The organism is Pseudomonas sp. FSL R10-2189 (assembly GCF_009600325.1).
Classification (GTDB): domain Bacteria; phylum Pseudomonadota; class Gammaproteobacteria; order Pseudomonadales; family Pseudomonadaceae; genus Aquipseudomonas; species Aquipseudomonas helleri.
On record NZ_WIVZ01000002.1, the window covers coordinates 1 to 55825 of the forward strand.

At 59.3% G+C, this 55825-nt stretch carries 54 protein-coding genes, 1 other RNA gene and 1 pseudogene; 26 read left to right on the forward strand and 30 right to left on the reverse strand.

Translation table 11 applies throughout. From position 1 onward, the window contains the following. Positions 1 to 84: 84 nt before the first annotated feature. The gene (locus GHO32_RS01990; protein WP_372239780.1) at positions 85 to 1047 is read left to right on the forward strand and encodes a hypothetical protein; all 963 of its coding nucleotides are present in this window, start codon (positions 85 to 87) and stop codon (positions 1045 to 1047) included. A 71-nt stretch (positions 1048 to 1118) separates the two neighbouring features. Then, entirely contained in the window at positions 1119 to 1571 is a 453-nt protein-coding gene (locus GHO32_RS01995) for a YaiI/YqxD family protein (protein WP_048366900.1), read from the forward strand. Here the strand turns inward: GHO32_RS01995 and elbB are convergent, their stop codons facing one another. Next, entirely contained in the window at positions 1572 to 2237 is a 666-nt protein-coding gene (gene elbB, locus GHO32_RS02000; protein WP_153335230.1) for an isoprenoid biosynthesis glyoxalase ElbB, read from the reverse strand. A 130-nt stretch (positions 2238 to 2367) separates the two neighbouring features. Continuing rightward, the gene (locus GHO32_RS02005; RefSeq protein ID WP_048366898.1) at positions 2368 to 2985 is read right to left on the reverse strand and encodes a DedA family protein; all 618 of its coding nucleotides are present in this window, start codon (positions 2983 to 2985) and stop codon (positions 2368 to 2370) included. Between the two features lie 447 nt (positions 2986 to 3432). Here GHO32_RS02005 and ppk1 point away from each other — a divergent pair, with 447 nt between their 5' ends. Further along, positions 3433 to 5670 carry a polyphosphate kinase 1 gene (gene ppk1 / locus GHO32_RS02010; RefSeq protein ID WP_153335229.1) on the forward strand — a complete coding sequence of 746 codons (2238 nt, stop codon included), beginning with the start codon at positions 3433 to 3435 and terminating at the stop codon, positions 5668 to 5670. 122 nt (positions 5671 to 5792) lie between these two features. Here the strand turns inward: ppk1 and ppx are convergent, their stop codons facing one another. From ppx to GHO32_RS02035, 5 genes are all read right to left on the reverse strand, one after another. Continuing rightward, positions 5793 to 7295 (reverse strand): exopolyphosphatase, encoded by a 1503-nt coding sequence (ppx, locus tag GHO32_RS02015; protein WP_153335228.1) that lies wholly within the window; start codon positions 7293 to 7295, stop codon positions 5793 to 5795. A gap of 190 nt (positions 7296 to 7485) precedes the next feature. Next, positions 7486 to 8217: an amino acid ABC transporter ATP-binding protein gene (locus GHO32_RS02020; protein ID WP_048390478.1), complete on the reverse strand. Its 732-nt coding sequence runs from the start codon at positions 8215 to 8217 to the stop codon at positions 7486 to 7488. Beyond that, positions 8204 to 8854, reverse strand: a complete 651-nt coding sequence (locus GHO32_RS02025) for an amino acid ABC transporter permease (protein WP_173430624.1) — start codon at positions 8852 to 8854, stop codon at positions 8204 to 8206. Before GHO32_RS02025 ends, GHO32_RS02020 begins: the two co-directional genes overlap by 14 nt. Beyond that, positions 8851 to 9516, reverse strand: coding sequence for an amino acid ABC transporter permease (locus GHO32_RS02030; RefSeq protein WP_153335227.1), 666 nt, complete (start codon positions 9514 to 9516; stop codon positions 8851 to 8853). Before GHO32_RS02030 ends, GHO32_RS02025 begins: the two co-directional genes overlap by 4 nt. 20 nt (positions 9517 to 9536) lie before the next feature. Continuing rightward, a complete protein-coding gene (locus tag GHO32_RS02035; protein WP_153335226.1) occupies positions 9537 to 10322 on the reverse strand; it encodes a transporter substrate-binding domain-containing protein in 786 nt (261 codons plus the stop codon). Between the two features lie 256 nt (positions 10323 to 10578). On the opposite strand from GHO32_RS02035, the gene GHO32_RS02040 reads away from it, so the two are divergent. From GHO32_RS02040 to GHO32_RS02075, 8 genes are all read left to right on the forward strand, one after another. Continuing rightward, positions 10579 to 11286: a FadR/GntR family transcriptional regulator gene (locus GHO32_RS02040; protein ID WP_153335225.1), complete on the forward strand. Its 708-nt coding sequence runs from the start codon at positions 10579 to 10581 to the stop codon at positions 11284 to 11286. 120 nt (positions 11287 to 11406) lie between these two features. Beyond that, positions 11407 to 11736, forward strand: a complete 330-nt coding sequence (gene trxA, locus GHO32_RS02045) for a thioredoxin TrxA (RefSeq protein WP_003206727.1) — start codon at positions 11407 to 11409, stop codon at positions 11734 to 11736. Positions 11737 to 11969: 233 nt separating this feature from the next. Next, positions 11970 to 13229 carry a transcription termination factor Rho gene (gene rho, locus GHO32_RS02050; protein WP_048366890.1) on the forward strand — a complete coding sequence of 420 codons (1260 nt, stop codon included), beginning with the start codon at positions 11970 to 11972 and terminating at the stop codon, positions 13227 to 13229. A 144-nt stretch (positions 13230 to 13373) separates the two neighbouring features. Further along, complete coding sequence (ubiD, locus tag GHO32_RS02055) at positions 13374 to 14840, forward strand: 4-hydroxy-3-polyprenylbenzoate decarboxylase (protein ID WP_048390472.1); 1467 nt, start codon at positions 13374 to 13376, stop codon at positions 14838 to 14840. Continuing rightward, positions 14840 to 15808 carry a CDP-6-deoxy-delta-3,4-glucoseen reductase gene (locus GHO32_RS02060; protein ID WP_153335224.1) on the forward strand — a complete coding sequence of 323 codons (969 nt, stop codon included), beginning with the start codon at positions 14840 to 14842 and terminating at the stop codon, positions 15806 to 15808. The genes ubiD and GHO32_RS02060 overlap by 1 nt, the downstream gene beginning before the upstream one ends. Before the next feature lie 238 nt (positions 15809 to 16046). Next, positions 16047 to 16706, forward strand: a complete 660-nt coding sequence (locus GHO32_RS02065; RefSeq protein ID WP_153331449.1) for a gamma-glutamylcyclotransferase — start codon at positions 16047 to 16049, stop codon at positions 16704 to 16706. Positions 16707 to 16848: 142 nt separating this feature from the next. Further along, positions 16849 to 17514 carry an energy transducer TonB gene (locus GHO32_RS02070; protein WP_153335223.1) on the forward strand — a complete coding sequence of 222 codons (666 nt, stop codon included), beginning with the start codon at positions 16849 to 16851 and terminating at the stop codon, positions 17512 to 17514. 93 nt (positions 17515 to 17607) lie between these two features. Then, positions 17608 to 18012, forward strand: coding sequence for a flagellar basal body-associated protein FliL (locus tag GHO32_RS02075; protein WP_123750973.1), 405 nt, complete (start codon positions 17608 to 17610; stop codon positions 18010 to 18012). A 104-nt stretch (positions 18013 to 18116) separates the two neighbouring features. Here the strand turns inward: GHO32_RS02075 and GHO32_RS02080 are convergent, their stop codons facing one another. The 4 genes from GHO32_RS02080 to GHO32_RS02095 form a co-directional block, all read right to left on the reverse strand. Further along, on the reverse strand, positions 18117 to 19235 hold the full coding sequence (locus GHO32_RS02080) for an ABC transporter permease (protein ID WP_153335222.1): 1119 nt from the start codon (positions 19233 to 19235) through the stop codon (positions 18117 to 18119). Then, positions 19235 to 21970, reverse strand: a complete 2736-nt coding sequence (gene rbbA, locus GHO32_RS02085) for a ribosome-associated ATPase/putative transporter RbbA (protein WP_153338225.1) — start codon at positions 21968 to 21970, stop codon at positions 19235 to 19237. The genes GHO32_RS02080 and rbbA overlap by 1 nt, the downstream gene beginning before the upstream one ends. Further along, positions 21967 to 22932, reverse strand: coding sequence for an HlyD family secretion protein (locus tag GHO32_RS02090; protein WP_048366884.1), 966 nt, complete (start codon positions 22930 to 22932; stop codon positions 21967 to 21969). Before GHO32_RS02090 ends, rbbA begins: the two co-directional genes overlap by 4 nt. A 230-nt stretch (positions 22933 to 23162) precedes the next feature. Then, positions 23163 to 23612: an EVE domain-containing protein gene (locus GHO32_RS02095; RefSeq protein ID WP_153338224.1), complete on the reverse strand. Its 450-nt coding sequence runs from the start codon at positions 23610 to 23612 to the stop codon at positions 23163 to 23165. A gap of 196 nt (positions 23613 to 23808) precedes the next feature. Here GHO32_RS02095 and GHO32_RS02100 point away from each other — a divergent pair, with 196 nt between their 5' ends. Further along, on the forward strand, positions 23809 to 23958 hold the full coding sequence (locus GHO32_RS02100; RefSeq protein ID WP_088500273.1) for a hypothetical protein: 150 nt from the start codon (positions 23809 to 23811) through the stop codon (positions 23956 to 23958). Positions 23959 to 24002: 44 nt separating this feature from the next. Here GHO32_RS02100 and GHO32_RS02105 read toward each other — a convergent pair whose 3' ends face one another. The 4 genes from GHO32_RS02105 to GHO32_RS02120 all read right to left on the reverse strand — a co-directional run bounded on the left by GHO32_RS02105 (position 24003) and on the right by GHO32_RS02120 (position 25430). Next, the gene (locus GHO32_RS02105) at positions 24003 to 24608 is read right to left on the reverse strand and encodes a 5-formyltetrahydrofolate cyclo-ligase (protein WP_153336498.1); all 606 of its coding nucleotides are present in this window, start codon (positions 24606 to 24608) and stop codon (positions 24003 to 24005) included. A gap of 89 nt (positions 24609 to 24697) precedes the next feature. Next, positions 24698 to 24875: non-coding RNA, 6S RNA (ssrS, locus tag GHO32_RS02110), on the reverse strand. A gap of 31 nt (positions 24876 to 24906) precedes the next feature. Beyond that, entirely contained in the window at positions 24907 to 25224 is a 318-nt protein-coding gene (locus GHO32_RS02115; RefSeq protein WP_048366882.1) for a cell division protein ZapA, read from the reverse strand. Next, positions 25221 to 25430: a TIGR02449 family protein gene (locus GHO32_RS02120; protein ID WP_048366881.1), complete on the reverse strand. Its 210-nt coding sequence runs from the start codon at positions 25428 to 25430 to the stop codon at positions 25221 to 25223. The genes GHO32_RS02115 and GHO32_RS02120 overlap by 4 nt, the downstream gene beginning before the upstream one ends. 134 nt (positions 25431 to 25564) lie before the next feature. Between GHO32_RS02120 and GHO32_RS02125 the strand changes: the two genes are divergently transcribed. From GHO32_RS02125 to gcvH, 8 genes are all read left to right on the forward strand, one after another. Beyond that, entirely contained in the window at positions 25565 to 26128 is a 564-nt protein-coding gene (locus GHO32_RS02125; RefSeq protein WP_153326037.1) for a YecA family protein, read from the forward strand. Between the two features lie 29 nt (positions 26129 to 26157). Then, on the forward strand, positions 26158 to 27492 hold the full coding sequence (pepP, locus tag GHO32_RS02130; protein ID WP_153336497.1) for a Xaa-Pro aminopeptidase: 1335 nt from the start codon (positions 26158 to 26160) through the stop codon (positions 27490 to 27492). Continuing rightward, the gene (gene ubiH, locus GHO32_RS02135; RefSeq protein WP_153336496.1) at positions 27489 to 28676 is read left to right on the forward strand and encodes a 2-octaprenyl-6-methoxyphenyl hydroxylase; all 1188 of its coding nucleotides are present in this window, start codon (positions 27489 to 27491) and stop codon (positions 28674 to 28676) included. The genes pepP and ubiH overlap by 4 nt, the downstream gene beginning before the upstream one ends. A gap of 86 nt (positions 28677 to 28762) precedes the next feature. Further along, positions 28763 to 29983, forward strand: a complete 1221-nt coding sequence (locus GHO32_RS02140) for a 2-octaprenyl-3-methyl-6-methoxy-1,4-benzoquinol hydroxylase (protein WP_164488134.1) — start codon at positions 28763 to 28765, stop codon at positions 29981 to 29983. 206 nt (positions 29984 to 30189) lie between these two features. Further along, entirely contained in the window at positions 30190 to 31191 is a 1002-nt protein-coding gene (locus GHO32_RS02145; RefSeq protein WP_153336495.1) for an extracellular solute-binding protein, read from the forward strand. A 175-nt stretch (positions 31192 to 31366) separates the two neighbouring features. Beyond that, on the forward strand, positions 31367 to 32983 hold the full coding sequence (locus tag GHO32_RS02150) for an ABC transporter permease (RefSeq protein WP_368668459.1): 1617 nt from the start codon (positions 31367 to 31369) through the stop codon (positions 32981 to 32983). Between the two features lie 156 nt (positions 32984 to 33139). Next, positions 33140 to 34222, forward strand: a complete 1083-nt coding sequence (gene gcvT, locus GHO32_RS02155; protein ID WP_048366874.1) for a glycine cleavage system aminomethyltransferase GcvT — start codon at positions 33140 to 33142, stop codon at positions 34220 to 34222. Positions 34223 to 34284: 62 nt separating this feature from the next. Further along, on the forward strand, positions 34285 to 34668 hold the full coding sequence (gcvH, locus tag GHO32_RS02160) for a glycine cleavage system protein GcvH (RefSeq protein WP_123750981.1): 384 nt from the start codon (positions 34285 to 34287) through the stop codon (positions 34666 to 34668). 88 nt (positions 34669 to 34756) lie between these two features. Here the strand turns inward: gcvH and GHO32_RS02165 are convergent, their stop codons facing one another. The 6 genes and pseudogenes from GHO32_RS02165 to GHO32_RS02190 form a co-directional block, all read right to left on the reverse strand. Further along, complete coding sequence (locus tag GHO32_RS02165) at positions 34757 to 35899, reverse strand: DegT/DnrJ/EryC1/StrS aminotransferase family protein (RefSeq protein WP_048366872.1); 1143 nt, start codon at positions 35897 to 35899, stop codon at positions 34757 to 34759. Positions 35900 to 36117: 218 nt separating this feature from the next. Next, positions 36118 to 36429, reverse strand: coding sequence for a DUF2388 domain-containing protein (locus GHO32_RS02170; protein WP_048366871.1), 312 nt, complete (start codon positions 36427 to 36429; stop codon positions 36118 to 36120). A 65-nt stretch (positions 36430 to 36494) separates the two neighbouring features. Beyond that, the gene (locus GHO32_RS02175) at positions 36495 to 36944 is read right to left on the reverse strand and encodes an NfeD family protein (RefSeq protein WP_153336494.1); all 450 of its coding nucleotides are present in this window, start codon (positions 36942 to 36944) and stop codon (positions 36495 to 36497) included. Positions 36945 to 36947: 3 nt separating this feature from the next. Beyond that, positions 36948 to 37868 carry an SPFH domain-containing protein gene (locus GHO32_RS02180; RefSeq protein WP_123750984.1) on the reverse strand — a complete coding sequence of 307 codons (921 nt, stop codon included), beginning with the start codon at positions 37866 to 37868 and terminating at the stop codon, positions 36948 to 36950. 107 nt (positions 37869 to 37975) lie between these two features. Further along, a pseudogene (locus GHO32_RS02185) lies at positions 37976 to 39742 on the reverse strand (GspE/PulE family protein). Between the two features lie 108 nt (positions 39743 to 39850). After that, a complete protein-coding gene (locus GHO32_RS02190; RefSeq protein ID WP_153336493.1) occupies positions 39851 to 40177 on the reverse strand; it encodes a hypothetical protein in 327 nt (108 codons plus the stop codon). 127 nt (positions 40178 to 40304) lie between these two features. On the opposite strand from GHO32_RS02190, the gene GHO32_RS02195 reads away from it, so the two are divergent. Continuing rightward, positions 40305 to 40769, forward strand: a complete 465-nt coding sequence (locus GHO32_RS02195) for an Lrp/AsnC family transcriptional regulator (RefSeq protein ID WP_048366866.1) — start codon at positions 40305 to 40307, stop codon at positions 40767 to 40769. Positions 40770 to 40907: 138 nt separating this feature from the next. Here the strand turns inward: GHO32_RS02195 and GHO32_RS02200 are convergent, their stop codons facing one another. The 5 genes from GHO32_RS02200 to GHO32_RS02220 all read right to left on the reverse strand — a co-directional run bounded on the left by GHO32_RS02200 (position 40908) and on the right by GHO32_RS02220 (position 46933). Further along, positions 40908 to 41819, reverse strand: coding sequence for a hypothetical protein (locus GHO32_RS02200; RefSeq protein WP_153336492.1), 912 nt, complete (start codon positions 41817 to 41819; stop codon positions 40908 to 40910). 246 nt (positions 41820 to 42065) lie between these two features. Continuing rightward, positions 42066 to 42542: a glycine zipper domain-containing protein gene (locus tag GHO32_RS02205; RefSeq protein ID WP_123750987.1), complete on the reverse strand. Its 477-nt coding sequence runs from the start codon at positions 42540 to 42542 to the stop codon at positions 42066 to 42068. 224 nt (positions 42543 to 42766) lie between these two features. Beyond that, positions 42767 to 45115 carry an FdhF/YdeP family oxidoreductase gene (locus GHO32_RS02210; protein ID WP_372239781.1) on the reverse strand — a complete coding sequence of 783 codons (2349 nt, stop codon included), beginning with the start codon at positions 45113 to 45115 and terminating at the stop codon, positions 42767 to 42769. Continuing rightward, positions 45112 to 45951 carry a formate dehydrogenase accessory sulfurtransferase FdhD gene (gene fdhD, locus GHO32_RS02215; protein WP_123750988.1) on the reverse strand — a complete coding sequence of 280 codons (840 nt, stop codon included), beginning with the start codon at positions 45949 to 45951 and terminating at the stop codon, positions 45112 to 45114. The genes GHO32_RS02210 and fdhD overlap by 4 nt, the downstream gene beginning before the upstream one ends. Before the next feature lie 94 nt (positions 45952 to 46045). Then, positions 46046 to 46933, reverse strand: coding sequence for a LysR family transcriptional regulator (locus tag GHO32_RS02220; protein WP_048388859.1), 888 nt, complete (start codon positions 46931 to 46933; stop codon positions 46046 to 46048). Between the two features lie 66 nt (positions 46934 to 46999). Here GHO32_RS02220 and lysM point away from each other — a divergent pair, with 66 nt between their 5' ends. After that, complete coding sequence (gene lysM / locus GHO32_RS02225) at positions 47000 to 47440, forward strand: peptidoglycan-binding protein LysM (RefSeq protein WP_048366859.1); 441 nt, start codon at positions 47000 to 47002, stop codon at positions 47438 to 47440. A gap of 119 nt (positions 47441 to 47559) precedes the next feature. Here lysM and yrfG read toward each other — a convergent pair whose 3' ends face one another. Then, positions 47560 to 48222 carry a GMP/IMP nucleotidase gene (yrfG, locus tag GHO32_RS02230; RefSeq protein WP_153335846.1) on the reverse strand — a complete coding sequence of 221 codons (663 nt, stop codon included), beginning with the start codon at positions 48220 to 48222 and terminating at the stop codon, positions 47560 to 47562. Positions 48223 to 48310: 88 nt separating this feature from the next. Between yrfG and nudE the strand changes: the two genes are divergently transcribed. Both nudE and cysQ read left to right on the forward strand, forming a co-directional pair. Continuing rightward, positions 48311 to 48877, forward strand: a complete 567-nt coding sequence (nudE, locus tag GHO32_RS02235) for an ADP compounds hydrolase NudE (protein WP_048388865.1) — start codon at positions 48311 to 48313, stop codon at positions 48875 to 48877. After that, complete coding sequence (gene cysQ / locus GHO32_RS02240; protein ID WP_368668458.1) at positions 48874 to 49698, forward strand: 3'(2'),5'-bisphosphate nucleotidase CysQ; 825 nt, start codon at positions 48874 to 48876, stop codon at positions 49696 to 49698. The genes nudE and cysQ overlap by 4 nt, the downstream gene beginning before the upstream one ends. A gap of 99 nt (positions 49699 to 49797) precedes the next feature. Here the strand turns inward: cysQ and GHO32_RS02245 are convergent, their stop codons facing one another. The 3 genes from GHO32_RS02245 to GHO32_RS02255 are packed head-to-tail and all read right to left on the reverse strand — an operon-like array spanning position 49798 to position 53477. Next, on the reverse strand, positions 49798 to 50253 hold the full coding sequence (locus GHO32_RS02245; protein WP_153335847.1) for a thioesterase domain-containing protein: 456 nt from the start codon (positions 50251 to 50253) through the stop codon (positions 49798 to 49800). Positions 50254 to 50271: 18 nt separating this feature from the next. After that, a complete protein-coding gene (locus GHO32_RS02250) occupies positions 50272 to 51666 on the reverse strand; it encodes a sigma-54 dependent transcriptional regulator (RefSeq protein ID WP_153335848.1) in 1395 nt (464 codons plus the stop codon). Next, the gene (locus GHO32_RS02255; protein WP_153442730.1) at positions 51663 to 53477 is read right to left on the reverse strand and encodes a sensor histidine kinase; all 1815 of its coding nucleotides are present in this window, start codon (positions 53475 to 53477) and stop codon (positions 51663 to 51665) included. The genes GHO32_RS02250 and GHO32_RS02255 overlap by 4 nt, the downstream gene beginning before the upstream one ends. A 249-nt stretch (positions 53478 to 53726) precedes the next feature. Between GHO32_RS02255 and aguA the strand changes: the two genes are divergently transcribed. Together aguA and GHO32_RS02265 are read left to right on the forward strand one after the other, a co-directional pair. Further along, positions 53727 to 54833: an agmatine deiminase gene (gene aguA, locus GHO32_RS02260; RefSeq protein WP_048366852.1), complete on the forward strand. Its 1107-nt coding sequence runs from the start codon at positions 53727 to 53729 to the stop codon at positions 54831 to 54833. 194 nt (positions 54834 to 55027) lie between these two features. After that, positions 55028 to 55711, forward strand: coding sequence for a DsbA family protein (locus GHO32_RS02265; RefSeq protein ID WP_153335850.1), 684 nt, complete (start codon positions 55028 to 55030; stop codon positions 55709 to 55711). The last annotated feature ends 114 nt before the right edge of the window (positions 55712 to 55825 follow it).

A 55825-nucleotide genomic window follows, 5' to 3' on the forward strand; every position in this document is an offset into this window, starting at 1 on the left:
TAACCAATTACATAGCCAGGTGCTTGCTGAAGTCAGGAGGGTTTAGAAATCAGCTACACCCTTAAATGCGAAGAGCCCCGAATAGTGTCTGCGCAAGAAAACTATGGATTGCTTGGCTACGACCCTGCCGAAGTTACCTTGGGCAGTGAACACACGCGTTGGGTGGATGAGCATTCGCTCCTGCGCACTCAAACCACCAGTCAGATTCCAAAGGCATTGCAGCAGGCGGCGCAGAATCGTAAAGCCGGGGAGCTTATTTTATTGGCGGCGCCCGGGATCACCTTCAGACGTGACAGCCGCGACAGGTGGCATTGCGCAGAACCTCATCAGATGGATATTTGGGTCTTGGGCGATCCGCAACTTTCAACGCGTGAGCATTTGCTCAGGCTGGTCGCAGATATCCTTGAATGTTCAGTGCCCGGCATGTCGTGGATTTATCAGAGCAGCCCGCATCACTACACAGAGGGTGGCATTGAAGTAAACCTGCTCCTGGATAAGCAGCCCATTGAAGTGCTTGAGTGTGGCTGTATTGCCCGCTCACTGTTGCAAAGACTGGGTGTGGACCCTGCCAAGCATGGTGGACTGGCGTTGGGCATGGGGCTGGATCGCCTGACCATGCTGCGCAAAGGTATCCCGGATATTCGTCTGCTGCGTGACCCCAACGAGCGCGTTCAGGCGCAACTGCATGATCTGCTCCCCTGGAAGGCGGTTTCGCGTTTGCCCTCCATTTCACGGGATATTTCGCTGGCCGTGACACCGGGCTTGAGTGAAGAGGTGCTGACCGAAAAGATGTTGCTGGCAGCCGGGGATAACGCGGCCTGGATTGAAGAAATGCACATTAAAGGCCGATGGGCCATGGCGGATCTGCCCGTGCAGGCGATTGAGCGGCTGGGCCTTTTGCCGGGTCAGGAAAACGTTTTGCTGAGGGTGGTGCTTCGCGATTGTTCGCGTTCCATCACCACGTCAGAAGCCAATGCGCTGTATGAGCGTATTCAGTCGGCGTTGCATGAAGGTGCAGAAGGGGGCGGATACAAAATCAATGGCTAAGCCTGTGGGCTGCTAGGGGGTGGTCGGAAAATGCTAGCCTTCACCTTATTACTTAATGTGGAGCTACCCCCATGCGTGTCTGGATCGACGCAGACGCTTGCCCCAAGGCTGCGAAGGATCAGGTCATCAAGTTTGCGCTCAAGCGTCAGTTTGAGGTGGTGTTGGTGGCCGGGCAGAGTCAGGTCAAGCCGACGTATACATTGGTCAAGCTGATTGTGGTGCCCAGTGGCCCGGATGCGGCGGATGACTATTTGGTCGAGCATGCCGTGCCCGGCGAGTTGGTGATTTGCAGCGATGTGCCGCTGGCCGACCGGCTGGTGAAGAAGGGCGTGGCAGCGCTGGACCCGCGCGGTAAAGAGTTTGACGCGCAGAACATGGGTGAGCGGCTGGCGGTGCGCAATCTGTTTACCGATTTGCGTGAGCAAGGCCAGGTCGGCGGCGGGCAGGGTGCTTATGGCGAACGCGACAAGCAGGCGTTCGCCAATGCACTGGACCGGATTCTGACCCGGCTCGCGCGGGGCTGATTACGCGTGCTGGGTCAGTTCCAGGACGCGGTCGACCATTTTGTTGATGCCAGAAGCCGCTTCGCTGATGGACTGGGCCAGCATGTACGCCGGGGTGCTGACCAGCTTGCGGGCTTTGTCTTCGACGATGTCAGAGACTTCACATTCTTGGTGGGTAGCGCCCATTTTTTCTACCGCAGCGGCGGTGTCTGCGTCTTTGCCGATGGTGCAGGTCACGCCAGGGCCGTAGATTTTGGCGGCAATGGCCGGTGAGATGCACATCAAACCGATCGGCTTGCCCGCCTCGGCAAAGGCTTCAGCCAGGGCCAGAACATCGGGTTGAACGCTGCAGGCAGCGCCTTCAGTGGCGAAGCTAGAAAGGTTTTTGGCGGCGCCAAACCCGCCGGGTACGATCAGTGCGTCAAAGTCGTCCACCTTGGCTTCACGTATGTCCTTGATCTCGCCACGGGCGATACGCGCCGACTCGACCAGCACATTGCGCGACTCGGGCATTTCTTCGCCGGTCAGGTGGTTGATGACGTGCAGTTGCGCAATGTTCGGCGCGAAGCATTGCGCGTGGGCGCCACGCTGACTGAGGCGCAGCAGGGTGATCACGCTTTCGTGGATTTCGGTGCCGTCATAGACGCCACAGCCGGAAAGAACAACGGCAATATTTTTGGTGGTCATGGTGGGTCTCCTTGTTCGTGGCGTTACTGTCTCTTTATTTGGCAACTGATGCCAGTGGGAGGTTCCGCGATCACGCAGGCGCTACGGTGCAGCGCCCAGGGAGAGGGTGTGTGCGAGCGCACACACCGGCTTATTCCGCTGGTGGGGTGTTGACTTCAGCGGCTTTGTTTTTTTCTTCCAGCGCGGTCTGTTTGGCCAGGCGCGCGTTTTTGAAGCGCCGGCGCAGCCACAGGCAGCCGCCCAGCACCAGCAAGGCGCCCAGTACCCACAGCTCGTACTTTTTAACGCTGCCCAACAGGCCTTCGAGTACGGCGCCAAAGTGGTAGGCAGCGGTGGCCAGGGCAACGGCCCAAATGGCGGCACCAATCCCGTTGAGCAGCAGGTAGCGGCCCGGCGGGTAGCCTGAAAGGCCAATGGCCACGGGCATGACGGTACGCAGACCGTACACAAAGCGGAAGCTCAAGACCCAGATGTCCGGGTGCTTGCGGATATGCTCCAGCGCCTTGTCGCCCATGAGTTGCCAGCGCGGTTTGCGCGCCAACAATTTGCGGCCGTGTTTGCGCCCCAGGAAGTACCACAGCTGGTCGCCGGCATAACTGCCGAGGAACGCCACGATCATGACCAGTTTAAGGTCCATGTATCCGCGGAACGCCAAGAAGCCTGCGAGAACCAGGATGGTCTCACCTTCAAAGAACGTCCCTAGAAACAGGGCGAAGTAACCGAATTCTTGAAGAAATTGTTGGAGCATTGTCTGGATGCTGGAGAAATGAACGCGCAGCCTACGCCTTAAGGGACGTTCAGGAAAGTATCGAACTGTGTCTTCTCATGAACAATTCCTACAAATCGTAAGTATTTGACCTACATCATAAGGGTTGTCATCTAGGATTCATGACACATTGCTATAACGGTCGCGCGTAGATGGACAGTGGTCAACATCTGTGGGAGCGGGCTTGCTCGCGATTCAGGCGCTGCGGTTCTTCAGGATCGTCGCAGCGATGCCATCGCGAGCAAGCCCGCTCCCACAATAAGCATCGTTGTAGAACAAAATTGACAAAAAGCCCTCTAATCGGCTCCAGCCCGCATAAAGCGCCTATGAGCGGTTTAAACCCATTGGCGTTGGTGGCATTCTGGCAGCTTGATTGCACGCGCCGCTAAACGGTCACGAGAGTCAAACCCGCTCTTACAGGAACATTCAATGAATACCGAAGGACAGACAGAACTCGTTGCTACTGAGGCTGAGCCCATTGTGGAGCAGGCCACTGAGACACCGCCCGTGCCGGAAGCTCACGCACCTGCTGCGCCTGAAGCGCCAGCGGCGGCGCAACCAGCCATTGCCATTCCGGGTCTGGATGACAGCAGCCTGTATATCCACCGTGAACTCTCGCAGCTGCAATTCAACATCCGGGTGCTTGAGCAGGCGCTGGATGAGTCCTACCCGCTGCTTGAGCGGTTGAAGTTCCTGTTGATTTTCTCCAGCAACCTGGACGAATTCTTCGAAATTCGTGTGGCCGGCCTGAAGAAACAAATTACCTTCGCCCGCGAACAAGCGGGCGCCGATGGCTTGCAGCCGCACCAGGCGCTGGCCCGGATCAGCGAGCTGGTACACGGCCACGTTGATCGCCAATACGCGATCCTCAACGACATTCTGCTGCCTGAGCTTGAAAAGCATCAGGTGCGCTTTATCCGTCGCCGTTACTGGAACACCAAGATCAAGGTCTGGGTGCGCAAGTTCTTCCGCGACGAAATCGCGCCGATCATTACCCCGATCGGTCTCGACCCGACGCACCCGTTCCCGCTGCTGGTGAACAAGAGCCTCAACTTTATCGTTGAGCTTGAAGGCATCGACGCCTTTGGCCGCGATTCCGGCCTGGCGATCATCCCGGCGCCGCGCTTGTTGCCACGTGTGATCAAAGTGCCTGAAGAGGTCGGTGGCCCTGGCGACAACTACGTGTTCCTGTCGTCGATGATTCACGCCCACGCCGATGACCTGTTCCAGGGCATGAAGGTGAAGGGGTGCTACCAGTTCCGTCTGACCCGTAACGCCGACCTGGCCGTGGACACCGAAGATGTAGAAGACTTGGCCCGTGCCTTGCGCGGCGAGCTGTTCTCGCGTCGCTACGGTGATGCGGTGCGTCTGGAAGTGGCCGACACCTGCCCGAAACACCTGTCGGACTACCTGCTCAAGCAGTTCAACCTGCAAGAGACCGAGCTGTACCAGGTCAACGGCCCGGTGAACCTCACGCGTCTGTTCAGCATCACCGGCCTGGACAGCCACCCGGAGCTGCAATACACGCCGTTCACCCCGGCGATTCCGAAGCTGTTGCAGAACAGCGAGAACATTTTCAGCGTGGTCAGCAAGCAAGACATCTTGCTGCTGCACCCATTTGAGTCCTTCACCCCAGTAGTCGATTTGCTGCGTCAGGCGGCCAAAGACCCGCATGTACTGGCTGTACGCCAGACCCTGTACCGCAGCGGCGCCAACTCTGAAATCGTCGATGCGCTGGTGGATGCCGCGCGTAACGGTAAAGAAGTGACCGCGGTGATCGAATTGCGGGCGCGGTTTGACGAAGAGTCCAACCTGCAACTGGCCAGCCGTCTGCAAGCCGCCGGTGCGGTGGTTATTTACGGGGTGGTGGGCTTCAAGACCCACGCCAAGATGATGCTGATTCTGCGCCGTGAAGCGGGCGAGATTGTGCGTTACGCGCACTTGGGTACGGGTAACTACCACGCCGGCAACGCGCGCCTGTACACCGACTACAGCTTGCTGACGTCGGATGATGCACTGTGCGAAGACGTCGGCAAGTTGTTCAGCCAACTGATTGGCATGGGTAAGACCCTGCGCATGAAAAAGCTCCTGCATGCGCCGTTTACCCTGAAAAAAGGCATGCTCGACATGATCCTGCGCGAAACGCAGTTCGCGTTAGAAGGCAAGCCTGCGCACATCATCGCCAAGTTCAACTCGCTGACCGACCCAAAAATCATCCGCGCGCTGTATAAGGCCAGCCAGTCCGGCGTGCGCATTGATCTGGTGGTGCGTGGCATGTGCTGCTTGCGTCCGGGCATTCCGGGTGTCTCGCACAACATCCACGTGCGCTCGATCATTGGCCGCTTCCTGGAACACACACGGGTGTTCTACTTCCTCAATGGCGGCGAAGAGCAGATGTTCCTGTCGAGTGCTGACTGGATGGAGCGCAACCTCGATAAGCGTGTCGAGACGTGCTTCCCGGTAGAGGGTAAAAAGCTGATTCTGCGGGTCAAGAAAGAACTGGAATGCTACCTGACGGACAACACCCACAGCTGGAGCCTGCAGTCTGACGGCCGTTACGTGCGCAACACGCCGACCGGCAACCAGAACCCGCGCAGCGCCCAAGCGACCCTGCTGGAGCGCCTGAGCCTGCCGGTACTGACCGTCAGCACCGGCCCGTCGGTGTAAACCCTACATAACCCTGTGGGAGCGGGCTTGCTCGCGATTCAGGCGGCGCGGTGTTTCAAACAAACCGCGTCGATCCCATCGCGAGCAAGCCCGCTCCCACATGTGTTTGAAAGCAGGGCGACTTACGAAATAGTCAGCACTATCCCGACGCGCGTCAGCCATTGGGCTTCTTGTTCGAAGTCGGCCTGGGTCAGCGGGTTTTGTTCTAGCCAGCCTTCAGCGAAGATCACTTCAAGGTGATCGCCATCGGCGCGCAGCTTCACCTGCGACGCTTCCTGGTTGCCACGGATGTGGTAGAACAAAATCGCAAAACGCAGCAGCACGCACAGGCGAATCAGCTTGATGCCTTCGGCGCCAAACTCGGCGAACTTGTCTTTTGGAATGTTACGGCGATGACCGCGCACCAGCAGCGCGAGCATTTGCTGGTCTTCGCGTGAGAAACCGGCAAGGTCGGAGTGCTCAATCAGGTAAGCACCGTGCTTGTGGTAGTGGTAGTGGGCAATGTCCAGGCCGACTTCATGCACCTTGGCCGCCCAGCTCAGCAGCTCACGCCAGACCCCGTCTTCAAGCTCCCACGACTTGGCCACCTGGTCAAACGCGCGCAGAGCTTTGCGTTCAACCCGTGCGGCTTGTTCAAGATCAACGTGGTAACGCTCCATCAGCGAACTCAGGGTGCGCTCGCGTACGTCTTCGTGGTGATGGCGACCCAACAGGTCGTACAGCACGCCTTCACGCAGGGCGCCGTCGCAGTGGTCCATGCGTTGCAATTCAAGGGCGTCAAAAATCGCCTCAAGAATCGCCAGCCCGGCCGGGAAAATCGCCCGACGGTCAGGTTTGATGCCTTCGAAGTCGATTTTGTCCACTTCACCCAGCTTGAACAGCTTGCGCTTGAGCCAGGCCAAACCCTCGGCATTCACTTCGCCTGCACCGTGGCCGCCGGCTTTGAGTGCAAGGCCAATGGCGCGGATGGTGCCGGAGGAGCCGATGGCTTCATCCCACGTCAGGCGGTGCAGCGCGTGCTCAATGCTCATGAGCTCAAGGCGCGCCGCGGTGTATGCCTGGGCATAGCGTGCCGGGGTGATCTTGCCGTCGCGGAAATAACGCTGGGTAAAGCTCACGCAGCCCATCTGCAAGCTTTCGCGCAGCAGGGGCTCAAAACGTTGGCCGATGATGAATTCGGTACTGCCACCGCCGATGTCGGCCACCAGGCGCTTGCCCGGTGTGTCAGCGAGGGTGTGAGAGACGCCCAGATAAATCAGGCGCGCTTCTTCACGGCCAGAAATGACTTCTACGGTGTGGCCCAGGATTTGTTCTGCGCGCACGATAAATTCATTGCGGTTGCGGGCTTCACGCAAGGCGTTGGTGCCCACGATGCGCACGGCGCCCAAGGGCATGCCATTGATCAGTTGCGCAAAACGCTTCAAGCAATCGAGGCCACGCTGCATGGACTCTTCGTTGAGGTGGCGTTCTTCGTCGATACCGGCAGCCAGCTGCACCTTATCGCCAAGACGTTCAAGAATGCGGATTTCGCCGTTCTGAGCCTTGGCCACCACCATGTGAAAGCTGTTAGAACCCAAGTCTATAGCGGCGATCAGGGACGGATTCTTGCTTTTGGATTGGGGCATGTTTGAGGAGTCTCGGTCGATAACTTCGCCATCGTGCCACGATCAAACGCTCGCGCCAACGCGTGATGTGCGATGCATTGATATGGAGCACGTAAGAGATGACGTTAGCTTGTTCCTGACAACTCGTATTTTTTAAACGATCTAATTTTTGTCACACATCCCCTGTAAAAGCCCCCCGCTCCTACAGGATTTAAACCTCAACCGAACCGATAAAATTCGCCAGCTCAGGAGTTTTCGGGTTGGCAAACAGCACTTTGGGGTCGCCCACCTCATGCACCTTGCCCTGGTGCATAAACACCAGTTTGTCGCCGACTTCGCGAGCGAAGCGCATTTCGTGGGTCACCATGATCAGCGTCATGCCCTCGCGGGCCAATTGGCGCACCACGTTGAGCACCTCGTTGACCAGTTCGGGGTCGAGCGCCGAGGTGATTTCGTCACACAGCAGCACTTTGGGCGACATGGCCAGCGCCCGGGCAATGGCCACGCGTTGTTGCTGCCCGCCCGACAGGCGTTCGGGGAAGGCATCGAACTTGTCGCCCAGGCCCACACGTTCCAGCATCTCGCGGGCCAGTTGTGCGGCTTTGGCCTTGGGCACTTTTTGCACCACTTGCGGGGCCAGCATGACGTTTTCGCCAACGCTCAAGTGCGGGAACAAATTGAACTGCTGAAACACCATGCCGACTTTCTGACGCAGGCTGCGCAAGTCGGCGCGGGCGGCGTCCATGTATTCGTCATCGACTTCAATCACCCCGTCGTTGATCGACTCCAGGCCGTTCAAGGTTCTCAGCAGCGTACTTTTGCCCGAGCCGCTGCGGCCAATGATCGCGACCACCTGGCCTTGTTCAACGCTCAGGTCGATGCCTTTGAGCACATGATGGTCGCCGTAGTATTTATGCAGGGCGGTAACTCTAAGCAGAGGCATGCAGTCTCCTTTCCAGATAGCGCGCACTGAGCGACAAGGGGTAGCACAAGAGGAAGTAACCGAGCGCCACCAAGCCGTAGACCATAAAAGGCTCAAAGGTGGCGTTGGCCAGCATGCTGCCGGTCTTGGTCAGCTCGGTGAAACCAATGATCGAGGTGACGGCGGTGCCTTTAATCACCTGCACCGAAAACCCTACAGTGGGCGCGATGGCCACCCGTAAGGCTTGCGGCAAAATCACGTAACGCAATTGCTCCAGCGGGCTTAGCGCCAGGCTGGCCGACGCTTCCCACTGGCCATTGGCAATGGATTCGACGCTGCCGCGCCAGATCTCTGCCAGGTAAGCGCTGGTAAACAGCGTCAGCGCCAGGGCGGCGGCCATCCACGGCGAAATGTCGATGCCGAGCAAGGCGATGCCAAAAAAGATCAAAAACAGTTGCATCAGCAAGGGCGTGCCCTGAAACAGCTCTATATAGCCGCGTGCCAGTGTGCGGGCGAAGCGGCTCCTGGAGATGCGCATCAGCAGCACCAGCAGGCCGATCAGGCCGCCACCGATAAAGGCCACGACGGACAGCGCGACGGTCCATTGCAGGCCCGCCAGCAAATTGCGCACGATGTCCCAAAAGGTAAAGTCCATCAGCGACTCCTGCTCAGGTAGCGGCGGCCGAAGGCGTTCAGTAACTGGCGAATCAACAGCGCCATGCACAGGTAGATCAGGGTGGTCAGGGCGTAGGTTTCAAAAGCCCGGAAGTTGCGCGACTGAATGAAGTTGGCGAAAAAGCTCAGCTCTTCGGTGGCAATTTGCGAACACACCGCCGAGCCGAGCATCACGATGATGATTTGGCTGCTCAGTGCCGGCCACACTTTGGCCAGCGCGGGCTGCAAGACCACATAGCGAAACGCCTCAAAACGCGACATGGCCAGCGCGGCGGCGGCTTCCAGTTGGCCTTTGGGGATGGCCTGAATGCCGGCGCGAATAATCTCGGTGGAGTAAGCGCCGAGGTTAATCACCATGGCCAGTGCCGAGGCTTGCCATTCGCTGATGTGCACGCCAAGGCCCGGTAAGCCGAAGAAGATAAAAAACAACTGCACCAAAAACGGTGTGTTGCGAATCACTTCAACGTACAGACCAAACAGGGCGGCGAAAAGGCGGATGTTCCAGGCCCGGACCACCGCCCCGACAATCCCCAGGCTGACGCCAAACAGCGTGCCGATGGCGGTCAGTTCCAGGGTGAACAAGGCGCCGCGCAGTAACAGGTCTGTGTTTTGCAGCACCGGTAAAAAGTCGAACTGATAAGCCATGATGACCTCGTTGCGGGTGATCAGAGGTCGGCTGGCAGCGGCTCTTTAAGCCATTGCAACGCATTCTTTTCCAGGCTGCCGTCGGCTTTGGCGGCGCTCAGAATCTGGTTCACTTTGTCCAGCAGCTCAGGCTGGCCCTTGTTGACCCCGACATACACCGGCGAGTCCTTGAGCTTTAGCTTCATGGCCGGGATACGTTTAGGGTTGCGTTCGCTGATGGTCACCATCACCACGTTGCCGCTGGCGATCAGGTCCACTTGCCCGGCCAGGTAGGCGGCGATGGTCGAGTTGTTGTCTTCAAAGCGTTTGATCGTGACACCGGCAGGCGCCACGTTGGTCAGCTCGATGTCTTCGATGGCGCCACGGGTGACGCTGATGGTTTTACCTTTGAGGTCATCCAGCGTCTTGATTTCTGCGTCTGGCGGGCCAAATACGCCGAGGTAGAAGGGTGCGTAGGCGTGGGAGAAGTCGATGACTTTCTCGCGATCCGGGTTTTTGCCCAGGCTGGAAATCACCAGGTCGACTTTGCCCGTGGTCAGATACGGCACGCGGTTGGTGCTGTTGACCGGGGTGAGTTCCAGTTTGACCTTGAGCTGGTCGGCCAACAGTTTTGCCGTATCAATGTCCAGGCCGCGGGGTTTCATGTCGGGGCCTACCGAACCAAACGGCGGGAAGTCTTGCGGGACGGCAACCTTCAAGGTGCCGCGAGCCATCACGTCATCAAGGTCATTGGCCTGGGCCGGTGCCTGAAACAGCACCAGGCTGGCGAACATGGCACATATCAGGGCGCTGTAGCGCTGGGTCATGGCAACTCTCCAAAACGGGCGGACGGTGATGTCTGCTATCGGACAGAGCACAGGCCATGCCAACAGCGGTTTCAGGGCTGGGAGGCCGGGTTCAGAAGGCTTGCGGCGGTCGGACTGGTCTGAACAGTTGTCGGGCTTTTTGCACCTCAATCGGGCGTTGCGTACACGGCTTGAACCGCCGTGGGGCGTGACTTGCCGAGCGCCGGCAATAGCTTTACAACTACGTTCCAACCTCAGCCGATCAAGTCGATTTGTGATGAATTCAAGCGCACGCGCGGTACCCGAAGTGGCGCTGTTGGCCATTCGTAAACTGATCGATGAGCGCGGCTTTGCGCCGGGTGATGCATTGCCTTCGCAGCGCGATCTGGCGGTGCAGCTGGGGGTCAGCCGGGCGTCATTGCGTGAGGCGCTGTCGTCATTGAGTGCGTTGGGCGTGGTCAGCGTCCAGCCCGGCAAAGGGGTGTACGTGCAAGCGGTGGGTGAGCCCGCAGCAATCGCCACTGCGTCTGACTGGCCTTTTGCGGCGCAGGCCTGCCCTGAGGACATCTTTCAATTGCGTTACGCGCTTGAGGGGTTGGCGGCAGGATTGGCCGCCGTGAGGCTGACCCGTGATGAACTCGACGTGCTGCAAGACAATGTCGAGGCCATGCGCCTGGAGTTGCGCGCCGAGGACTTCGCCCGGGCGGCGCAACTGGACTTTGAGTTCCATCAGATTATTTTGCGCGCCAGTGGCAACCAGACCATGGCGAATATTCTGATAACCCGGGCCGATATCTTTCTTGAAAGCCAGAAATTGCCCTTTATTCGCCCTGAGCGCGCGATGGAAACCTGGCAAGAACACCGCAAAATCCTTCGCGCATTGGCGCGCCACGCCAGCGGGCCTGCGCACAAAGCCATGAGCGAGCACATACGCCAGGCGGCTTCACGCACCGGGATCGCATTTGTCACCTCCGGCGTGTTTTGAAAGGGCTCATACTCAGGCTCATGTGCGGCCATAGTAATAGACAATCATCCGTCAGCTTCCTGAACGCGGTGATGACGGCTATGATGTGCTACGTTTTTGCTTACAACCACGGAGACTTCCATGAGCAGCGATCTTATTAAACACGTTAGCGACGCTAGCTTTGAGGCCGATGTTCTCAAGGCTGAAGGCGCTGTATTGGTCGATTACTGGGCTGAATGGTGTGGCCCTTGCAAAATGATCGCGCCAGTTCTGGATGAGATCGCCGAGACTTACAAAGGCAAGCTGACTGTTGCCAAGCTGAACATTGACGAAAACCAGGAAACCCCTGCCAAGCACGGCGTTCGTGGTATTCCAACGTTGATGCTGTTCAAGAACGGCAACGTTGAAGCCACCAAGGTCGGTGCGCTGTCGAAGTCGCAGCTGGCTGCATTCCTCGACGCTAATATCTAAGCGTTGTTAAAAGCCCCGCAAATTGCGGGGCTTTTTCATGGCTCAAGGACTAGACGCTATGAAACTCAAGTGGTACATTCGGCCCCGCACTGGTTTCTCCACTGCCCCCTGCAAGCCGTCGCCGACGCACTCCTTATCGAATTAGTACGCGATCCTGTCGCCTTCTCTGCGGCGCGGCCTCATTAAGCCAAAAGCTTAATTTCCCCCTCCATAAATGATTACGTCATTCCTATATGAACCTGACTGAACTCAAGCAAAAGCCGATTACCGAACTGCTCGAATTGGCCGAACAGATGGGCATAGAAAATATGGCCCGTTCGCGCAAGCAGGACGTGATTTTCTCCCTGCTGAAAAAGCACGCGAAAAGCGGCGAGGAAATCTCCGGTGATGGCGTGCTGGAGATCCTCCAGGACGGCTTCGGCTTCCTCCGCTCTGCTGACGCCTCTTACCTGGCCGGCCCGGACGATATTTACGTCTCGCCTAGCCAGATTCGACGTTTCAACCTGCGCACCGGCGACACCATCGTCGGTAAAATTCGCCCGCCAAAAGAAGGCGAGCGTTATTTCGCACTGTTGAAAGTCGACACGATCAACTTCGATCGTCCAGAGAACGCGAAAAACAAGATTCTCTTCGAGAACTTGACCCCGCTGTTCCCGAACGTACGCATGAAGATGGAAATCGGTAACGGTTCCACCGAAGATTTGACCGGTCGTGTAATCGACCTCTGCGCCCCGATCGGTAAAGGTCAGCGCGGTCTGATCGTTGCTCCGCCAAAAGCGGGCAAGACCATCATGCTGCAGAACATTGCGTCGAACATTTCGCGTAACAACCCGGAAGTGCACTTGATCGTTCTGCTGATCGACGAGCGCCCGGAAGAAGTAACCGAAATGCAGCGTACTGTGCGCGGCGAAGTGGTTGCCTCCACCTTCGACGAGCCGCCAACCCGCCACGTGCAGGTTGCTGAAATGGTGATCGAGAAGGCCAAGCGCCTGGTCGAACATAAAAAGGACGTGGTGATCCTGCTCGACTCCATCACCCGTCTGGCCCGTGCCTACAACACCGTGATCCCGAGCTCCGGCAAGGTATTGACCGGTGGTGTTGATGCCCACGCCCTTGAGAAACCAAAGCGTTTCTTCGGTGCTGCGCGAAACATCGAAGAAGGCGGCTCGCTGACCATTATCGCCACCGCACTGGTTGAAACCGGTTCGAAGATGGACGAAGTGATCTACGAAGAGTTCAAAGGCACCGGCAACATGGAACTGCCTCTGGACCGCAAAATCGCTGAAAAACGCGTCTTCCCGGCGATCAACATCAACCGCTCCGGCACTCGCCGTGAAGAGTTGCTGACCGCTGACGACGAGTTGCAACGCATGTGGATCCTGCGCAAGCTGTTGCACCCGATGGACGAAGTAGCAGCCATCGAGTTCTTGATCGACAAGCTGAAGCAGACCAAGACCAACGATGAGTTCTTCCTGTCGATGAAGCGCAAGTAAATCGCCGGAAGTTAAGCAAGAGCCGGGGAAACCCGGCTTTTTGCTGTCTAACCTTTCTTGATTTTGGGCAGCTCTCCCTTCAGATCACGCGGCTTGGGCGCTACACTCGGTGCCCCAACGCCACGGCCAACATGAGGCTCAAGCATGCAGTACCGCGACTTACGTGACTTTATCAGCGGCCTGGAACAGCGCGGCGAACTCAAGCGCATCCAGGTTCCGGTGTCACCCAAACTGGAAATGACCGAAATCTGCGACCGCACATTGCGCGCCAAAGGTCCGGCCTTACTGTTTGAAAACCCGGTGGGTCACGATATCCCTGTGCTCGGCAACCTGTTCGGCACGCCGGAGCGAGTGGCCTTGGGCATGGGCGCTGACTCGGTGAGTGAGCTGCGTGAAATCGGCAAGCTGCTGGCGTTTCTGAAAGAACCCGAGCCGCCTAAAGGTCTGAAAGACGCGTGGTCCAAGTTGCCGATCTTTCGCAAGATCATTTCCATGGCCCCGAAAGTCGTCAAAGACGCGGTGTGCCAGGAAGTGGTCATCGAGGGCGACGATGTCGACCTCGGCCTGTTGCCGGTTCAGCATTGCTGGCCGGGAGACGTGGCGCCGCTGATTACCTGGGGCCTGACCGTCACCAAAGGTCCGAACAAGGACCGCCAGAACCTGGGCATTTATCGTCAGCAGGTGATTGGCCGCAACAAAGTCATCATGCGTTGGTTGAGCCACCGTGGCGGTGCGCTGGACTACCGTGAGTGGTGCGAAAAACACCCCGGTACGCCGTTCCCGGTGTCCGTGGCGCTGGGCGCTGACCCGGCCACCATTTTGGGCGCCGTCACCCCCGTGCCAGACAGCTTGTCTGAATATGCCTTCGCCGGGCTGCTGCGCGGCAACCGCACCGAGTTGGTGAAGTGCCGTGGCAACGACCTGCAAGTGCCGGCCACGGCTGAAATCATCCTTGAAGGCGTGATCCACCCCGGCGAAATGGCCCCGGAAGGCCCGTATGGCGACCACACTGGTTACTACAATGAGGTCGACAGCTTCCCGGTGTTCACCGTTGAGCGCATCACCCACCGGATCAAACCGATTTATCACAGCACCTACACCGGCCGTCCACCGGATGAACCGGCGATTCTGGGCGTGGCACTCAACGAAGTGTTCGTGCCGATTCTGCAAAAGCAGTTCCCGGAAATCACTGACTTTTACCTGCCGCCTGAGGGCTGCTCGTACCGCATGGCCATCGTGACCATGAAAAAGCAGTACCCGGGGCACGCCAAGCGCGTAATGCTCGGTGTGTGGTCGTTTTTGCGCCAGTTCATGTACACCAAGTTCGTTATCGTCACCGACGACGACATCAACGCGCGCGACTGGAACGACGTGATCTGGGCCATCACCACACGCATGGACCCCAAGCGCGACACGGTGATGATCGACAACACGCCTATCGATTACCTCGACTTTGCCTCGCCGATTTCAGGCCTGGGGTCGAAGATGGGGCTGGATGCAACCAACAAATGGCCAGGCGAAACCTCCCGCGAATGGGGTCGGGTCATCGTCAAGGACGAGGCCGTGACTCGCCGGATCGATGACATCTGGAATCAATTAGGAATAGATTGATGCGTGTAACCTTGCAGCCTTCAGGCGCCGTATTGGACACCTTGCCTGGCGAGCGGATTCTGGATGCGGCGCAGCGCCTGGGCTATGAATGCCCGCAAAGCTGCCGCAATGGTAATTGCCATGTGTGCGCAGCCTTGCTGGTTGAAGGGCAGGTGGAGCAGGCGGGTGAAGTCCGTGACCATGGCGAGGTCTACACCTGCCTGGCGGCGCCGCTGGAAGACTGTGTGGTGTTGTGGGATGGCGTCCTTGCGTTGGGAGAATTACCGGTGCGTAGCTTGGCCTGTCAGTTGACCGAATGTGTCGAGTTGGGTGGTGATGTGTGGCGGGTGCGCTTGCGTGCACCGGCGGGCAAACTGCCGCGTTATCACGCCGGGCAATACGTGATGCTGGAGCGTGAAAACGGCGAGAAGTCGGCGTTTTCACTGGCCAGCGCACCGCACTCGGGGCGCGACCTTGAGCTGCATGTGCTGGTGCGCGAAGACAGCGCCCGCAGCCTGATCGAGCAGTTGCAACGCAACAACATGATCCGTCTGGAGCTGCCTTTTGGCGACACGCACTTGTCTGAATTGCCGGACGGGCCGCTGGTGCTGATCGCCGCGGGCACCGGCATGGCGCAAATGCACAGCCTGATCGAGCATTGCCGCGCCAAAGGGTTCAAGCACCCGGTGCATTTGTACTGGGGCGTGCGTCGTCCTGAAGACTTTTATACGTTGGATGAGTGGGACGCCTGGCAGCAGACCCCCAACCTGTTCTTGCACAAAGTCGTCAGTGATTTGTGCGGCTGGGAAGGGCGTTGCGGGTTGTTGCACGAAGCGGTATGTGAAGACATCAGCGACCTTAGCGCTGTCTCGGTGTATGCCAGCGGCTCGCCTGCCATGATCTATGGCACCCTCGACGCGCTGGTTGAAGCGGGCATGGACGCGCACCAAATGCGCGCCGACGTGTTCGCCTACGCGCCCCGTCCTTGACGTAACCCCGTCTTCGACGACGCTCTGTCGCGCAGCAAGCAGGCCACCGATAATCGTCAGCATCCCCCAATCAGTTCCTTCTCCCTCCGGGAGAGGGCTAGGGTGAGGGGCTCTTGATTTACAAGAAATCGGATTACTGGCCGCCATACGTCTTGCCGCGCGGGTTATTTCATTTTTACTGCTATAAGATTCATAACGTTATTTTCTAGTACGATGCATGCAATGCCTGTAGGACTCCATGCCTTCTGTGATAACTGTTTCTGAATCAGCGTGTACAAACGTGATTTACCCTCCGCGACTCGATCTTGGGGCGCCCCTGACCCCAGAACAACTTCAGCAATCCTTGCAGGCCACCATGGCGTGCCATCAAGGCGGTCCGGTCTGGCTGTTCGCCTACGGCTCGCTTATCTGGCGCCCTGAATGCACAGCCGTCGAGCGTGTACGTGGCCGGGTGCATGGCTACCATCGCGGCTTGTATTTGTGGTCCCACGAGCATCGTGGCACGCCGCAACTGCCCGGCCTGGTCTTTGGTCTGGACCGTGGCGGCTCGTGCAGTGGCTTTGCCTATCGCCTGCCTGAAGACAACCTTGAAGCGGCGCTCAACGCCTTGTGGCGGCGTGAAATGCCGGTGCCTTCCTATCGGCCGCACTGGCTGAACTGCCGGCTTGAAGACGGTAGCCAAGTCCAGGCGTTGGGGTTTGTACTGGAACGGCACTTGCCCAGCTACGCGGGCAACCTCCCGGACGGTGTACTCAGCCAGGTGCTGGCCAACGCCAGCGGGCGCTACGGCACCACCCGTGACTACGTCGAACAGACCATCAGCGCCCTGCGCAGCCACGCCATGCCGGACCGCAACCTGGAGGCGCGCCTCAAGCGCTGTGTGTTGGCCAAGCCGTAAGGGTTGGTTTGAGGGTTCTGTCCGTTTAATCGGAGCCATCCCACAACAGGATCAGAGCTCATGGGCTGAGAAACCTGGCGACACACTCCTATCATGCTTCCCCTCTGTGCTCATGTGAGCGCAGCGTCCGGGGGGGAAGGTGATGAAAGGCTTAGTCGGGTTTATGGTGATGTTCATGACACTGAGTGCGTGGGCAGAGACGTGGCTCCCCGACGTCAAATACCTGATCAAGCCTGACTTCCCCGATGAGCTTCGATACGCAGGCTCGGATGGAGAGGTGCGGTTGAAAGTTGTGGTCAAGGCTGATGGGTCGGTGGTTGATCCGAAAATCGTTTACAGCTCTCATCCCTTGTTTGCCGGGGCTGCCCTCAAGGTCATTGGCGAGTGGCGGTTCTCAAGCCGGCCGCTGACAGGGGATAACCCGCAGGAGCTAGAGGTCTTCGTGCCCATGGTTTTTGAGTATGAGCCTGTGAAGAAAGGTAAACAAAGCGACCAGCCGCTCGATTTGGTGACCGCAACCTGCCTGCAGCTCAATCGGGAGATCGATAAGTATGTTCGCAGTGATACGAAAATTCCGCTCGCGAACGTCACATTATTCCGGCTAACCCAAAAGCATTTGATTGCAGGGTTGGTTGACGGGAAGTACGACAATGAGTCGCTAACGCTGGGCTTGTTCGACCTTTCCCAAAGCATGCTCAACGTGACGAATATCTGTCAGCGCAGAATCAGCCGCAAATTTGTCGACCTGCTACCGCCCAGCGTCAAAGCCTTGTTAGTGACCGGGGGCATGGCGATTAAACGCGAGTAAACCTACGGCTTTTGCAGCGCTGGCCGATAACGGTAGACAGGTTCGTAAGCTGCCCCGGTATGCTTACCGCCATCTCGACCAAAGGAGCGAACTGTGAAAGCGTGGATTGTATTGCTGCTGGCTCTGACCTTGCCGATGACGGCGCTTGCCGAAGACGCTGCAGAAGGCGCCGCGAAGGTCAGCTACATCACCATGAGCCCACCGTTTGTGGGCAATTACGGGCTGGACGGCAGCGCGAAGCTCAAGGTGTACAAGGCCGATATCTCGCTGCGCGTATCGAGTGACGAAGCGGCGAAGGCAGTCAAGGCCAATGACGCGTTGATCCGCAACCAGTTGGTGGGCTTGTTTACACAGCAAACCAGCGAGAGCTTGGGCAGTGTCGAAGCCAAAGAGAAAGTGCGTCAGGAAGCACTGAAACAGGTGCAGCAAGTCATGACGGACGAGACCGGCAAGCCGATGGTGGAAGACCTGCTGTTCAATAATTTGATTGTTCAGTAAACGATTCGCGCTGAATGACAAACTGAAGGAGCTAGCTTGCCTCGCGATCTTTTTAAAAAGTCAAAAGATCGCGAGACAAGCTCGCTCCTACAAGAGTTAAGGCCTTACGACGCCAAACTCTTGCGGAACCGCGCCAGCGCAATAGCAAAGAACACCAGGCCAATCGCCGTCAGGGCCAGCAGGTCCGGCCACACCACATCAACCCCCGCCCCCCGGAACAAGATAGCCGCGCTCAAGCTCACAAAGTGGGTGGAGGGCGAGCATTGCATGACCCATTGCAGCCATTCGGGCATGCTGTCCAGCGGCGTGCTGCCGCCCGAAAGCAGCAGCATGGGGATGATCACCGGGATCGCCAACAGGCCAAACTGTGGCGTTGAACGGGCCAACGTGGCGAGGAAGATCCCCAGCGCGGTACTGGCAAACAGGTACAGCGCGGTGACCATCAAAAACAACGCCAGCGAACCCGACAGCGGCACGCCCAGCGCCCATTTAACGATGATCTCCAGTGACAGCCAGGTGCACACCACCACCACCAGCATGTTGCTCCAGATCTTGGCGAGCATGATTTCCAGTGCGGTCAGCGGCAACACCAGCAAGTGGTCGAGGGTGCCGTGTTCACGCTCACGCAGCAGCGCGGTCCCGGTTAGCACGATGGCCAAAATGGTGATGTTGTTGACGATTTGAATCACCGCCAAAAACCAGCCGCCTTCCAGGTTCGGGTTGAATAATGGGCGGCTGCTGATCAGTGCCGGGGCTTTCGCACCCGCGTTGGCTTGCCCGGCGTAATCGAGCAGTTCGCGCTGGAAGATCTGCCCGATATACCCCGCGCCCATAAACGCCTGGCTCATGGCGGTGGCATCCACGTTGAGCTGCACAGCAGGCTCGCGGCCGGCCAGTAAATCGGCCTGGAAGTTGGCGGGTACGTTAATCACGAAGGTGTATTCGCCTTTGTCCAATGCCTCATCGAGTTGGTCATAGGGCAGGGCTTGCGGGGTTTTGAATTCCGGGGGCAGCAGCGATTCACTGAGCTTGCGTGACAGAGCGCTGTGGTCTTCGTCGATGATCGCCACGCTGGCGTTGTGCACGCCAATGATGGAGCCCGCCGCCGGCATGTAAATCGCCACCGTAAAGGCGTACAGCAAGAACAACAGCAACACGCTGTCGTGACGCAGGCTGGTGAGTTCTTTGAGGCCAAGGCGCAGGATGTGCGAGAGCTTATGCATCAGACCTCCTGCTTCTTGAGCATGATCAGGCTCAGGCCGGTAAAGGCGACGAAGAACCCGAACAGCGCCAGGCATTGCGGCCATAGTTGGCGAAGGTCCAGCGCTTTGGTGAAGGTGCCTACGGCAATATCAAGGAAGTGCCCGGCGGGGAACAACATGCCCATCAGCGCCGCTGAACCGTCCAGCGAAGAGCGCGGCACGATCAGCCCGGAGAATTGAATGGTCGGCAGGCTGGTGATGATCATGGTGCCCAGGATGGCGGCAATCTGGGTGCGGGTGAACGCCGAAATCAGCAGCCCCATGCTGGTGGTCGACAGCACATACAGCACGCCGCCCAACGCCAGAGTGAGGCCGCTGCCTTTAAACGGGACGCCAAACAGCCAGCGGTTCATGGCCACCAGCAACGCCAGGTTGACCAGGCTGACCGCCAGATACGGCGCCTGTTTGCCCAGCAAAAATTCCAGGCGGGTCAACGGCGTGGCGTAGAAGTTGGTAATGGAGCCCAGCTCCTTTTCACGCACGATCCCCAGCGCAGTGAGCATGGCCGGGATAAACGCGAGGATCAGCGCCATCACGCCGGGGCCGATGGCGTTCACGCTGATAACGTCCTGGTTGTAGCGAAAACGCACTTCGAGTTTGGCCGCAGACTGTTTGTTTTGCGCCAGGCTGCTCAGGGCGCTCAGCTGTTCGAGGTTGCCCTGGTGGACCGCCTGGACGTAGCTGCGGCTGGTTTCTGCACGAAACGGCATGCCGCCATCAATCCAGGCCGCCACCGTGGGTTGACGCCCGGCATACAGGTCGCGGCCAAAGCCCGGCGGTATCTCAAGGGCGATTTTGATCTCGGAGCGTTGCAAGCGTTTGTGCAGTTCTTCGGCGCTCTGAATGGGCTTGTGCTCTTCGAAATAGCGCGAACTGCGGAACGCCTCAAGGTAGGCCCGGCTTTGCGGTGTCTGGTCCTGGTCGTAGACGGCGAACGCGAGGTTTTCCACGTCCAGCGAAATGCCATAGCCAAAGATCACCATCATGAACACGGCGCCCAGCAAGGCGAAGGCCATGCGCACCTTGTCGCGCAACAGCTCTTTGGATTCACGGCTGGCCACGGCAATCAACCGCGTCAGGCTGAACCCGCTCTTGCTCGGCGGGGGCGGCGCATGGGCGGCTGGCGCGGCGATGGCCTCGGTGTCGGGCGGCGGGGCGGTGGCGCCCTGATCGTTTTGCGCCTGCTCAAGGCACGTCACAAACGCGGCTTCCAGGGTTTCACCCTTGAACTGCTGTTGCAGCGCATCGGGCGTATCGCAGGCCAGTACCTTGCCCGCGTGCATCAACGAGATGCGGTCGCAGCGCTGGGCTTCGTTCATAAAGTGGGTCGACAAAAAGATCGTCACCCCCTGGTCCCGCGACAGCTCTATCAACAGCCGCCAGAAGTCATCGCGAGCGGCGGGGTCAACGCCGGAGGTCGGTTCGTCGAGGATCAGCACTTCGGGGCGGTGCAGCACGGCAACGGCCAAAGACAAACGCTGACGCAGGCCCAGCGGCAATTCGCCGGACTGTTGATCAGCGACGTCGCCCAGGTCGAACCGCTCGATCAGCTCTTCGATGCGTGCCTGGCTTTCATCTTTGGGCAGGTCGAATAACTGCGCGTGCAGCACCAGGTTCTGGCGCACGCTCAACTCGCCGTACAGCGAGAAGCTTTGCGACATAAAGCCGACGCGCTTGCGGGTGGCCAGGTCTTTGGCGTTCACCGGGTTGCCCAGCAGTTTGGCGCTGCCTTCGGTGGCCGGCATCAAGCCGGTCAGCACTTTCATGGTGGTGGTTTTGCCGCAACCGTTGGAGCCCAAAAAGCCGAAAATCTCCCCTCGGCCAATGGCAAAGCTGACTTTATTCACGGCGGTGAAATCGCCGAACTTAAGCGTCAGGTCGTGGGCTTCAATGGCGATGTCGCTGTTGTCGCCGACCCGGGGCGGAATCACCAGCGGCTCGTTGCTGTGACCACTGTCGCCCTGGTAGTGGGTAAAGGCTTCATCCAGCTTGCCGTTGGGCGATGCGGCGGCCAGCTCTTTGCTCAAGCCTGCGGCAATCAGCTTGCCCCGGTCGAGCATCAGGCAGTGTTCAAATTGCTCGGCCTCTTCCATGTAAGCCGTGGCTACCAGCAGCGTCAGTTGCGGGCGCTGGCTGCGTACGTCTTCGACCAACTCCCAAAAGCGCCGCCGCGACAGCGGGTCAACGCCGGTGGTGGGTTCATCGAGAATCAGCAAATCAGGCTCGTGGATCAGTGCGCAGCACAGCCCGAGCTTTTGTTTCATGCCGCCCGAGAGCTTGCCCGCCGGGCGATCGGCGAAGCGCTCCAGGTCAGTTGCCTTGAGCAACTGCTCCATGCGTTCTTCGCATTCTTTTTTAGACAGACCGAACAGCGTGCCGAAAAAGCGGATGTTTTCACTGATGGACAATTCGGGGTAGAGGTTGCCGCCCAGCCCTTGGGGCATAAAGGCAATCAGCGGGTACAGCGTGTTGCGGTGATGGCGGTCATCAATCGGGCCGCCCAGTACCTCAAGGGTGCCTTGCTGGAGTTTTTTGACCCCGGCAATCAGCCCGAGCAGGCTCGATTTGCCCGCGCCATCCGGGCCAATCAGGCCGCAACGGGTGCCTTTGGGCAGGCTGAACGCGACGTCGATCAGCGCCTGTTGTTTGCCGTACCAGTGGTTGATGCCACTGGCGTTGAGCGCCAGGTCGCTCATTGCAGATTAGCCGGCCAGTCCACATCGGCGGTTCGCACGTAGCCTGCGCCCGGCATGCCTGGCTTGGCCTGAGGCACGGCTTCAGGATCGGTCAGGCGCAATTTGACGCGGAACACCAGTTTTTGGCGCTCATCGCGGGTTTCAACTTCTTTGGGGGTGAACTGTGATTTGGCCGCGACAAAGGAAATCTTGGCAGGCAACGCCTGATCGGGCAGGGCATCGAGCACGATACGCGCCTCGGCGCCTACGGTCAGTTTGCCGACCACGGCGGCGGGCAGGTACAGGTTCATGTACTGGTCGCTCGGGTCGATCATCATGAACACCCGGCCACCCGAACCCAGCACTTCACCGGGCTCGGCCAGGCGCAACTGGATCACGCCGTTGATAGGCGCGCGCAAGCTGCTGTCTTCGATTTCGCTGGTGAGTTGCGCCACTTGGGCTTCGCTGGACGCGATGGCCGCTTTGGCTGCGGCGACCTGGGCCTGGGCGGCGGTCACAGCGGCATTGCTGGTGTCGAATTGGGCTTGCTGCTGGTCGACTTGCTGGCCGCTGGCAAAGCCGCGTTGCGACAGTTGGCGGGTGCGCTTGAGTTCCTGGCTGGCCAGCAGTTTTTCACTCTGGCGCAATTGCACGTTGGCCTCGTTGGCAGCCATGGCCTGGCGGGCGCGCTGCACTTCGGCCTGGGCCTGGACGCGGCTGGCCTCCAGCGTGCGGGTGTCCATGCGGGCCAGCAATTGGCCCTTGGTGACACGGTCACCTTCATCAACCAGCACTTCGGCCAGGCGGCCGGGGATCTTGGCGGCGATCTGGACTTCTGTGGATTCAAGTCGGCCATTGCCCATGCTGATGCCTTCGGGGAGCCGGTCATGCTGGGATTTCCAGTAACCAAACCCGCCTGCTGCCACCAGCAGAATCGCCAAAGGGATAACGAAATAATGGGAAATGCGGTGATTCTTCGACATGCCGACATCCTGGTCACAGAGCGCTCTAGTTTGACGGTTTCAAGGCGCAGGGCACTTGATGCCAGTCAAAGGAAGATCAGAGCGTAGACGCTAAAGCCGAAAGTTGCCTGTAGTCGCTGCCGAAGGCTGCGAAGAGCTGACAAGGGTTGCGGAGCAACCCGTTTTCTCAACGTCGCTGCGACCCAAATCGCAGCCTGCGGCAGCGACTACAGGTGGAGTTGCAGGTGGGGCTACAGCAACCCCATCACCACCGCCCATTGTTCAGCCGTCACCGGCATCACCGACAAGCGACTGCCTTTATGTACCAGCGGCATTTCAGCCAGTGCACTTTGCTGTTTGAGGTAGTCGAGCTTGATCACCCTGGGGAAGGTGTGCACGTGGGCGACTTGCAGTGCGCTCCACGGGTTTTTCTCGGGGCTGGCCTTGGGGTCGAAATAATGGCTTTCGGGATCGAGGGCGGTCGGATCCGGGTAAGCAGCCTGGGCGATTCGGCCGACTCCAGCAATACCCGGCTCCGGGCAGCTTGAGTGATAAAAGAAAAACTCGTCGCCCACGGCCATGGCACGCATGAAATTGCGCGCCTGATAGTTGCGCACGCCGTCCCAGCGAGCTTCGCCGATCTTCTGCAAGTCCTTGATTGAAAACTCGTCAGGCTCGGATTTCATCAACCAATAGGCCATTCTTTCGACTCCTGAAACATGGCGTAGTTATTTTGCTGGGCAACATTTGGATAAACCGACAATCGGTTGACACCAGCGTTTGCGTGTCTGTTCGTGTTGCCTCAGAATGCCGCCATTTTAAGCTTGACGTTGCTGCACGGCCTATAACAAAAACCGTTGCTGTCATCGTGTTGATGTGCCTGAAGGGGGGCAATCGATGAAACGCAAACCGGATTTACTGTGGGTGCTGGTTATTTTGTTCGGTCTGGGCGTGGTGACAACCGGTTATGCGCAAAGCCTCTGGTCAACTTCAAACGATTCACCGATTGAACTGGCGCAACAGCAAGTACAACCTTTCAAACGCTAACCACTCATGAACGAAGGCATCGCTGCAACGTGATGCCTTGAGGGTCAGTGCGCGACGTACCACTGCGTGTCCGAGACCGTGCCGTGTAACGGTACGTCCCAGCTGGCTTGGGCCAGACTCCCGACTTTTTGACATTCATGGGCCAGGCCCAGCAGCGTCGGTTTGCGCCAGCGTTGGCGGCGCGCCAGGTACGCGAGGCTGCGGTCATAAAATCCGCCGCCCATGCCCAGTCGGCCACCCTTCGCATCAAACCCCACCAACGGCAGCAACACCAGGTCCAGAGCCCAGACTTTGCGTTGGCGCGCGCGATTGATGCGCGGCTCCAGGATCCGGAAGCGATTGGGGATCAGCTTTTCGCCCGGCGCATAACGCTGGAACACCATCTTGGTTCTGGGCCAGGCGCTGAGCACCGGCAGGTAGGTGATCTTGCCCCGGCGCTGTGCTTCACGCAGCAACAAGCGCGGGTCGATTTCACCGTCGGTGGGCAGGTACAGCGAGATGTGTTTGGCGCGGCGAAACAACGGATGCTGCGCCAGCTGCCGATACAGGCCACGGGCTGCCTGACGTTGCTCGCACGGCGACAATTCGCGGCGGGCTTTACGCAGCAGTCGGCGAAGTTGCGGGCGGGAGGGCGTCGCAGGTTCGGTCATGATGGCGTGCTGTTCGAGATCGAGCCCACCGGGCGGTTGGCTCGTAGTCAGCCAATGCCAGCAGCAGGCTGGCATTGCACTTGGAAATCAGGCTCCCCGACGTACCGCTGTCGGCTTGGCCCTTGAACCCGAAAGTTCAAGGTGGAAGTTGCAGTAGACCTTAAGGCTTTCCGTCTAGCGGACATGCACACCGGCCCAACGTGCAAGCTCCAGGGTATTGCGAATCGGCTCAGGGACATCGCTAACTGGCGAATACTCCAGGGAGTGGCGAGAGTATACCCCAAAGAAACGTTTTGAATCAGCTCTGACGTTCGTTCGGATCAGTGGCCAGCACCAGATCGACGCGATCGAGCAGGTCGCGGACGTGTTCACGCGTTGCACTGCTGGTCTGTACTTCAGGTGTTTCCTGCTTGTGCAGCAGGTCGTGGGTGATGTTGAGTGCGGCCATCACGGCGATACGGTCAGCCCCGATGACTTTGCCGCTGCTGCGGATCTCGCGCATCTTGCCGTCCAGGTAACGTGCAGCACTCACCAGATTGGCGCGCTCTTCCTGGGGGCACATGATCGAATACTCTTTATCGAGGATGTGTACGGTGACGCTACTGCTTGTACTCATGAGTCTTGCTCCAGGGCTTTGAGACGCGAAATCATCGATTCCACCTTGTTCCGGGCGATTTCGTTTTTTTCAATGAGGTGCGCGCGTTCTTCGCGCCAAGTCTTTTCCTGAGCTACTAAGAGTCCGTTTTGGCGTTTAAGTTGCTCGACTCGTGTAATCAGCAACTCGAGTCTAGCCATCAGTGCATGCAGGTCGCTGTCTTCCATTGTGTCCTACTGTGTATTTTCTGATGGAGGGGGACTGCCAAGCCAGTTGACGCCTCGATGGTCTAGCCCGTCTGCCGATGCTAGGATACAAGGCCTCCATTCTAGACATAGCGCCGCTTGGCGCCTAGCTGACCATGCCTATTCAGAACTCCCCGTATCACGCCTTTGCCAACCTGCTGTCTACCAGCGGCCACACTGTTTCGCCTGCAGAACTGCACGGCCTGTTGCTGGGTCGCAGCGCGGCTGGCGCCGGCTTCGATCACGACGGCTGGCTGGCTGACGCGACCGAACTGTTCCAAAGCGAAAATGAAATCAGTGACAACGTACGCAATGCCTTGATCGGTTTGCAAGAGATGGTCAAGGGTGAACTGACCGGTGACGACATGACCGTCGTGCTGCTGTTGCCGTCCGATGACGTGCCACTGGCCGAGCGCGCGGCTGCGCTGGGCGAATGGTGCCAGGGTTTCCTGGCCGGTTTTGGCCTGAACTACCGTGACAATGCCTTGAGCGAAGAAGGCAAGGAAGTGCTGCAGGACCTGGCCGCCATTGCTCAGGTGCAAGACGCCCTGGAAGAGTCGGATGACGGCGAAAGCGACTACATGGAAGTCATGGAATACCTGCGCGTCGCGCCGTTGCTGCTGTTCACCGAGACCAAAAAGCCTGCCGAGGCTGCTGCTGCGAAACCTTCGCTGCACTGATTGATCTTCAAGAAGGAACCCGTCTGCCCATGATCCATATCCCGAAATCGGAATACACCCGCCGCCGCAAGGCGCTCATGGCGCAGATGGAGCCCAACAGCATCGCGATCCTGCCCGCTGCCGCAGTGGCTGTGCGCAATCGCGACGTTGAATATGTGTACCGCCAGGACAGCAACTTCCAGTACCTGAGCGGTTTCCCCGAGCCACAGGCGGTGATCGTCCTGATCCCCGGTCGTGCCCACGGCGAGTACGTGCTTTTTTGCCGCGAACGCAATGCCGAACGCGAATTGTGGGACGGTTTGCGCGCCGGGCAAGAGGGCGCCATGCGTGACTATGGCGCGGACGATGCTTTCCCGATCACCGACATTGACGACATTTTGCCGGGGCTGATTGAAGGCCGCGACCGGGTGTATTCGGCGATGGGTAACAACCCCGAGTTCGACCGCCACCTCATGGAGTGGATCAACACCATTCGCTCCAAGGCCAGCCTCGGCGCCCAGCCGCCCAACGAATTCGTTGCGCTGGATCATCTGCTGCATGACATGCGTCTGTATAAATCGGCGGCAGAGATCAAGGTCATGCGCCACGCGGCGCAAATATCGGCCCGCGCGCACATCCGTGCGATGCAGGCCAGCCGCGCCGGGCTGCACGAATATAGCCTGGAGGCCGAGCTGGATTACGAATTTCGTAAAAGTGGCGCGAAAATGCCGGCTTACGGCTCGATCGTCGCATCGGGTGATAACAGCTGCATCCTGCACTACCAGGAAAACGACGCCCTGCTCAAGGACGGCGACCTGGTGCTGATCGATGCGGGCTGCGAGATCGACTGCTATGCCAGTGACATCAGCCGTACGTTCCCGGTCAGCGGTCAGTTTTCCCCCGAGCAAAAAGCCATCTATGAGCTGGTACTGGCCGCGCAAGAAGCCGCGTTCAGCGAAATCGCGCCGAACAAACACTGGAACCAGGCCCACGAAATAACCGTTCAGGTGATCACCGCCGGGCTGGTTGAACTGGGCCTGTTGCAAGGCGACGTTGACGAGCTGATTGTCAGCGAAGCCTACAAAGCGTTTTACATGCACCGGGCTGGCCACTGGCTGGGGCTCGATGTGCATGACGTTGGCGAATACAAAGTGGGCGGTGAGTGGCGCGTGCTGGAACCCGGCATGACCCTGACCGTTGAGCCCGGCATCTACATCAGCCCGAACAACCCGCACGTCGCCAAAAAATGGCGCGGGATTGGCGTGCGCATCGAGGACGACGTGGTGGTCACCAAAAATGGCTGTGAAATCCTGACTGGCGACGTGCCCAAAACCGTTGCCGAGATTGAAGCCTTGATGGCGGCCGCACGGGCGAACGCGGCATGAGTCGCGTGCATCTGGTAATTATTGGCGGTGGCCTGGTCGGTGCCAGTTTGGCTTTGGCGTTGCAGGCCGGCGCCAAGGCGCGCGGCTGGAAAATCGTGCTGATCGAACCTTTCGCCCCCGGCAACACCTACCAGCCGAGCTACGACGCCCGTTCATCGGCGCTGAGCTATGGCGCCCGGCTCATTTATGAGCGCTTGGGCGTGTGGGAATCGATTGTTGAACGGGGCGAGCCGATCAAAGACATTCACGTGTCCGATCGCGGGCGTTTCTCTACCGCGCGCTTGTCGGCCAGCGATGAAGGCGTGCCTGCACTCGGTTACGTGGTCGAAAACGCCTGGCTCGGCCAATGCCTGTGGAAAAGTCTGGACCCGGACGTCATCAGTTGGCGATGCCCGGCTGAAGTTATCCACATGCAGCCGCTTGAGGATGGCTATCGCCTGACTCTCAATGATGAAACCACCCTCGATTGCGACTTGGCGGTGCTGGCCGATGGCGGGCGTTCCGGCCTGCGCGAGCAGTTGGGCATTCATGTGCGCAAGCGGCCTTATGACCAGAGCGCGCTGATCGCCAACATCACCACCAGCCAGCCCCATGACGGCATGGCGTTTGAGCGTTTTACCGACGAAGGGCCGATGGCCTTACTGCCGTTGCCCGACAACCGCTGCGCGCTGGTCTGGACCCGCCTGGGCATGGACGCTCAGCGTCTGGCGGCACTTGATGAGCGCAGTTTCCTCAGCGAGTTGCAGGCTGTATTTGGCTATCGCCTGGGCACTCTTGAACACGTCGGCGCACGCCACTTGTACCCGCTGGTGCTGGTTGAGGCCGAAGAGCAGGTGCGTCCGCACCTGGTGGTGCTGGGCAACGCGGCGCACAGCCTGCACCCGATTGCCGGTCAGGGCTTCAACCTGTCGTTGCGTGACGCCCAGGCGTTGGCCGATGCCTTGCTGGCCAGCGAGCAAAAGCCCGGCGAGCTGGCCACCTTGCTGAGTTATCAACAGCGTCAACAGCTAGACCAGCAGTTGACCATTGGCTTCTCCGATCAAGTGACGCGGCTTTTTGGCAGTGACCAGACGCTGATTTCGTTTGGCCGCAATCTGGGGTTGCTGGGCCTCGATGTACTGCCGCCTGCCAAGCGCTGGTTTGCCCGTCAGGCCATGGGCCTGGGCACGCGCGCAGACAGCTGATAGCGGCCGGGGCGTTTACGGTGCCCCGTGTCGACCCTTTTTAGATGCGGCGCAGGCCGCTAGCGAGACAGGCTTAAAGCATGGAAATGCGCGCAGATGTGCTGATTGTCGGGGCCGGAATGGTCGGAAGCGCTTTGGCGCTGGCGCTCAAAGACAGCGGGCTGAACGTGGTGTTGCTCGACGGCAGCCCGCTCAGCGTCAAACCCTTCACCGCACAAGACACGTTTGAACCCCGGGTCAGCGCCTTGTCGGCCGCCAGCCAGCGCATCCTGCAACGCCTTGGCGCCTGGGACGGTATTCGCGCACGGCGCACCAGCCCGTACTCGCACATGCACGTGTGGGACGGCAGCGGCACCGGGCACATCCACTTTTCGGCGGCCAGTGTGCACGCCGACGTGCTGGGCCATATCGTTGAAAACCGTGTGGTGCAGGACGCGTTGCTGGAGCGCCTGCAAGACTCCGGTATCCAGATGCTGGCCAACGCACGCCTGGAGCAAATGCGCCGTTCGGCTGACGATTGGCTGCTGACCCTGGCTGATGGCCGCACCTTGCGCGCGCCGCTGGTGATCGCCGCCGATGGTGCCAACTCGGCTGTGCGTCGCCTGACCGGCTGTGAGACCCGCGAGTGGGATTACCAGCATCACGCCATCGTCACCAGCGTGCGTTGCGCACAGGCGCATCAGCAGACCGCCTGGCAGCGCTTCACCGACCATGGCCCGCTGGCGTTTTTGCCGCTGGAGCGCGAAGGGCAGCAAGACTGGTGTTCAATCGTCTGGTCGACCACCCCGGAACAAGCGCAGGCGTTGATGGCGCTGGACGACGAGGGGTTTTGCCGCGAACTGGAATTTGCCTTTGAAGGCCGCCTGGGCACGGTGCTCAGTGCCGACCCGCGAGTGTGCGTGCCGCTGCGCCAACGCCATGCCAAACGCTACGTAGCCGAAGGCCTGGCGCTGATCGGTGATGCGGCGCACACCATTCACCCGCTGGCCGGGCAGGGCGTGAATTTGGGCTTTCTGGATGCCGCCGTGCTGGCCGATGTACTGCTGCACGCGGCGGACCGTGGTGAGCGACTGGCCGATGTGCGGGTGCTGAGCCGCTACGAGCGGCGGCGCATGCCCCACAACCTGGCGCTGATGGCGGCCATGGAAGGCTTTGAACGCTTGTTCCAGTCGGACTCGCTGACGGCGCGGCTGGTGCGCAACACCGGCTTGAAATGGGTCAACCAAATGCCCGAAGCCAAAGCCCTGTTCGTGCGCCAGGCGCTGGGCCTCACCGGCGACCTGCCGCCGCTGGCCAAGGCTTTGTAGGAATACATCTAATCGAACGCGGACCCTGTAGGAGCGAGCTTGCTCGCGATCTTTTAAAGACCAAAAGATCGCGAGCAAGCTCGCTCCTACAGGGAGATTTTGGTTGTCTGCAACATCTGGTAACGCCTCGGGGGCGAGTTCGGTTGAGCTGGCAAATGTGATTCACTACCATTTACGCCCGATTCGCATTAGAGAGACCGCCCTCCATGCTGGCACCCAAGCGTCTACTGACTGCCCTGGCCCTTACCGTGTTCGGGAGCAGCGTTTTTGCTGCCGATGAAGTGGTGGTTTATTCCTCGCGCATCGACGAGCTGATCAAGCCGGTATTTGACGCCTACACCGCGAAAACCGGGGTCAAGGTCAAGTTCATTACCGACAAGGAAGCGCCGCTCATGCAGCGCATCAAGGCTGAAGGCCAAAACGCCACGGCTGACCTGTTGCTCACCGTAGACGCCGGGAACCTGTGGCAAGCCGAGCAAATGGGCATCTTGCAGCCGATCAAGTCCGAGATCATCGATAAAAACATTCCGCCTCAATACCGCTCCTCGAGCCACGAGTGGACGGGCTTGAGCCTGCGCGCGCGGACCATTGCTTACGCCTCCGACCGGGTCAAGCCAGAAGAGCTGTCGACCTACGAAGCGCTGGCAGACAAAAAGTGGGAAGGGCGCCTGTGCCTGCGCACCGCGAAGAAGGTCTACAACCAGTCACTGACCGCGACCATGATCGAAGTGAATGGCCCGCAAAAAACTGAAGAGATCCTCAAGGGCTGGGTCAACAACCTGTCCACTGACGTGTTCTCCGATGACATCGCGGTGCTGGAAGCGATCAACGCCGGGCAATGCGACGTCGGCATCGTCAACACCTACTACTACGGCCGCCTGCACAAGCAAAAGCCTGACCTGGCGGTAAAACTGTTCTGGCCGAACCAGGCCGACCGCGGGGTTCACGTCAACCTGTCGGGTATTGGCCTGACCAAGTACGCGCCTCATCCAGAAGCTGCCAAAGCGCTGGTGGAGTGGATGACCACCCCTGAAGCCCAAACGATTTTTGCCGACACCAACCAGGAATTCCCTGCCAACCCGAGCGTTGAGCCATCGGCCGAAGTGGCCAGCTGGGGCAAGTTCAAGGCTGACGAACTGCCGGTTGAAGTCGCGGGCAAGCGCCAGGCTGAGGCGATCCGCATGATGGACCGCGCTGGCTGGAATTAATAAAGCCCACCCTCACCCCAACCCTCTCCCAGAGGGAGAGGGAGCTTAATGGTGGTGTTACACAGACCTGCTTTTGCTCTTAGTCCCCTCTCCCTCCGGGAGAGGGTTAGGGTGAGGGGCTTTTAATCGCCGCGCGCCCTACAATCCTGCGCACCAACCCTTCCGAGAGTTTTTCGTGGCCCATCCTGCCCAACGTCGCTGGTATCCGCTGGTCTTTGCCATTGCCGCTCTGGTGTTGCTGCCGCTGAGCGTTTTGCTGCTGTCCTGGCAAAACATTGACGGCCAGATCTGGAGTCATTTGTGGGACACGCAGATGCCGCGCCTGCTGGGCAACACGCTGACGCTGATTGTTGGCGTGGGCATTGGGGTGACCTTGCTTGGGGTCAGCCTGGCGTGGCTGACCAGCCTCTGCGAGTTCCCCGGCAGGCGCTGGCTGGACTGGGCGCTGATGCTGCCGTTTGCGATTCCGGCCTATGTGCTGGCGTTTGTCTTTGTCGGCCTGCTGGACTTCGCCGGGCCGGTGCAAACCCTGTTACGAGAATGGTTTGGCATGGGCTTGCGGCTGCCTCGGGTACGCTCCACCGGCGGCGTGATCATCGTGTTGATTCTGGTGTTCTACCCCTACGTGTACCTGCTGGCGCGCACCGCCTTTTTGGCCCAGGGCAAAGGCCTGATGGAAGCCGCCCGCATTCTGGGGCAAAGCCCGTGGCAGGCGTTCTGGCGGGTCGCCTTGCCCATGGCGCGCCCGGCCATTGGCGCCGGTGTGGCGTTGGCGCTGATGGAAACTCTGGCCGATTTTGGCGCCGTCTCGGTGTTCAACTTCGACACCTTTACCACCGCGATCTACAAAACCTGGTACGGCTTTTTCAGCCTGTCGACCGCCGCCCAACTGGCCAGCCTGTTGCTGCTGGTAGTGATGGTCGTGCTTTACGGTGAACGCCGGGCGCGGGGTGCCAGCCGGGCCAGCAACGAGCGGCCACGGGTCAAGGCCTTGTATCACTTGCGCGGCCTCAAGGCCTGGCTGGCCAGCGGCTGGTGCCTGCTGGTGTTTGCCTGCGCCTTTGTCATCCCGCTGCTGCAATTGGTGGTGTGGTTCTGGCAGCGCGGGCGTTTTGATCTGGATGAGCGCTACACCGGGCTGATCCTGCACACCCTGTATCTGGGCAGCATGGCCGCGCTGATTACAGTTTGCGTGGCGCTGGTGCTGGCGTTTGCCCGGCGTCAGGCGCCGACCCCGGCGATTCGCGCCGGGGTCAGCCTGGCGAACCTCGGGTATGCCTTGCCGGGCTCGGTGTTGGCGGTGTCGATCATGTTGGCTTTCAGCTACCTGGACCGCGAGCTGGTGGTACCGGTGTCGGGCTGGTTGGGCGGTGCGGGGAAGCCGCTATTGCTGGGCAGTTTGTCGGCGTTGTTGCTGGCGTATCTGGTGCGCTTTATCGCAGTGGCTTATGGCCCGCTGGAAAACAGCCTGGCGCGGATTCGACCGTCTTTGCCCGAGGCGGCCCGTAGCCTGGGTGTGAGTGGCCCGCGACTGTTTTTCAAAGTGTATCTGCCGTTACTCCTGCCGGGCACGCTGAGTGCTGCGCTGCTGGTGTTTGTCGATGTCCTCAAAGAGATGCCTGCCACCTTGCTGATGCGCCCATTCGGCTGGGACACGCTGGCGGTACGGATCTTTGAGATGACCAGTGAGGGCGAGTGGGCGCGGGCGTCCCTGCCAGCATTGACCTTGGTGCTGGTGGGTTTGCTACCGGTGATCGGCCTGATTCGCCGCTCGGCCTATCACAACGGTTAGGTGCCAGTCCTCCTGCATACGGCTACAATGCGCGGCATTCGGTGCGGTCTGTCTGTCAGGCCAGGTCGTTTGTTAAACGCGCAAAGGCCTGTTTCAACAGCCTCAAACGTTCTACAAGCCTGTCCGCACCTTCGCCAAGCCCGGAAGGAGAGACCCATGGGACAGCGTACGCCTCTGTATGACCTGCATCTCGCCCTCGGCGCGAAAATGGTCGATTTTGGCGGTTGGGATATGCCCTTGCATTACGGCTCGCAAGTTGAGGAACACCATGAGGTGCGCCGCGACTGTGGGGTTTTTGATGTCTCGCATATGACCGTGATTGACGTCACCGGGGATCAGGCCAAGGAATGGCTACAGCATTTGTTGGCAAACGATGTCGAACGTCTGAACACACCCGGCCGCGCACTGTATAGCGCCATGCTCAACGAAAACGGTGGGGTGGTGGACGACATGATCGTCTACCTGATGCCGACGGGGTATCGGCTTATCGTTAACGCCGCCACCCGCGATCAGGACCTGGCCTGGATGAACAGCCACCTGGGCGGCTACGCCGTGCAGTTGCACGAGCGTCCCGAGTTGGCGCTGCTGGCCATTCAAGGCCCACAGGCCCGGCACAAAGTGGCCGAGCTGGTGAGCCAGTCTCGTAGCCAGCTTATTCAGCAGCTCAAGCCCTTTGAAGGGCAGGTCAGCGGCGACTGGTTTATCGCCCGCACCGGCTATACCGGTGAAGACGGCCTGGAAATTGTGCTCCCGGCCGATCAAGCGCCCGCGTTCTTTAACGATCTGGTCGGCGCCGGCATTTCTCCAATAGGCTTGGGCGCGCGCGACACCTTGCGTCTTGAGGCTGGCATGAACCTCTATGGGCAGGATATTCACCTGTCTGTTTCGCCCCTTTCAGCCAATATGGCGTGGACTGTCGCCTGGGAGCCCGCCTCGCGCAACTTCATCGGGCGCGAAGCGCTGGAGGCAGAAAAAGCCAGCGGTTCACGGCTCAAACTGGTGGGTTTGGTGCTGGAAGAGCGCGGTGTCCTGCGTGCACATCAGGTCGTTCGCATCGCAGATGTTGGCGAAGGAGAGATCACCAGTGGTAGCTTCTCTCCTACGCTAAGCAAATCGATTGCATTGGCGCGAGTTCCGATGGCAACGGCCGACCGTGCCGAGGTAGAAATTCGTGGCAAGTGGTACCCGGTTCGCGTGGTTAAACCGACTTTTGTTCGTCTTGGCAAAGCCTTGATCTAACGTTTACTGGCAGGCTCGCGTACCGTGTGAGCCGCTGACATTTCTTCTTGAGGACACTGAATATGAGCAATATCCCTGCGGACCTGCGCTTTGCTGAAAGTCACGAGTGGGCACGTCTGGAAGCTGATGGCTCGATCACCGTCGGTATCAGCGATCACGCGCAAGAAGCGCTGGGGGATGTGGTGTTTGTTGAGCTGCCGGAAGTGGGCACAGTGTTCGCCGCAGCTGATACAGCAGGCGTGGTTGAGTCGGTAAAAGCCGCTTCGGACATTTACTCGCCGGTGTCGGGCGAAGTGATTGCCGTCAATGACGGTCTGGCGGATGCCCCTGAAGGGCTGAACGACGATTCGTACGCCAACTGGATCTTCAAGCTCAAGCCATCCAACCCCGCCGAGCTGGAAAAACTGCTGGACGCTGCCGGCTACAAAGCCGCGATCGGCGAGTAAACCAAACCCTGTAGGAGCGAGCTCGCCTCGCGATCTTTTGATCTTTTAAAAGATCGCGAGGCAAGCTCGCTCCTACAGATATGGGCTGTTAAGCGTCTTTGAGTACGGCTTTAACGGCCGCTACTGAACGCTCGACATCAGCCTTGGTCATGGCGGTAAACATCGGCAGGGACACGATTAAACGTCCTACACGTTCGGCCACCGGCAACATCCCTTCCTTGAACCCGCGCTCACGGTACAAGCTCAGCAAGTGAATCGGCGGGTAGTGGTAACCGATGCCGACGCCCAATGCCTGCATTTCTTTCATAAAGGTCGCACGTGCTGGCTGGCCGTCTTTGCGCTCGGGCAAGACCAGTTGGAACAAGTGCCAGTTGGTGTTGGTGAAGTCAGCCACCGGCAGTTGTGCGCCGTACTCGGCTTCAAAATCCGCGCCGAAGCAGTCGAAGTAATGCTTGGCCAGCTCACGGCGATGGGCCGTGATGGCTTCGATGTGAGCAAATTGGCCCAGGCCGATCGCCGCAGCGATGTCGGTCATGTTGAACTTGCCACCCAGCACGTCCACATCCAGGCCGTCAAAACCGGTGCGGGTGACGCCTTGCAGGCGATATTTCTCGGCCAGACGGGCTTCTTCTTCGTTGTTCAGGACCAGGCAACCGCCCTCGGACGAGGTGATGTTCTTGTTGGCCTGGAAGCTGAACGACACGAAATCACCGCGAGCGCCAATGCGCTGCCCCTGCCAGCTCGAACCCAGGGCTTGAGCGGCGTCTTCAACAACGCGCAGGTTGTGTTTTTTGGCCAGCGCATAGAGCGCATCCATGTCGACAGGCAAGCCCGACAGGTACACCGGAATAATGGCTTTGGTGCGTGGCGTGATGGCCGCTTCAACCTTGGCCAGGTCGATGTTGCGGGTCACCGGGTCGATGTCTGCAAACACCGGGGTGGCGCCGACTTCGATGATCACGTTAGCGGTGGCCACCCACGAAATAGGCGTGGTGATCACTTCGTCGCCCGCACCGATACCGGCGATGCGCAGGGCGATTTCCATGGTGCAGGTGCCGGAGTTGAACGTGCGCACCGGGCGCCCGCCAAAGTACTCGGACAACTGCGCCTCGAACGCCTGAACCTTTGGCCCGCTGGTGATCCAGCCCGAGCGCAACACGTCGCCGACGGCAGCAATAGTGGCTTCATCAATGGTGGGTTTGGAAAACGGCAGGAAAGGCAGGGAACTCATAGAGGCTAGACGTCCGATGTGAATTTGGGTGAGTAAAGCATACCCAGCGCGTTGTTCACAGCCGGTGAAAATTCTGTATGAAAGCTGAATGAAATAACCCGTAGTCGCTGCCGCAGGCTGCGAAGGATTGCGGAGCAATCCGTTTTCTCAAAGCCCGCGCGGTTTTCTAAGCCTGCGCGATCCTCAACGCAGCCTGCGGCAGCGACTGCACATCGGGATTACTCAGCTGTAGCGTTCTTGACCAGAATCGCGTTCGCCAAGTCCATGTCGCTGACCTTCAAGTTCGGGTTGTCAGAGCGCACTTGCTGCATCGCCGACTCCAGATAAGGCCCACGGATTTCGCCGTTGCTGGCCACAAAGCTGCCCGCGTCATCTTGAGCGGCAATCACTTTGCGGTCTTTTTTGAAGGTCAGGTACGTCGAACCGGTCGTCGCCCCAGAAGACAAGACGTCACGCCAAAAGCCGTCGGCCATGGCTGAAACAGGAAGGGACAACAGTGCAGCAGCGGCGACAGCATATTTGAGGCGCATGAGAGGTACTCCAAAGAGGTTAGCTACCTGTTTGATTGTAGTAACCGACAGGGAGTTCCGTTACCTCACGTCACAATTTCAACGCTTAACACGGTTCCATGCTGACCCGTAACGCGTACCGGCGTGCCTACCTCAGCATCCGGCCCGACCGCCATCCACACGCTGTCACCGACCTTGATTTTGCCCCGACCTTCCACAATGGCTTGTTGAACAACAAATGTGCGGCCGATCAATTCGTGGCCGCGACTGTTGAGTTCAGGTTGATCGCTGCTGGCGACGATGTTGCGCTGGCGTTTCCACCAGAACACCGCCGTCAGGATCGCCAGTATGCCAAACAGTGGGAGTTGCAACGCCCAAGACAATGCGGGTATCAGGAAGGTCACCACACCGACAATAATCCCGGCAATGCCCACCCACAGCAGATAACCGCCTGCGCCGAACACTTCCAGAATCAGCAGGACGGTGCCCAGTGCCAACCAGTCCCAATAGCTGAGGTTTTGCATGAACTCCCACATACCTCAGGCCTTTTTGTTGTCGAAAGTGGCTTTGACGATCTCGCCGATGCCGCCTACAGCGCCAATCACCTGGCTCGCTTCCAGTGGCATGAGGATAACTTTACTGTTGTCAGCTGAGGCGAGCTTGCCCAGTGCATCAATATACTTTTGCGCCACAAAGTAATTGATCGCTTGAACGTTGCCGGTGGCAATGGCTTCGGAAACCACTTGTGTAGCGCGGGCTTCTGCTTCGGCCTGACGTTCGCGGGCTTCGGACTCCAGGAACGCAGCCTGACGACCGCCTTCGGCTTCGAGGATCTGCGCCTGTTTTTTACCTTCGGCGGTCAAGATCGCAGAGGCTCGCAGGCCTTCGGCCTCAAGGATCTGTGCACGCTTGATGCGCTCTGCTTTCATCTGGCCTGACATCGCCGCCATCAGGTCCGCGGGCGGGCTGATGTCTTTAATCTCGATCCGGGTGATTTTGATGCCCCAGGGTGCAGTTGCTTCATCGACCGTGCGCAACAGCTTTTCGTTGATTCCGTCACGCTGGCTGAGCATGGCGTCTAGCTCCATCGAGCCAAGCACTGTGCGGATGTTGGTCTGCAGCAGGTTGCGAATGGCGTGTTCAAGGTTGTTAACCTCGTACGCTGCCTGAGCCGTATTGACCACCTGGAAAAAACACACGGCATCAATTTGAACGGTGGCGTTGTCGGCGGTAATGACCTCCTGCGGCGGAATATCCAGCACGCTTTCCATCACGTTGATCTTGCGCCCGATGCGGTCCATCACCGGGATGATGATGTTCAGGCCAGGTTTAAGGGTGTTGGTGTATCGGCCAAAACGCTCCACTGTCCACTGGTAACCCTGCGGGACAACCTTGAAGCCCATGAAGAGCACGGCGATAGCCAGTACGACAAACAACAGAACCACTGTACCTACTTGCATAACCCTTCCTTGTTTGTGATGGATAGACCCATAAAAGCTGAGCCCGAACGCAGGGTAACCTGCTTGCAAACGGCTTAACTGTTTAAATTTTAGTCAAGATAAGTCCATCACGCCGGGGTTACACGCAAGGCTTCTTCCAACGTGGTCATGCCGCTGGTCACTTTTTGTGCAGCCGCGATTCTTAATGGCCGCATTCCTTCAGTGCAGGCGTCGCGACGCAGGGCGTTGATGTCGGTTTGCGGGTTGATCAGCGCGCTCAGGCGGTCGTTCATCAGCATGATTTCGTACACCCCGGAGCGCCCGCAATACCCCGTGTCCCGGCACGCCATGCAGCCATTGGCCTTGTAGGTACGAGCGGGAGGCGGGTGGCGCCAGCCGGGGGCGAAGTGCTGCCAGTCGTGCGCCTGCACGGGCTGCTCGGTCTTGCACTCGGGGCACAGGGTGCGCACCAGCCGTTGGGCCATCACCCCCAGCAGCGTGGCTTTGATCAAGTAAGGCGCAACCCCCAGTTCTTGCAGGCGGCTGATGGCGCTGGGCGCGTCGTTGGTGTGCAGGGTGGACAGCACCAAGTGGCCGGTCAGCGCCGCCTGGATGGCCACTTCGGCGGTTTCGAGGTCGCGTATTTCCCCGAGCATGATGATGTCCGGGTCTTGGCGCATCAGGGCGCGCACACCGTTGGCGAAGGTCAGGTCGATATTGGCTTGCACCTGCATCTGATTGAACGCGGGCTCGATCATTTCGATCGGGTCTTCGAGAGTGCACAGGTTGATTTGCGGGGTGGCCAGTTGCTTGAGCGTGGCATACAGGGTGCTGGTTTTACCTGAGCCGGTGGGGCCGGTGATCAAGATGATGCCGTTGGGCTGGCGGATCATGTGCTCCCAGCGCTGCAGGTCTTCGCCGTCAAAGCCCAGTTGGTCGAAGCTTTTGAGCAAGACCTGCGGGTCGAAAATACGCATGACCATTTTTTCGCCAAAAGCTGTCGGCAAGGTGGCGAGACGCAGCTAGACTTCAGCCCCGGCCGGGGTTTTGGTTTTGAGGCGACCGTCCTGGGGTTTGCGTTTTTCGGCAACGTTCATCCGGCCCAGACTTTTGAGGCGGCTGACAATGGCCATGGTGACGTGCGGCGGGAATTGGTAAACGGTGTGCAGCACGCCGTCGATGCGAAAGCGCACGCCACCCTGTTCGCGGCGCGGTTCGATATGGATATCGCTGGCCCGTTGCTCAAAGGCGTACTGAAACAACCAGTCGACGATATTCACAATGTGCGCGTCGTTGGCGTCGGGCTCCTGGCTGGCGCTGCCCAGAGTTAACAGTTGCTCAAGGTTGGCCGGGTTGCTGGTTTTTTGATCATTCAGCACCGCCCCCGTCACCGATTTGGCCACGTTGAAAAACTCCACACTCAGGCGCTGGATCTCTTGAGGGTTGGCAATCACCCGCCGGATGGGGCGCTTGAGCACCTGTTTGAGGTCGGCCTCCCAACTGCTGACCCAAGGCTGGGCGCTGGCAATGGTGATGGTGTGTTCATCGGCGGCCACGGCGAGGATTTGATGGCGCTGGGCGAAGGCAAATGACATCAGCCCAGTGACCGTCGCCACATCGATTTTGAGCGGGTCGAGGCGCAGGTACGGTTGGCCGAATTCTTCAGCGAGCCACGCGGTCAGGGTTTCGAGGTCCAGGTGTTTGCCGGGGCGGGTGGGGTCTGCAGGCTGTTGATTGGCCAGAAACACCAGCGGATGCAACGGGGCATTGAGTGGCTCGCGGCTGCTGATCAAGGCGTGTTCGGCACAGCTTTGCCTCAGGCGACCTTGGGCAAGCAGTACGGGCAGCAGTTGTTTGAGGGTAAGCCATTGGTCATGAGGCGGGGCATTGCGCATAGACAGCTCCTGGGGCGACTTCAAACACTGCGCAGACGGTTCCTTGTCTGCGTGTTTGAAGCCTAGCCACCTGGTGCTTATGAAGGCTTGCGCAATGGTTGCTAGCTATTACCCGGTCAATGCCGACCTGGCAGGCTGGTCGAGTTCGAGCGTCATGTCGAAGACACTGACCAGATTGCGCAATTTTTCGCCAATCACTTGGGCGCGGTGCCAGCTTTGCTCGTCACTGACGATGTTGATGCTGAAACTGTCGTCATCGCGCAGCACTTCAACGTGCCGGGGCACGAGTTGCTGCAAGGCGAACAGGTTCAGTACCCGGCACAACACGTCCGCCTCGGCCTCGGCCTGAATACAAAACCGCACCGCACACGGCGCTGCATGGCTGGCCCAGACATCGGGGCGGGTTGAGGGGGGGACGGCTTCCAGCGGCGGCATGGGATGACTCCTGACTAGGCTGGAGAAATATTTACACGTCGGGCGCGGTTTTTTTTATCTAAGATGCAGCGATTACGCGAAAGAAAGACTTATTCAGGTCTTCAATAACTTATCCACAGGTATTTTTATGCAAGGCGAACTCGACGCTTACGACCGGCGCATCCTCGCGCTGCTGCAAGAAGACGCTTCGCTGTCCAGCGCACAGATCGCCGAACAGGTGGGGTTGTCGCAATCACCGTGCTGGCGGCGCATTCAGCGGATGAAAGACGAGGGCATTATTCGCGGGCAAGTGACCTTGCTGGACCGCAAGAAAATCGGCCTCAACACGCAGATCTTTGCCGAGATCAAACTCAACGCGCACGGGCGCTCCAACTTCACCGAATTCACTGACGCCATTCGCGGGTTTCCTGAGGTGCTGGAGTGTTATGTGCTGATGGGGGCGGTGGACTTTTTGCTGCGTATCGTCACGGCCGACATTGAAGCCTATGAGCGCTTCTTCTTCGAAAAGCTGTCGATGGTACCGGGTATCCAGGAGGTGAACTCAATCGTTGCGCTGTCTGAGATCAAATCCACCACGTGCCTGCCGGTTTAAATCAAACCAAAAAAATGGCCTTCGCGAGGAAGGCCATTGTTCAGGCTGTCAGTGAACAAACAGCGCAATCAGGATGATGATCGGGATTGGGATGCCGAGAAAAAACAACAGAATCGAGCGCATTTTTATTCTCCAGAATTAACGATCAGTGGGGGTGAGGTAGGTCACGGCATCACGACGGCGACCACCAAAGGTTGCACACAGGCTGGCAAAGAACGCGCCGAGCAGCAGTGTGATGAAGGCCCACAGAGTGCTCCAGGCAGCCGCTTTGGCAGCCAGGTCAGCGGCTTCTTTGGCTTTGACCTTGGCGTCTTCAATGGCCTGATGGGCTTTGGCGTAGACCTGGTCAACCCGTTGCTCGGCCTCTGGCTGAGTCAGATTAGTACGCTGGGCAACGATCTGCGCCAGGTAGCTGCGGTCCTCGGCGTTCAGTTCGCCGTCGTGCAGGCCGCGCACCAGAATGCGGCTTACGACGCTGCGCACATCTTGCTCGCTGAGGGCTGTGCCCTGGTCATTGCGAAACAGGCTGTCGATGAAATATTCCGGGCCTTTATCACCGCCGCCTTTGCGCATGTGCTCACCGGCTGCACTGGTGACAGCTGATGCCGCACCGGAAGCCACGTTAGCGGTTGCTTGAACGCCGCTGCCGATCACGCTGCTCAGGGAGCTGGCGATCAGTACCGCAGACACCAGCGTGGCCACGGCCCACGACAAGAAGCCGTGCGCGGTGTCGCGAAAGTACACTTCATCGCCGTGCATGCTGGACCATTTGACCCGCAGGCGACCGGCCAGGTAACCGCCCATGCCTGAGGCAATGATTTGCGTCACGGCCAGCCAGATAATCGCAGTAAAGCCCAGCGCCTTGGCGCCAACGCCTTCATCTGCCCATGGTGAAACGGCCGAAAAACCCAATCCGGCACCCAGCAAAATCAGCAGCAAAGAAAGTGAAGCCGCGGCCGCAGCGCCCGCAAAAATAGCGGCCCAGGACACGCCTGACTGGTTGGAGGAATCCTGCGGGGCAGGTGGATAGTGCTCTGTCGTCCCGATCATTATTGTTGTGCTCCTGAAATGAAATGAGGTGCAGCCTTCATTCAGGGAATTGCAGGGGCCATGCCAAGCCGGGTTTTGTCGATAACTCCATGTTTATCAACAAGATAGGTTTTTGAGTAAAACGGACAATCATGCAGCCTGCATGATTCGGGCAAATAAAGACGGGCGTAATGCATTGAAACAATTAGCCGGGGTACGCGGTGAGCCAAACAAAACGGGAGGCCTTGGCCTCCCGTTTGTGGGGTATCAGTGATGACGGTGCTTTCTTTTTTGGTGATGACCATAGGCATGGCCCCGGCCCCGGTGGTCGTCACGATAGTAGCGGCGGTCGTCGCGGTCACGGGCGCGGCGATCATCGGCATCGCTTTTATTGCCCATGTAATTGCCCAGTGCGCCGCCAGCACCGCCGCCTGCGGCAGAACCGACCAGAGCGCCCGTGCTGCCGCCCACTCCACGGCCCAACACGTTACCGCCGGCTGCGCCCAGAGCACCGCCAATGGCTGCTTCGCCACGGCTGCGCTTGTCGGCCCCCACCGCGCTGCCTGCTGCGCCGCCTACACCAGCACCAATGGTTGAACCGGTAGAGCCGCCCAGTTGCTGGCCGACCACGGCGCCCAACACCCCGCCCAATGCGCCGCCTACACCGGCTTCGGTGGTGCCACCGGCCGAGGCTACGCCACTGACCAGGCCAAGGGACAACAAGAGAATGGAGGTGAGCTTCATGGGTGAGCCTCAAAAGAATGACGGGGCGATCCTGAGGCTCAAAAGGGTTGGTTACAATCGGAATCCGACCAGTAACACGAGTTGTACACAATTACCTAAGTTATTGTTTTTGATGGGGAACTTAATAACTTTTCGAGAGTCTATCTCTCGTTCAGACAGGCTGCTTTTAACCAAAGCAGCCTTTTTTTGTGTCTGAAGAAATAGTTTGAAACCCCTGTCGGGGGTTAGCTCGCCTTCGCCATGATCAATCTCGACGGGCTGGCTGCTTCCAGGCAGATCGCGACGAATTTAGACGTTGGCGTGTGGCTGCCATCACCGGTGCTTTCCAGCGGCACCAGCGGGTTGACCTCCGGGTAATAAGCCGCAGCTTGCCCGGCCGGAATATCAAACGCCAGCAAGGTGAAGTTCTTCACCCGACGTTCATGCTGGTCATCCCAAATCGAAACAATGTCGACCTTCTGCCCCGGCTTGAAGCCCAGGCGGATGATGTCGGCTTCATTGACGAACAGCACGTCGCGCTGGCCCTTGACCCCACGATAACGGTCATCGAGGCCGTAGATGGTGGTGTTGTACTGATCGTGGGAGCGCATGGATTGCAGGATCAGGTCCGGCAGCTTACCCGTGGCGCGGGTGCGGGCGTCGATCAGGTCTTGCGGCAACGCATTGATGCGGAAGTTGGCGCGCTGGGTCGGAGTGTTCCACTGGCGCGCCCCGGCCGAGTTGCCGAGGTAGAAACCGCCAGGGTTCTGGATGCGCGTGTTGAAGTCTTTGAACCCCGGAATAGTGTCGGCAATCAGCTCGCGAATGCGGCCGTAGTCGGCCACGATCCAGTTCCAGTCGATGGGGTGCGTGCCCAAGGTGGCAGCGGCAATCCCGGCGATGATGGCAGGCTCCGAACGCATTTGATTCGACAACGCCTTGAGCTGGCCATTGGAGGCGTGGACCATGCTGAACGAGTCTTCAACAGTGACCGCTTGCGGGCCTTCGGCCTGATGGTCGATGTCGGTACGGCCCAGGCACGGCAAAATCAGCGCCTCTTTGCCATGCATTAAATGGCTGCGGTTGAGCTTGGTGCTGATCTGCACCGTGAGGTCGCAATTGCGCAGCGCTTCGGCCGTGCGCGGGCTGTCGGGCGTGGCTTGGGCAAAGTTGCCACCCAGGCCGATAAACACCTTGGCCCGGCCTTCGAGCATGGCGTGAATGGCTTCGACCACGTTGTGGCCGTTTTCACGCGGCACCTTGAAATTGAAGCGGCGTTCCAGCGCATCAAGGAAGGCCACCGGTGGGCGTTCGTTGATGCCCATGGTGCGGTCGCCCTGCACGTTACTGTGGCCACGCACCGGGCACAGGCCCGCGCCAGGGCGGCCGATGTTGCCGCGCAGGAGCATCAGGTTGGCGATTTCCTGAATGGTCTGGACCGAATTGCGGTGCTGAGTGATGCCCATCGCCCAGCACATGATCACGTTCTTGCCCTTGAGGTACATGCGCGCGGCGCGCTCGATGTCCACCAAAGTGAGGCCCGACTGCTCGACGATGTGCTCCCAGGACGTGTCGTCCAGGCTGGAGATGTAATCGAGAATGCCCGCTGTGTGTTCATTCAAAAACGCGTGGTCGAACACCGCCGGTTCGCCTGCCGCCTGTGCATCGCGCTCCCATTGCAGCAGGAACTTGGCCATGCCGCGCAGCAACGCCATGTCGCCGCCCAGCGCCGGGCGCAAGTAGGCGGTGTTGGTCGGGCGGTCGCCGTTGGTGAGCATTTCCAGTGGGTGTTGCGGATGCTGGAAGCGTTCCAGGCCGCGCTCTTTCAGCGGGTTGACACACACCACTTGAGCGCCGCGTTTAACCGCCTCACGCAGCGGTTCAAGCATGCGCGGGTGGTTGGTGCCGGGGTTCTGCCCCAGCACGAATATCGCGTCGGCGTGTTCAAAGTCGTCGAACGTGACGGTGCCTTTGCCGACCCCAATGCTTTGCGCCAACGCCACACCGCTGGCCTCGTGGCACATGTTGGAGCAGTCCGGAAAGTTGTTGGTGCCAAACGCCCGCACAAACAGCTGATACAAATAAGCGGCTTCGTTGCTGGCGCGGCCCGAGGTGTAGAACTCGGCCTCGTTGGGGCTCGACAGGTTCAGCAGATGACGGGCGATCACGCTGTTGGCCGCGTCCCAACTGATGGGCTCGTAATGATCGGTTTCGGCGTTGTAGCGCATTGGCTCGGTCAGGCGGCCCTGATATTCCAGCCAGTAATCACTTTGCTCCAGCAAGGCGCTGACGCTGTATTTAGCGAAAAAGGCTGCGTCCACCCGGCGCTTGGTCGCTTCCCAGTTCACCGCCTTGGCGCCGTTCTCACAGAACTTGACCATGCCGCTTTCCGGCGAGTCGCCCCAGGCGCAGCCCGGGCAGTCGAAACCGCCGTTCTGGTTGGTCTTGAGCATCATGCGCAGGTTTTTCAGTGCGTTGTCGCTGGTCAACCAGGCCTGCGCCACACTGATCAGTGCGCCCCAGCCGCCGGCCGGGCCTTTGTAAGGCTTATAGCGCGGAGTCGGGGTTTGGTCGGCTTGATGATGAAGGCTCACGATTGAATCTCCTGCGCAGGGCTGTACACCCGTGGCGCGCTTTTTTGTGGCAGATGAATAAGGTTGAGGTTGTGACGCCGGGCCCATTGCAGCGCCAGGCCCGTGGGCGAGGACAGGCTGATGAGGGTTTGAATCCCGGCGCGCAACACTTTTTGAATCAGCTCAAGGCTGCAGCGGCTGGTGACAATCGCTGCGCCACCGTTCAGGTCGATGTGTTGGCGCACCAGCGCACCGATCAGTTTGTCCAGGGCGTTGTGCCGGCCGATGTCTTCGCGGCCCATCAGCAGTTCGCCCTTGGCATCCATATAGACCGCCGCATGCACCGCGCCGCAGTGTTGGCCCAAGGGCTGGAATTCGCTGATGCGCTGGCGCAAACCGTCCAGCCATTGGGCGGGCGGTAGCGGCGCGCCGGGCAGCACCTTGAGGTCCGGCAGCGCTTGCTCCACCGCTTCGACGCCACACAACCCGCAGCCGCTGGTACCGGCCAGTTGGCGACGTTGCTGCTTGAGGTTCCAGAACGCCCGGCTGGCGATCTCGACCTGCGCGTACTGCGCCGAGCCTGAGCCGCTGAGCTTGAGGTCGTAGATTTCACTGGCGTCATGGATGATGCCGCTGCCCAGGCTGAAGCCGACGATAAAGTCTTCAAGGTCGGTCGGCGTCACCAGCATCACGGCCTGGCTGATGCCGTTGTAGGCAATCGCCAGGGCCACTTCTTCAGCCAGCGCCGTTTCTGCGCCACTGTCGTGGTCGAGCGTGACGTACTGATAAGTCTGGCTGGCAGCAGGCGCGGGCGTACTGAGAGCGGGCGCCGCGCACAAAGGGCGCTTGGCGTTCATAGGGCTTTACCAACGTGGTCTATGACCCTAAGCGTAGGCGCGACACTAAGTCGCGTCTAATCGCTAGCGTTGATCTGCTGATAGATGGCGTCGATCAAGACGGGCTGAGTGATTTCTGAAACAGTGCAAAACAGGCTTCTGCTAATGCCGAACGCGGCGCCTCCCGGCGCATGATCAACCCCAGTTGGGCCAGGGTTTGGGCGTCTTCAATGGGGTGCAGGCGCAAGGTGTCTGTCAGCGCTTCAAGCCCGCCTTCCAGCGGCATGACCGCGCAGCAGAGCCCTGCGTGGACCGCTTGCAGCAACTGATGCACGGCATCAGTTTGTAACAAAGGGCGGGGCGTGAGGCCACGGCTGTGGAAGTTGTGATCGATGGATTGGCGAAAGTGCATGCCGCCGCTGAGCAGCCCCAGTGGTAACTCAATCAGCGCCTCCCAGCTCAGGGGCTGTTCGCCAAAGTTGAAATGCCGTTGGTCGTAAAGTAAGCCCATTCGGGTGATGCCCAGGGCCAGAGAGTCAAAGCGCTCGTGGTCGAGGCGGTCCAGATACGACACACCAATGTCGAGCTGGTTGCTGGCCAGTTGCTCAAGAATATGTTCCGAACTCAGGGCCGACAGTTCAAAGCGCAGCTCCGGGTGTTGCTGGTGCAGGCGCTGCAATAAAGGCAGCGGGTCGAAGCTCGACAGCGGCACCACGCCCAGGCGCAACGTACCGATCAAGTTGCCGCGACAGGCCGCAGCCTCGGCCTGCAAGCCGTCGTAGGCCGCCAGCACCGTACGCGCCCAGGCGAGCACGCGTTCACCCGGTGCGGTAAAGCTTTCGAAGCGCTGGCCGCGGTTGACCAGTTGCAGGTCAAGCTCTTGCTCAAGGCTGCGCAGGCGCATCGACAGTGTGGGCTGGGTGATGTGGCAACGGGCAGCGGCCTGACCGAAATGCCGGGTTTCATCCAGGGCAATGAGGAATTTGAGCTGTTTGATGTCCATCGTTGCTCCCGCAATGATGGTCTACGCTTAGGTCTCTGGATATTTCAACCTTTAGGAGCGTGACCGATGAGCCTTTTAAGCTTTGTGAAAGAAGCAGGTGAAAAGCTAGCCCACCTGTTTACACCGGGTAATGCCAATGCCTCGGACGAACTCAAAAAGCACGTAGCGGACGTGGGCTTGGGCAATCCTAATATCAAAGCTGAGGTTGAGGGCGACAAGATAACCCTCACCGGCGAAGCCGCGTCGCAAGAAGAGAAAGAAAAAATCGTCTTGGCCGCTGGCAACATTGAAGGCGTGGCCAGTGTTGACGACCAGATCACCGTGACCGGCCCGGCTGTTGTGGCTTCGCGTTTTGTCGTGGTGCAAAAAGGCGACACCCTGAGCGCGATTTCGCTGCGGGTGTATGGCAACGCCAACCAGTACAACAAAATCTTTGAAGCTAACAAGCCGCTGCTCAAAGACGTGAACAAAATCTACCCGGGCCAGACACTGCGTATTCCTGAGTAACCTAACACCCTCTTGTGGGAGCGGGCTTGCTCGCGATGTAGGCGATGCGGTTTGTCAGAATAACCGCGTCGATGCTATCGCGAGCAAGCCCGCTCCCACGATTGGTGGTGACCGTGTGTTCAAAGCCCTTCCAGCAACTCGCGATAATCCCCCAGTGCTGCGAATTCTTCGGTGTCTTTCGGGCCTTTTTTGCTGTCCGGCTGTTTGACCGCCAGCAAGTGGCCGATGCCGAATGCACGGGCGCTGCGCAAAATCGGCAAGGTGTCGTCGATAAACAGGCTGCGGCTCGGCTCAAAGCCGATATCGGCTTGCAGGGCATCCCAAAACGCCGGGCTTTCCTTGGGGAAGCCGTAATCGTGGGAGCTGATCAGGCGCTCGAAATACGGCGCCAGTTCGATGCGTTCCAGTTTCAATGACAACGAATCGCGGTGCGCGTTGGTGATCAGAATCACCCGCTTGCCAGCCTGTTTGATCGCCGCTAAAAAGGTGTCTGCATCCGGGCGCAGGGCAATCAGGTGCGCGGTTTCGAGCTTGAGTTCGCGAACCGGGAGCTTCAGCTCGCGACTCCAGAAATCCAGGCAGTACCACTTCAACTGGCCTGCGTTGTTTTCAAACAGCGGCGTGAGCTCAAGGTCGGCCATGGCGCGGCTGATGCCATGCAGCTCGGCATAGCGCTGCGGCAGGTGTTCGAGCCAAAAGTGGTTGTCGTAGTGCAGGTCGAGCAGTGTGCCGTCCATGTCCAGCAGAACGGTATCAATGTCGCGCCAAGGTAACGCTGTCATGCAAAACTTCTCCCACAGTAGAAAAACATCCGACACAGACAATCGGAAAAGCCGGGGTATAGTAACCCGTTCATATTGAGGAGCCGCTATGCGCCAAAAACCCACCGTACTTGCCCGTGAAATTGTTGCCAGTAGCCGATTGTTTCGGGTCGAAGAAGTGCAACTGCGCTTTTCCAATGGCGTTGAGCGCACTTACGAGCGGCTGGTGGGGCGCGGTAACGGCTATGGCGCGGTCATGATCGTGGCAATGATCGATGCCGAACACGCCATCCTGGTCGAAGAATATTGTGGCGGCACCGACGAATATGAAGTCTCGTTGCCCAAAGGCTTGATCGAGCCGGGCGAAGACGTGCTGGCGGCCGCTGAGCGTGAATTGAAAGAAGAAGCAGGCTTTGGCGCCCGCCAGCTTGAGCATTTGACTGAGCTGTCGTTGTCGCCGGGGTACATGAGCCAGAAAATCCAGGTGGTGTTGGCTTCTGATCTGTATGAAGCCCACCTCGAAGGCGACGAGCCGGAGCCGATGCGGGTTGACCGGGTCAACTTGCGAGAGCTGTCGACGCTGGTGCAAAACCCGCAGTTCAGCGAAGGCCGTGCCTTGGCCGCGCTGTACCTGGCGCGTGATCTGTTGACCCAGCGCGGAGTGTTCAAACCGTGAGCCTGGCGCATCCCTTGTTGGCCCCGGTGATTGAACTCGCGCACCGTGCGGGCGAGGCCATTTTGCCGTTTTGGCGTGCGGATGTTGCCGTCACCGCCAAAGACGATAACTCTCCGGTCACCGCAGCTGACCTTGCGGCGCACCACATTTTGCTCGATGGCCTGACGGCGTTGGACCCGAGCATCCCGGTGCTGTCGGAAGAAGACGCCAACATCGCGCAGAGCGTGCGTGCTGGCTGGACACGCTGGTGGCTGGTTGACCCGTTGGACGGCACCAAGGAGTTCATCTCCGGCAGCGAAGAATTCACCGTCAACATTGCCCTGATCGAGGACGGTCGCGTGGTGTTCGGTGTGGTTTCAATGCCCACCAGTGGCCGTTGCTACTACGGTGGCGCGGGGCTGGGCGCCTGGCGGGCGGATGCGGATGTGATCGTACCGATCAGTGTGCGCGACGTGCCGCCCGCCGGTGAACCGCTGATCGTGGTCGCCAGCCGTCGGCATTCAAGCCCCGAGCAAGAGCGCTTGCTGGCCGGGCTGGAGACGGCCGTCGGGAAGTTGGAAACCGCCAACATTGGCAGTTCATTGAAGTTCTGTTTGCTGGCCGAAGGTGCGGCAGATTGTTACCCGCGTTTGGCGCCGACTTCGCAGTGGGACACTGCTGCCGCACAAGGCGTGCTTGAAGGGGCGGGCGGGGTGGTGTTGCAGCTCGATGGTCAGCCGTTCACGTATCCGCCGCGCGAATCGCTGCTCAATGGCTATTTTTTGGCGTTGCCCGCGAAGGCGCCGTGGCGTGAGCAGTTGTTGGCGTTGGCGCAGGGTTAAAAGCTACCCCTCTGTAGGAGCGAGCTCGCCTCGCGATCTTTTGATCTTTAAAAGATCGCGAGACAAGCTCGCTCCTACAAGGTGTTGGCGAACAGCAGACTACCGATGCAACACATACTGCCCGCTAAACCGCACCGCATCGTCCCCGCCGTCGGCGTTGATCATCCGCGTTTCAAGGGTTAAACGAGCGCGGCCGTGGCGTTTGTACATGGCCAGAAACTTGTTCCACGCAGCCTCTGTTGGCGCATCGCACAGCGCGATGGCGTCTTGGGTCACCGGCAGCGGGTAGCTGATGTGGCCTTCTTGAATCACGATGTGCCCGTCTTCGATCCCGGCCTCGCGCAGGCTCAAATGCAACCAGCCCCAACCGGCCAGCACCGCGCCGCAGTACAGGCTGCCGCCAAACATGGTGCTTTTGTGGTTGATGTTGGCGTCCAGCGGCAGGTGCAAACGCAATTGCCGATCCTGCCAGCCAACCACTTTGAGGCCCATTTCACGGGTCAGCGGAATGTCGTGATGAAGGATGGATTCCAGATAACGACTGTCGCGGTTCATGCGCGGATCCTGTTCAGGTCAATCAAGTTCATCGGTGTGAGGGTGGCTGCCGCTCTCGAAGTGCAGCCCGTGCTTGCGCAATTTGTCGTGCAGGGTTTTGCGCGGCACGCCCAGCGCTTCGGCGAGGCTGCGCATCGAGCTGTGTGAGCGCTCAAGCTCGGCAGCAATCAGGCTCTTTTCGAAGTGTTCGACCTGCTCGCTCAAGCTGCCAGACACCTCAAGGTCTGACGCCGTTGTGCCGTCGCTGGAGCCTTCATCCAGGGCCAGTTCCAGACCCAGGGCGAAGCGCTCTGCGACGTTTTGCAGTTCACGCACATTGCCCGGCCAGGTGTGGCGCAATAACTGCGCCCGCTGGCCCGGTTGCAACACGTTGAGCGCCAGACCGTGGCGGGCGCTGGCCTCGTCGGCAAAATGCTGGAACAGCACCAGCACGTCTTCACCGCGCTCGCGCAATGGCGAAATACGCAGCGGCGCGACGTTGAGCCGGTAGTACAAGTCGGCGCGAAAACGCCCTTGGTCGGCGGCCTGACGCAGGTCTTCCTTGGTGGCGGCGATCACCCGGATATCCAGCGGGATCAGCTGGTTGCCGCCCAAACGCTCAACCACGCGCTCTTGCAACAAACGCAGGAGCTTGACCTGTACATCCAGGCTCATGCTTTCGATTTCGTCGAGGAACAATGTCCCGCCATTGGCGAACTCGAATTTGCCGATACGGCGTTTTTGCGCGCCGGTAAAGGCGCCGGGTTCATGGCCGAACAATTCGCTTTCGACCACCGACTCGGCCAGCGCCCCGGCGTTGATCGCAACGAACGGGCCGTTGCGGCGGCTCGACAGGTCGTGCAGCGCCCGTGCGACGACTTCTTTACCAGAGCCGGTTTCGCCCAGAATCAACACGTCTGCCTTGGTCCCGGCAAGGGCGCCGATTTGTTCGCGCAGGCGCAGCATGGCCGAAGATTGCCCCACCAGTCGTGCGCTCAGTTGCTGGCGATCGCTGAGCGCCAGGCGCAGGCTGCGGTTGTCCAGCACCAGTGCGCGCAGGGCCAGGGCACGGCGCACGCTGTCGAGCAGGGCGTCGCTGGCAAAGGGTTTTTCCAGAAAGTCGTAAGCGCCCGTGCGCATGGCCTGCACCGCCAAGGGCACATCACCATGGCCGGTAATCAACAGCACCGGCAGCTCGGGGTCTTGCGCGTGCAGGTGCGTCAACAGCTCCAGCCCGTCCATGCCCGGCATGCGGATGTCACTGACCACCACGCCCGCCCAGTCTCGCGAGATGCGTTCAGCCAGGCCATTGGCTTCGGCCAGCGGCAGCACTTTAAGCCCGGCCAGGTCCAGGGTTTGGCAGAGCGCCTGGCGCAGGTGCGGATCATCATCGATCAAGATGACCTGTACGCGCGGATCAATGGGTTGGCTCATGACCTGGAGTCCTCTGAAGCTTGCAAGCTCACGCCCGGTGCACCGGCGCGCAGTCGTAGGGTAATTAAGGCGCCGCCTTCCTTGTGGTTGGCGAACAACAATTCGCCGCCAAACGCACGGATTAATGTGTCGCAGATGGCCAGTCCCAGACCCAACCCTTGGGTGCGGGTTTTGGTGGTGTAGAACGGCTCACCGGCGCGGCCCAACGCTTCCATGCAAAAGCCCGGGCCGTTGTCGCGAATGTACACAGTGACGCCCTCGGGCGTGGATTGGGCACTTAGCCACAACCGCCGGGGCGGGCCTTTTTCGGTGAGCGCATCAAGGGCGTTGGCCAGCAGGTTGCCCAGCACCTGGCGCAAACGGGTTTCACCGGCTTCGACCCACAGGGTGGCGGCGGGCAGGTCGCGGATCAGTTCGACTTCCATGCTGCGCCGACGTTTGGCCAACAAAGCCAGGGCATCATCCAGCGCCGGTTGCAGCGCCACGCTTTCGGGCGCATGGCGATCGCGCCGGGCGAACGCACGCAGGTGCGCAATGATCGAAGACATGCGCCCGGTCAGCTCATTGATCAATTTGAGGTTGCTGCGCGCATCGTCGATGCGCTGATGATCGAGCAACACTTCGGCGTTTTCGGCATAGCTGCGGATGGCCGCCAACGGCTGGTTGAGTTCGTGGCTGATGCTGGCCGACATGGTGCCCAGCGCGGACAGCTTGCCCGCCTGTACCAGGTCATCCTGGGCGCGCACCAGTTCTTGCTGGGCATGCTCGCGCTCCAGCACTTCTTTGCGCAGGCGCTGGTTGAGGCCTTCAAGGTCGCTGGTTCGTTCGGCCACCCGGCCTTCGAGTTCACGCCGGGCCTTGGCTTCGAAGGCGATGCGTTCCAAATAATGACGGCGGCGTTGCATCATCAAGCTGATCAGCAGCATGACTACCAACAAGGTGGCCGCGCCAATGGCCAGCACGGTCCGCACCGGGCGATCGATCAAGGTACGCGGCGCAAGAATATTTACGCTCCAGCCGGTCTCGTCGATTTTTTGCGTTTGTACTACCCACGAATCGGGGTTGATGTTCAGCGGCTGCAGGTTGCGCGTCGGGTAGGGCAGGATGGCGAAAATGTCCTGCTGCTCTTGCGGCGACAGTTTGCGCGTGGCCTTGAAACGCCAATCCGGGCGGGACGTGAGAATCACCACGCCGTTGTCGTCGGTCGTCAGCAATTGCTCCGGGGTGTTGCCCCACAAGCGCTCGGTGTGATCCAGGTTTACCTTGACCACCAGTACGCCGAGCTTTTTATCGCCTTCGGTCACCGGGGCGGCAAAGTAATAGCCGCGCTTGCCGGACGTAGTGCCCAAGCCGAAAAAGCGCCCCAACTTGCCGTCCATTGCTTCGCTGAAGTACGGACGAAAAGCAAAGTTGCGTCGGATAAAGCTGTCGGGCTTGTCCCAGTTCGACGTCGCCACTGTGTTGCCATCGGCATCAATCAGGTACATGACCTCGGCGCCGGTTTGGCTGTTGATCTCCGCGAGCAACTTATTGGCCGTGCTCAGGGTGTGCGGGTCTTCCGGGTCGGCCAGCGAATTACGCAGCGCGGGCAGTTCGCCCAGAATTTGTGGCAGCACCTCATAACGGTGCAGCGTGCCCAGCAAGTTGGCCACGTACAGGTCGAGGGTCTGGCGGTTCTGCCCGGCCAGTTCGCTGCGGTAATAGCGCTCGGCCAAGTGCTGCAGCGGCCACAACAAAGGCGCCAGGCACAGCGCCAGTAAGGCCAGGCTGCGCCAGCGGGGGCGGCGAGGAGTTGTAGGATTCGAGTTCATAGGGCGCAGTATACCTACGCTTAAACCGCGTAGGAGCGAGGCTACCAGCGCTATTTTTAATATCGATTTATATCTGTATTGAAAATGCTTTTGTCAGGGTTAAATCCGATAAATGGTTTTTATTGTGGATATTTATCGGCTATAAAGAGGGCCTTTCTTGACGAAATGCAGGCGGGCGTCCACTGTTTCCGGCCAGCCTGATTGATGCGCCCATCCCCCTTTTTTTGGTTCCCTGGAGTCCTGACGGTTATGACTACTTTGCACAGCACGCCCCGCGCTGACGGCTTTCACATGCCGGCCGAATGGGCTCCTCAAACTCAAGTCTGGATGATCTGGCCTGAGCGCCCGGACAACTGGCGTTTGGGCGGCAAGCCTGCGCAAGCCGCGCACGCTGCTGTGGCCAAGGCCATTGCCCGCTTCGAGCCGGTGACCGTCGGGGTGTCGGCCGCACAGTACGAAAACGCTCGCGCTCAGCTCGATGTGCCGAACATCCGCGTGGTCGAGCTTTCCAACGATGACGCCTGGGTGCGCGACAGCGGGCCGACGTTCGTGATCAACGACACCGGCGAAGTGCGCGGCGTGAACTGGGACTTCAACGCCTGGGGCGGGTTTGACGGCGGGCTGTACTTCCCGTGGAACCGCGATCAGCAAGTGGGCAGCAAGATCCTCGAAATCGAGCGCTCGGCGCGCTACTACACCGAAGGTTTTGTGCTGGAAGGCGGTTCGATCCACGTTGATGGTGAAGGCACATTGATCACCACCGGCGAATGCCTGCTGAACCGCAACCGTAACCCGCACCTGTCCCGTGAAGAGATTGAAAGCGTGCTGCGCGCGCAACTGGCTGTGGATAAGATCATCTGGCTGCCCGATGGCCTGTACAACGATGAAACCGACGGTCATGTGGATAACTTCTGCTGCTACGTGGCGCCGGGTGAAGTGCTGCTGGCCTGGACTGACGACGAGCGCGACCCCAACTACGTGCGTTGCCACGAAGCAATGAAAGTGCTGGCCACCAGCACCGATGCCCAGGGCCGTTCGTTTGTTGTGCACAAAATGCCGATTCCGGGGCCGATGTACGCCACCCAGGAAGAGTGCGACGGTGTGGATAAAGTCGCTGGCAGCCAGGACCGCAATCCGTCGGAGCGTTTGGCCGGGTCTTACGTGAACTTCCTGATCGTCAACGGCGGCATCATCGCCCCAAGCTTTGACGACCCGATGGACGCAGAGGCCAAAGACATCCTGCAAAACCTGTTTCCGCAGCACGAAGTGGTCATGGTCCCGGGGCGTGAACTGCTGCTGGGCGGTGGCAACATCCACTGCCTGACCCAGCAACAACCCGCCCCACGCAAAGCCTGACCCCACCCAAAACTGTAGGAGCGAGCTCGCCTCGCGATCTTTTGATCTTCTAAAAAGCTCGCAGCCTGCGCCAGCTCCTACAAGTCCTTTATTTGCCCGGTTCACGCAACACACTAAAAGCGCTGGCAGCGTTTTTCTGTTCTTGCCTTACCGCTAGTCTGACGCTCTGATTGATTGAACCTTCGGAGCGCTCCATGACCACCCCCGTTCTGCATTACATCTATGACCCGCTGTGCGGTTGGTGCTATGGCGCCAAGCCGCTGATTGACGCTGCCCGCGGCATTGTGCCGGTGGTGGCCCATGGCGGCGGCATGATGACCGGTGCCCAGCGCCGCCCTGTGTCTGCGCAACTGCGTGACTACGTCATGCCCCATGACCAGCGGATCGCCGAATACACCGGCCAGCCGTTTGGCGAGGCTTACTTTGAAGGGCTGCTGCGCGACACCACAGCGGTCTTTGATTCGGCCCCGCCGATCACTGCCGTGTTGGCCGCCGAACAACTGGCCGGGCGTGGCCTTGAACTGCTGGGGCGTTTACAGACGGCGCACTATGTCGAAGGGCGGCGGATTAGCGACAAGGATGTGCTGGTGGAGCTGGCCACTGAAATCGGTCTGTCCACCGAGGCCTTTGTTGAGGCCTTCGAGGCGGTCCGTGGCGAACCGACCCACACTCACATCAAAGACAGCCGCAAACTGCTCGGGCAGGTGGGTGGCCAAGGCTTTCCTACCCTGGTTCTGGAACTCGACGGGCGCTACCAAGTGGTCGATTTTGGGGCGTTTATCGGTAAGCCAGATGCCTTTGCGCGATGGTTGCGAGCACCCGCCCAAAGCTCAAACGATTCAGCGCCCGCCTGCGGCCTGAATGGCTGCGACGAGTAAAAGGTTAAGTGGCGATCAACGGTCTTTGAATATCTGGCAATTAACAATTTTTTCACGAAATTGACACTTTGCCTTAACGGCGGATAGGATCCCTGCCTACGCCTGTGGCGATAA

What these genes read in the sequence shown, in the direction of transcription:
- GHO32_RS01995 (WP_048366900.1), top strand. Translation starts at nt 1,119, where the DNA reads ATGCGTGTCTGGATCGACGCAGACGCTTGCCCCAAGGCTGCGAAGGAT.
- elbB (WP_153335230.1), bottom strand. Translation starts at nt 2,237, where the DNA reads ATGACCACCAAAAATATTGCCGTTGTTCTTTCCGGCTGTGGCGTCTAT.
- GHO32_RS02005 (WP_048366898.1), bottom strand. Translation starts at nt 2,985, where the DNA reads ATGCTCCAACAATTTCTTCAAGAATTCGGTTACTTCGCCCTGTTTCTA.
- ppk1 (WP_153335229.1), top strand. Translation starts at nt 3,433, where the DNA reads ATGAATACCGAAGGACAGACAGAACTCGTTGCTACTGAGGCTGAGCCC.
- ppx (WP_153335228.1), bottom strand. Translation starts at nt 7,295, where the DNA reads ATGCCCCAATCCAAAAGCAAGAATCCGTCCCTGATCGCCGCTATAGAC.
- GHO32_RS02020 (WP_048390478.1), bottom strand. Translation starts at nt 8,217, where the DNA reads ATGCCTCTGCTTAGAGTTACCGCCCTGCATAAATACTACGGCGACCAT.
- GHO32_RS02030 (WP_153335227.1), bottom strand. Translation starts at nt 9,516, where the DNA reads ATGGCTTATCAGTTCGACTTTTTACCGGTGCTGCAAAACACAGACCTG.
- GHO32_RS02035 (WP_153335226.1), bottom strand. Translation starts at nt 10,322, where the DNA reads ATGACCCAGCGCTACAGCGCCCTGATATGTGCCATGTTCGCCAGCCTG.
- GHO32_RS02040 (WP_153335225.1), top strand. Translation starts at nt 10,579, where the DNA reads ATGAATTCAAGCGCACGCGCGGTACCCGAAGTGGCGCTGTTGGCCATT.
- trxA (WP_003206727.1), top strand. Translation starts at nt 11,407, where the DNA reads ATGAGCAGCGATCTTATTAAACACGTTAGCGACGCTAGCTTTGAGGCC.
- rho (WP_048366890.1), top strand. Translation starts at nt 11,970, where the DNA reads ATGAACCTGACTGAACTCAAGCAAAAGCCGATTACCGAACTGCTCGAA.
- ubiD (WP_048390472.1), top strand. Translation starts at nt 13,374, where the DNA reads ATGCAGTACCGCGACTTACGTGACTTTATCAGCGGCCTGGAACAGCGC.
- GHO32_RS02060 (WP_153335224.1), top strand. Translation starts at nt 14,840, where the DNA reads ATGCGTGTAACCTTGCAGCCTTCAGGCGCCGTATTGGACACCTTGCCT.
- GHO32_RS02065 (WP_153331449.1), top strand. Translation starts at nt 16,047, where the DNA reads ATGCCTTCTGTGATAACTGTTTCTGAATCAGCGTGTACAAACGTGATT.
- GHO32_RS02070 (WP_153335223.1), top strand. Translation starts at nt 16,849, where the DNA reads ATGAAAGGCTTAGTCGGGTTTATGGTGATGTTCATGACACTGAGTGCG.
- GHO32_RS02080 (WP_153335222.1), bottom strand. Translation starts at nt 19,235, where the DNA reads ATGCATAAGCTCTCGCACATCCTGCGCCTTGGCCTCAAAGAACTCACC.
- rbbA (WP_153338225.1), bottom strand. Translation starts at nt 21,970, where the DNA reads ATGAGCGACCTGGCGCTCAACGCCAGTGGCATCAACCACTGGTACGGC.
- GHO32_RS02090 (WP_048366884.1), bottom strand. Translation starts at nt 22,932, where the DNA reads ATGTCGAAGAATCACCGCATTTCCCATTATTTCGTTATCCCTTTGGCG.
- GHO32_RS02095 (WP_153338224.1), bottom strand. Translation starts at nt 23,612, where the DNA reads ATGGCCTATTGGTTGATGAAATCCGAGCCTGACGAGTTTTCAATCAAG.
- GHO32_RS02100 (WP_088500273.1), top strand. Translation starts at nt 23,809, where the DNA reads ATGAAACGCAAACCGGATTTACTGTGGGTGCTGGTTATTTTGTTCGGT.
- GHO32_RS02105 (WP_153336498.1), bottom strand. Translation starts at nt 24,608, where the DNA reads ATGACCGAACCTGCGACGCCCTCCCGCCCGCAACTTCGCCGACTGCTG.
- GHO32_RS02115 (WP_048366882.1), bottom strand. Translation starts at nt 25,224, where the DNA reads ATGAGTACAAGCAGTAGCGTCACCGTACACATCCTCGATAAAGAGTAT.
- GHO32_RS02120 (WP_048366881.1), bottom strand. Translation starts at nt 25,430, where the DNA reads ATGGAAGACAGCGACCTGCATGCACTGATGGCTAGACTCGAGTTGCTG.
- GHO32_RS02125 (WP_153326037.1), top strand. Translation starts at nt 25,565, where the DNA reads ATGCCTATTCAGAACTCCCCGTATCACGCCTTTGCCAACCTGCTGTCT.
- pepP (WP_153336497.1), top strand. Translation starts at nt 26,158, where the DNA reads ATGATCCATATCCCGAAATCGGAATACACCCGCCGCCGCAAGGCGCTC.
- ubiH (WP_153336496.1), top strand. Translation starts at nt 27,489, where the DNA reads ATGAGTCGCGTGCATCTGGTAATTATTGGCGGTGGCCTGGTCGGTGCC.
- GHO32_RS02140 (WP_164488134.1), top strand. Translation starts at nt 28,763, where the DNA reads ATGCGCGCAGATGTGCTGATTGTCGGGGCCGGAATGGTCGGAAGCGCT.
- GHO32_RS02145 (WP_153336495.1), top strand. Translation starts at nt 30,190, where the DNA reads ATGCTGGCACCCAAGCGTCTACTGACTGCCCTGGCCCTTACCGTGTTC.
- gcvT (WP_048366874.1), top strand. Translation starts at nt 33,140, where the DNA reads ATGGGACAGCGTACGCCTCTGTATGACCTGCATCTCGCCCTCGGCGCG.
- gcvH (WP_123750981.1), top strand. Translation starts at nt 34,285, where the DNA reads ATGAGCAATATCCCTGCGGACCTGCGCTTTGCTGAAAGTCACGAGTGG.
- GHO32_RS02165 (WP_048366872.1), bottom strand. Translation starts at nt 35,899, where the DNA reads ATGAGTTCCCTGCCTTTCCTGCCGTTTTCCAAACCCACCATTGATGAA.
- GHO32_RS02170 (WP_048366871.1), bottom strand. Translation starts at nt 36,429, where the DNA reads ATGCGCCTCAAATATGCTGTCGCCGCTGCTGCACTGTTGTCCCTTCCT.
- GHO32_RS02175 (WP_153336494.1), bottom strand. Translation starts at nt 36,944, where the DNA reads ATGTGGGAGTTCATGCAAAACCTCAGCTATTGGGACTGGTTGGCACTG.
- GHO32_RS02180 (WP_123750984.1), bottom strand. Translation starts at nt 37,868, where the DNA reads ATGCAAGTAGGTACAGTGGTTCTGTTGTTTGTCGTACTGGCTATCGCC.
- GHO32_RS02190 (WP_153336493.1), bottom strand. Translation starts at nt 40,177, where the DNA reads ATGCCGCCGCTGGAAGCCGTCCCCCCCTCAACCCGCCCCGATGTCTGG.
- GHO32_RS02195 (WP_048366866.1), top strand. Translation starts at nt 40,305, where the DNA reads ATGCAAGGCGAACTCGACGCTTACGACCGGCGCATCCTCGCGCTGCTG.
- GHO32_RS02200 (WP_153336492.1), bottom strand. Translation starts at nt 41,819, where the DNA reads ATGATCGGGACGACAGAGCACTATCCACCTGCCCCGCAGGATTCCTCC.
- GHO32_RS02205 (WP_123750987.1), bottom strand. Translation starts at nt 42,542, where the DNA reads ATGAAGCTCACCTCCATTCTCTTGTTGTCCCTTGGCCTGGTCAGTGGC.
- fdhD (WP_123750988.1), bottom strand. Translation starts at nt 45,951, where the DNA reads ATGAACGCCAAGCGCCCTTTGTGCGCGGCGCCCGCTCTCAGTACGCCC.
- GHO32_RS02220 (WP_048388859.1), bottom strand. Translation starts at nt 46,933, where the DNA reads ATGGACATCAAACAGCTCAAATTCCTCATTGCCCTGGATGAAACCCGG.
- lysM (WP_048366859.1), top strand. Translation starts at nt 47,000, where the DNA reads ATGAGCCTTTTAAGCTTTGTGAAAGAAGCAGGTGAAAAGCTAGCCCAC.
- yrfG (WP_153335846.1), bottom strand. Translation starts at nt 48,222, where the DNA reads ATGACAGCGTTACCTTGGCGCGACATTGATACCGTTCTGCTGGACATG.
- nudE (WP_048388865.1), top strand. Translation starts at nt 48,311, where the DNA reads ATGCGCCAAAAACCCACCGTACTTGCCCGTGAAATTGTTGCCAGTAGC.
- GHO32_RS02245 (WP_153335847.1), bottom strand. Translation starts at nt 50,253, where the DNA reads ATGAACCGCGACAGTCGTTATCTGGAATCCATCCTTCATCACGACATT.
- GHO32_RS02250 (WP_153335848.1), bottom strand. Translation starts at nt 51,666, where the DNA reads ATGAGCCAACCCATTGATCCGCGCGTACAGGTCATCTTGATCGATGAT.
- GHO32_RS02255 (WP_153442730.1), bottom strand. Translation starts at nt 53,477, where the DNA reads ATGAACTCGAATCCTACAACTCCTCGCCGCCCCCGCTGGCGCAGCCTG.
- aguA (WP_048366852.1), top strand. Translation starts at nt 53,727, where the DNA reads ATGACTACTTTGCACAGCACGCCCCGCGCTGACGGCTTTCACATGCCG.
- GHO32_RS02265 (WP_153335850.1), top strand. Translation starts at nt 55,028, where the DNA reads ATGACCACCCCCGTTCTGCATTACATCTATGACCCGCTGTGCGGTTGG.